The following is a 54,020-nucleotide window of genomic DNA, read 5'->3' as shown; positions in this document are numbered from 1 at the left end:
GAAAGTTGAGGGTTCTCTTGTGTTTTCAGAAATTATGAGTATGTCAGTTTTCTGGTTGTGGCAGCTGACGTGTATTCATCGGGAGTAGCTGCGCTCATCTGTTGATGTGTGAGAAAGTTTCTGAAATAAAGGCGGTATTTGATCAGCCTGTAACTTTCCAGCTGTCGTTTAAAACGAGTGACGGAAAATATCAGTCCATACGCCATACCCCGGATGCGTTTCGAGTTGCAGAACATGGAGTAAAGTTTATTGAGTGTAAACGAGTAGAAGAGTTGCTGGAACTCAGTAAGAAATACCCTGACCGTTATATCTATGACGAAAAGGAACAATGCTTTCGTTCACCAGTGATGGAGAGGAAGCTCGACGGGACTGGTATTGGTTACGTTTATTTCACAGATGCTGATTGTAACCCTCGGTTTCTGGCTAATATCCGTCATCTGATGGATTACTTGCGAAATAGTAAACAGAAAGATATTCCAACTGAAATGGAACGACAGTGTATAAATTTTATTACTAATTCACCGGTCATGGAAATCGGTGAACTTCTGGGTCATCACCCGCAATTAAAGGCAGATAATATTCTGCAAATGGTTGCTGATCGGAGGGTATTTGTTGATTTGGAAAATGACTTACTTTCTGAGCTGGAAACCTGCAAGTTATTTACTTCTGAAGCCAGTTGTCAGGTTTATTCATTAACCAGGGATGCCAAGCCTTCAAACAATTCTCAATTCTTGTCATCGATTAATATTCCCATTTCAGAGGGAATGATTTGTCGTCATGGGGAGCAACAGTGGTTGCTCCAGTCTATTGAGTCATCGAAGCAGACTGTGTTGGTTGAAATTACTGGGGGAAAAAAGACTCAATTGAAACCATTTAAGTTAGAGGATGTCAGAGGTCTCATTCAATCCAGAGAGTTATCGGTTGTTCATTATGAGCAGGAAGAAGATGTGCATACATCGCTTATGCTGTCTGCTAGCGAGGATAATCAAAAAAGAGCTTTGAAACGACATGCTGCTCTGAATCAGTTGATTGCAGGAGATATCAATCGCCATCAGGCTGCACAATATTTAGGGTGCAGTACTCGGACTATTCGACGATATTTGCAACGTCATGGTGAAGGTGTTACTCGCAGAGGCAATGGTTTACCTGAGTTAGTTGATAAAAATCAGGAAAAGGGTAATAGCGAAAGATTCATCGGTGGTAGGTCTCTGGAGCTAGCCAATGATGTAATTGATTCAGAATATCTCTCAGCAAAAAATAAGAATGTTGCAGCTATTCATCGAGATTATGTTCGTCTTTGTAAGGATGAACATATTGAATCAGGCTCTTATAGCTGGTTGAGACGTTTGATTAAATTGGTTGATCTTGGTAAACGAGTTCGTGAACGGGAAGGTCATAAAAAATTCAAAGCAATGATGCCTATCACCACAAGTGATGGAGTAATTGAGAGCAGACGGGGCGCCCGTGCATATGAATATGTCCATATTGATCACACACAACTTGATCAAGCGTTAAAGTTTCCAAATATGAAGCCAGCAAAGCCATGGTTAACGGTTGCTTCAGATTCTTATTCCCGGGATGTACTCGCTGTTTATCTCACAATGAATAGTCCGTCAATTTATTCTGTACTGATGGTTGTTCGGGAATTAATCCAACGGCATGGTCGGTTTCCAGAATCTTTTTGTGTTGATGGTGGAGCAGAGTTTGAAAGCGTCGTATTTGAGCAGTTGTGTGCTTTTTTTTCAGTGACAATTCATAGCCGAAAAAGTAATCCTCGTGGTGGTTCAGCTGTTGAGAGTGTATTCAAGCAGCTCAATGAAGCAGTCATACACGGCTTGACCGGAAATACAAAGCTTATGAAAAATCCACGACAATTAACGTCAAAAGTCAATCCTTTTCAAAATGCACTTTGGGATTTTCAATCTTTGAAGCAGTTACTGGAGGATTATTTTTATGAGCATTACAACAAAACAGAACATCCTGCTCATATGTTGATACCGGATGATGTCCTTGCAGAAAGTTTGATTCTTCACGGTGATCGGGATAATCGGAAAATTGATATTAATGATGAGCATTTACAAATCATGATGCTTCCATACGATAAACATAAACGAACCCGTATTATTCAGCCGGTAAAAGGTGTTGAAAGAAAAGGAAAGTACTATGGGCATGATTTATTCAGTAGCCCTGAATGGTTGGGGCGTGAAGTTGAGATACGTATCGATCCTGAAGATGATTCTTATGTGTATTGCAACCTGAATGGCTGGAAGCGTTGTAAACGAGTGGCTGTTGAGGATCGCTATTATCCGGGGATTGATCGATCAGTAATTACTGAAGCCAGCAGCTTCACCCGGTCTTTTCATTCACAGAAGGCAAGGGCTGAACGCGCTGTACCTATCAACAGGAAAATTGCTGACAAAGAACGGGAGCTTAAAGAACAGCAGGAAGATGAAATGGCAAAGCCATCAAAATCCAAAACTGGCAAAAGGGTTCCTTCGCTGCGTATTGAACCGGGTGTCAATGATATCGATGATTTTTAGTGGTTTTACCGTTCCTTGCAGGTGTGCTTTATCAGAGTTGGGCTTGGTAGTAGCTAAGATCAATCCAGTTTTCATCAAGAAACTATTTCACCTGAAATAGTCGCTTATTTCAAGTTAACAATTACAAGGATTAAGGAAGGTCTGAAATGGCAAAAACTTTACACCCTAACCGAAAATTCGGCGATGACATTCTTCAATTACCCATCACGGACAGGGTTGAATTTTTTGCGGATAAGCAGATTAAACATCAGATCTTGAGTCAAGCCTACGATGAGCTTCTGATGAAGGCTAAAAAAATAGGGGGCGTTGAATTTATCGAGATGGTTGGGCCAACAGGTGCTGGAAAAAGCTGTGCTGCCAGAAAGTTTGTTGAGGATAAATTGGCAGAAAGCCAGGAGTCTATGAAAAATGATCCTCGTATGGTGCCAGTTATTAGTGTGCAATGTCCTGCATCGATTGGCGGTAAATTTGCCTGGGATCCGTTGTTAAAGAGTATTTTAAGGACTGGTGGTGATGCTTTGATTGATAGCGGGAGCTACGCTCTGGAATTTTCGGAGGGAGTCAGCCAGAAAGAAATTTCGAAGTTGTTGCTGAAAGATAACAAGGTCTCTGACTTGGTGGAAGTCATCCAAAACTTTCTATTTCAGCGGCAAGTGAGGTACCTGATTATTGATGAAGCTCAGCATATTATTGATGCCTGCAGAACACCCTTGGAAGCGCTTCAATGTATGGAGCTGCTGAAGTCCCTGGCAAGTTTGAGTGGCTGTATTATTGTCTTGGTCGGAACTTACCGACTGTTGCGCTTTGGTGAAACCAGTGCGCAGCTCGGAAGGCGGTCGGAGATTATCGAGTTGGGGCCTTATCATAGAGGCTCTCAGAAAGACCTTGATCATTTTGCTTATGCCCTTGATGGATTGCTTGCGCGCTATCCCATACGCTTTTCTGATGCTTTGTTTGACAAAGTCAGTGAAATTCATTTGGGCTGCTGTGGCTGTATCGGCATTCTGAAGGACTGGTTGACCAAGACATTGTACAGAACGCTTGAATCTGGTGGGGATTATGTCAGCGTTAAAAGTCTGATGGATAATAGAATGGATCCCCGGGAATTGAACCGGGTTGCCGCAGAAATCAAGATGGGTAAAGATTATTTTTCCAGGGTTACGATGTTCGATGTCGAAGACATGCTGTTGGGTGGGGGAACACAAATTCATAAAAAATCGGGGTCAAGGGGTGTGCAGCGCAAACCCAGTCATGACCCAGTGGGGCCGCAACTATGATGGCAACCTTTCAACAATTACCACGCACTGTTCTGTTTGGTTTGGAGCCAGCTGATGCCGGTGATGGATACATGTTTGAGTCCGTGGGGAGTTATCTGGTTCGGCTGGCCTATGCTCATCGAAAAGCACCGCATCATTTTCTGAGACATTTTCTGAACCCTGTTCTCGGGCAGGGGCAGGTATCCAATGATCTGTTTATAAGTTATGGCTTTTCTGCAATGAACGGCTATCGGCCTAAGGCAGAGGTGTATGTGAGTGCTTTGGCAGTATTTACCGGGCAGCGTGGCGTAGAGTTATTATCCATGTCTCCCTGGAAAACATTGCTGGATTCTATGGGCAAAGGGCTCTTTCATTCTTCAAAAAAATGGTGCCCGGAGTGTCTGTATCAATGGCGTAGTGCGGGGGAGGTTTTGTATGAGCCGTTAATCTGGAGTTTGCAAAGTCTGGAAGCTTGCCCTATTCATCAATGTACTCTGAAAAGTAGCTGTTCAGATTGCGGTGCGAGACAGTATATGGTTCAGCGCGTTTTGCCCGTGGGGTATTGTCCTGAGTGCGGTTCATTTCTGGGTGAACCGAGTGGTGAGGATGACAGGCAGGCACTTTCACAAAAGGAGCTATATCTCTTGGACCTGGTGGCTAGTCGACACCTGGTAATAGAGGGTGTATCACTTCAACAGTTATTGAGAGATGGCATTCGGGTTGTGATGTCAAGGCTGGGTGTGACTTCGACAAAAAAGCTTGAGCAATTACTTTCTTTTTCGAAAGCAACAATCAGTCAGTGGTTTTCTGATGGTAAGCGTGGAACCAGACCGACATTGAGTACCTTGCTGAATTTTTGTGTTGCTGTGCAGGTTAGTCCGGCAGACCTGCTGTTTCACCATAAGCGGATTGACCCGGATGCGAAAATTGCAGAACTGGATGGGCGACAATCATACGATAATGCTGACAAGCTCGATTGGGTTGAGTGTCAGTTAACGAAAATTGTAAATGATCACAGCGAGATCATTTCGGTGAATCAGGTGGCAGAACAGCTCAAAGTTGGGGTGAGTTACCTGCGTTATCACTTTCCGGAAAAAACTGCCGAACTGGTTGCGAAAAATAATGAGCTTCGGGCAAAGCAGCGGAAGGCTCGAAATAAAAGAAAAATTTCGTTGGTTGAGGAAGCCTGTCAGCATTTATTAGATGGCGGTGTTTTTCCTTCCCATAATTATGTGCGGGCAGCCTTGAAAAATGAGTTGAAAAATTTTGGCTTTGGGGAGTTTACTGAAATATGGCGAGAGGTAACTGAAAAGCTGTAAAAATATCCATTCAAAGATTTCCTTTCTGAAATTCCTTTCTGTTTCTCTGTAAGAAAAATCCTGGATATTAACGTGGCTATGGCTTGCACATATTGTGCGGTCATGGGCTATGTCGTTTGGTAAGTTTACAGAATTTTCGTATTTTTCAGGCAGTTATTGGGAAATTTATTTTGCCGAAACTTGTCCGGGAATTTTTCTGAGGAAGTGTCCGCTTTCCTAAGTATTATGAGGGAATCTGAGCAAGAAAATGTCCGCTTTTCTGGAAAGCGTATGTGCAGATAAAAGGATTTGTCGGAGAAGTTGTCCAAACGGACAATATCCGTGATCACGGACAGGAAGGAATAAAACATTAATCATTGGTACCAGTGGTCGGACTCGAACCGACACGCCCGTGAAGGCAACGGATTTTGAATCCGTCATGTCTACCAATTCCATCACACTGGCATTTGATGTTGCTGAGCTTATGTTATCTGTTCGCTGATTTCAAAACTTTTTCTCATCGAGTGAAGAGTTGAGTCTGGCTGGCGAAGTGGCGGTTGCTCAAGTGCGGCGAAGTATATCAAAGAGATTATTGAGATCAAGCAGTTATTGAACAGTGAGAGCAAAAAAGTAAGTTAAGTCCGTAACATGGCATGGGATAGCCCTCCTGACACTTCCTTCGTTTTGCAGTATCCTTCGGTGCTTTTTTAATATGACTGGTTTTTCTGTGCTTTTTTCCCATAAGTGGCGTGGGCTGCTTTTGGGAATGAAGACATTAACCACCGGATTGTCCATGCAAGTCAGTGATTTTGATTTTGATCTGCCCGATGAGCAGATTGCCCGGTTTCCTGCAGAGGATCGTACCGGCAGCCACCTTCTGTGCCTTGATGGTAATAGTGGTGAGGTTAGGCATCAACAGTTTTCTGATATAGAAAGTCTGCTTGAGCCCGGTGACCTGTTGGTGCTGAATAATACCCGGGTGATTCCGGCCCGTTTGTATGGTCAGAAAGAGACGGGTGGCAAAATTGAGGTGCTGATTGAGCGAGTGGAGGAGGATAATCTGGCGCTGGCCCAGGTAAGGGCCAGCAAGTCGCCAAAGCCGGGCGCTGTGTTATTGCTGGCAGATGGCGCGGTGCGTGTTGTTGTGGAAGGGCGTCGGGATTTTCTGTTTATTCTCCGGTTTGAAACATCGGTTTTACCGCTGCTGCTGGAACACGGCCACATGCCATTGCCGCCTTATATTGACCGTGAAGATGGTGATAGTGATCGTCTGCGTTATCAAACGGTGTTTGCGGCAAAGGATGGCGCGGTGGCGGCACCAACGGCAGGGCTTCATTTTGATGAAGCATTGCTGGCGCGTCTTGAGGCCAAAGGCGTTAAGAAAGTATTTGTGACGCTTCATGTGGGTTCAGGAACGTATCAGCCGGTTCGGGTTGAAAAGATTGAAGACCATGTGATGCATGCGGAGTATATCGAAGTTTCTGAGGCCGTCTGTCAGGCGGTGCGGGAAACCCGTGCCAGGGGTAATCGTGTTGTTGCGGTGGGTACCACGTCGGTGCGCAGCCTTGAGTCGGCCTCGGCATCCGGTGAGATTGCCCCGTTCCAGGGGGATTCCAGCATCTTTATTTATCCGGGTTATGAGTTTCGCAGTGTGGATTTGATGGTGACCAATTTTCATCTGCCGCAATCCACCTTGTTAATGTTGGTCAGTGCTTTTGCCGGTCGGGAAAATGTGCTGGCTGCCTATAAAGAAGCCGTTGAGCAAAAGTACCGCTTCTTCAGTTACGGCGATGCCATGTTGCTGACCCGTAAGGTGGACTGATTCAATGAGTTTGACGGGTTGTCGTGCCTCCGCACTCCGTTCGTCCTGAGTGCTGAGCTTGTCGAAGTATCGAAGGACCCATAGGGCCTAAAGGCGGAAACTCCGGACTCTGATAGATCGTGCCAAGCACCCTTCGTCCGTGCATCCTGAGCGGAGCCGAAGGGCGCTCAGGGTGAACGGAGATCGTACACGTCAAACTCATTGAAACCATGTACTAGACACTGTCGAGTTTAATAGAAGGCGTGTCTTTGTAGTTTAAGAGAAAGAGCTATACAAAATTCATGACAAGAGAATGCTTTATGCAGTTTGAGCAGCTGGCTACCGATGGCAAAGCCCGTCGTGGTCGGTTGACCTTTCCCCGTGGCACGGTTGAAACACCATGCTTTATGCCGGTGGGAACCTATGGCACGGTAAAAGGCATGTTGCCAAGGGACATTAAAGAGATTGGTGCAGAAATTATTCTGGGTAATACCTTTCATTTGATGCTGCGTCCGGGCACCGAAATTATTCAGAAGCATGGCGACCTGCACGACTTTAACCAGTGGCACGGTCCGATTCTGACGGACTCCGGTGGCTTTCAGGTTTTCAGCCTGGGCAAGTTGCGCAAAATTACCGAAGAGGGCGTTTCTTTCCAGTCTCCGGTGGATGGTTCCAGGGTGTTCCTGAACCCGGAGATTTCCATGCAGGTTCAGCGTGAGCTGGGTTCGGACATCGTGATGATTTTTGATGAGTGTACGCCGGGTGATGCTAATGAAGAGCAGGCGCGTACCTCTATGGAGCTTTCTCTGCGTTGGGCGGCTCGTTCCAAGGCCGCTCACGGTGAAAGTCCTTCTGCCCTGTTTGGCATTATCCAGGGGGGCATGTTTGAAGAGTTGCGTGATGTGTCCCTGGCAGGTCTGACCGAGATTGGCTTTGATGGTTATGCCATTGGCGGTCTTTCCGTGGGTGAAAGCAAAGAGGATATGATGCGTATTCTCTCCCATATCACCCATAAAATTCCCGAGAGCCATCCCCGTTACCTGATGGGTGTTGGCAAGCCGGAGGATATTGTTGAGGCGGTTCGTCGTGGTGTTGATATGTTCGACTGTGTCATGCCAACCCGTAACGCCCGCAATGGTCACCTGTTTGTCGATGAAGGGGTGATCAAGATCCGCAACTCGGCCCACAAGATGGATGAGCGTCCACTGGAAGAGCACTGTGATTGCTATACTTGCCAGAATTTCAGTCGCTCATACCTGCACCATCTGGATAAGTGTGGTGAGATTCTCGGCTCCATGCTGAACACCATCCATAACCTGCGCTATTACCAGCGGGTGATGGCCGGTCTGAGAGGTGCTATCGAAGAAGGTAAGCTGGAAGCGTTTGTTGCCGAGTTCTATCGCAAGCGTGGTCAGGATGTTCCTGACTGGGGTTGATATTTTCTGGATAGTCCCAACTAACAGTCTGTTCGTGTAAATACGGATAAGGTCCTGGGCTTGATGCTTTTGGAATTGGGCTCCGCCACCGCTTTTGCCCGCTTTAGGCGAAGGGGTGGGTTCCGGACTGGTTGTTTTTCAGGTAAATTGCTGCGTCAACGGTAATAATACGATTAGGAGTATTGGAATGATTCCTTTCATCAGTCAGGCACACGCTGCGGCAGAAGGTGGTGCGGCTGCTGCGGCAGCTGGACCGGGTATGATCGGTCAGCTGGTCATGCTGGGTGGTTTTGTGCTGATCTTCTGGCTGCTGATCTGGCGCCCCCAGAGCAAGCGTGCCAAAGAGCACAAAAACCTGATTGCCGGTCTGGCCAAGGGTGATGAGGTGGTCACCACTGGCGGTATTCTTGGCAAAGTCAGCAATGTAACGGATGAGTTTGTGACCCTGCAGGTTGCCGACAATATGGAACTGAACTTCCAGAAAGGTTCTGTGGCCGCTACCCTGCCCAAAGGTACCATCAAGGCCATCAAGTAAGTTTTAGAAAAGCAGCCTTGTTTGGCTGCTTTCTTTTACCAAATGGACTGTGCCATAGGCCTGAAGCCCGGAAAAGACTTTCCCGGTAAAGGCCGTATAACAATGCCGCTATTGCGCATCACTATTAAATCAGGAACCGGTGAGCCATGCTCAATCGCTATCCATTGTGGAAGTACCTGCTGATTCTGGTCATCGTAGGTCTCGGGTTTATTTATGCCCTTCCCAATCTTTACCCCGCAGACCCGGCAGTACAGGTGACGGGTGCCAGTTCGTCCAGAGTGATGGATGAGCGTGTTCAGCAGCGTGCTGAAAAGGCTCTGGCAGCGGCCAATGTTGATATCAAGTCTGTTGAACTTGACGACAAGGCATTGCTGATTCGTCTGAACCGTGCTGATCAGCAGCAGTTGTCAAAATCGCTGATCAAAGAAGCGCTTGGGGATGACTATATTGTCGCCATCAATCTGGCCCAGACGACGCCGGAATGGTTAACTGCTATCGGGGCCTACCCCATGAAGCTCGGGCTTGACCTGTCAGGGGGTGTTCACTTCCTGCTGGAGGTCGATACGGCGAAAGCCCTGCAGCTGAAAATGGATATTGCCACCTCAGAAATTCGAACGTCCCTGCGTAAAGAAAAGCTCCGCTATCGCACCATGCCTGAACGTGCCGATGGTGCACGACAGCTGGCATTTAATGACGTGTCATCCCGTGACCAGGCTGCCCGCCTGATCAACACAGATTTTCCTGATTTGACGGTTGAGAACGCTGACGTTAATGGTCGCCCTGTACTTTCTTATCGCTACTCTGAAACGGCCATTAAAGAGATTGAAGATTATGCGGTGCGTCAGAACCTGACCACGGTCCGTAACCGTGTCAATGAGCTGGGTGTGTCCGAGCCATTGGTTCAGCGTCAGGGTCGTAACGGCATCGTTGTTGAGTTGCCCGGCGTTCAGGATACGGCAGAAGCCAAGCGTATTCTGGGTAAGACTGCTAACCTGCAGTTCCGTCTGGAAGCGCTGCCCAATGCTTCCAGGGCCAGCACTGAGTCGTTCAGTTTCCGGGATGCCCGTCGTCCTGCGGTGGATCTTGAACGGGATATCATCATTACCGGCGACCAGGTGTCCAGCGCCCAGTCCAACTTTGATGCCCAGACCGGTCAGCCGCAGGTTAATATCAATCTGGACAGTCATGGCGGTGCTGTCATGAACCGCGCTACCCGTAATAACGTGGGGCGGGCCATGGCGGTTATCTTTATTGAGCAGAAGCCTGTGACCAAAGTGGTCACCAAAACAGTCGACGGTCAGCAGGTTAAGGAAACAATCCCGGGTTTTCAGCAGGAAGAGAGTATTATCAGCCTGGCCACCATTCAGAGTGCGTTGGGTAATCAGTTCCGTATTACCGGCCTGAACTCCACTGCCGAAGCTTCTGAGCTGGCGTTGTTGTTGAGAGCGGGTTCCCTGGCTGCTCCGATGTATTTCGCTGAGGAAAGAACGGTGGGGCCAAGCCTGGGTGCGGAGAATATCCAGATGGGTATTCATTCCACCGTTATCGGTCTGTTTCTGCTGCTGATCTTTATGGTTGTGGTTTACCGGGTGTTTGGCGTGCTGGCGAACCTTGCCCTGGCCATGAACCTGGTGCTGCTGGTGGCGGTGATGAGTCTGTTTGGTGCCACACTGACCATGCCGGGTATTGCCGGTATTGTGTTGACGCTGGGTATGGCGGTGGATGCCAATGTGCTGATTTTTTCCCGTATTCGGGAAGAGATTCGCGGTGGTCGGCCGGTGCAGCGGGCGATCCATGACGGTTTTGACCGGGCGTTTGTGTCCATTTTCGACGGTAATATCACCACCCTGTTGGTGGGTATCATCCTGTTTGCCGTGGGAACCGGGCCAATCAAAGGTTTTGCGGTCACCCTGTGTATCGGTATTCTGACGTCTATGTTCACAGCCATTGTTCTGACCCGTGGCCTGGTCAACCTGACCCATGGCGGTCGTAACCTGAAGAAACTGTATATTTGAGGTGGCAGTGGTGAATGATTTGAAAGTCATCAATTTCATGCGGCTACGCTCCTACGCTTCGGTGTTGTCGCTGTTGTTAATGCTGGGCTCTGTTGGTGCTCTTGCGGTTAAGGGGATTAACTGGGGGCTGGATTTTACCGGCGGCACGCTGATTGAGCTGGTGTATGATCAACCGGTGAAAACGGCTGATATCCGTGATCAGCTGGCAACCGCCGGTTATGACAACGTTGTCGTTCAGGAGTTTGGTTCGGCCGAGGATATTCTGGTTCGTATTCCCGGCGATGATCCGAAAATGGAGGCATCAGTTGCCGGCCTTCTGGGGCAGAACTATGACGGCAACGTTGAGGCTGTGCGCGTTGAGTTTGTCGGGCCTCAGGTGGGTGAGAGACTGAGGGAGCAGGGCGGCCTTGGTATGCTGTTCGCCATGTTGCTGATTACGCTCTACATCGCTTTTCGTTTCCAGTTCAAATTCTCCGTTGGTGCGATTCTGTCCCTGGCTCACGATGTGATTTTTACCCTGGGTCTGTTTGCCCTGTTAGGGTTGCAGTTTGACCTGACGGTGATGGCGGCGCTGCTTGCAGTGATTGGTTACTCACTGAACGACACCATTATTGTTTATGATCGTATCCGTGAGAATTTCCGCAAGCTGAGAAAAGGGGATGCCGATGAGGTGATCAATGTCTCATTGACCCAGACCCTGGGTCGTACCTTGGCCACTTCCGGTACCACCTTGATGGTGTTGCTGGCCCTGTTCCTGTTCGGTGGCGAAATGATCCATAACTTTGCCCTGGCATTGATTGTGGGTGTGGGTGTGGGTACTTATTCCTCCATCTATATCGCTTCCAATATGCTGATCTACATGAGAATCAGCAGGGAGGATCTGATTGTTCCGGTGAAGGAAAATGAAGACTCTGAACAGATGCCATAACGCATCGGATTGAAGAGGTTAAAAAACCGGCAATTTTGCCGGTTTTTTTTTGGTCTATAGTAAATTTCTTGCAAGGCAGGGCACCATAAATACCAATTAAAGAGGTTGCTATGTTTACGGGAAATAATTTTCATCCATGTGGTCATGATGTAACCGTTAGCCATCGCAGAACAGATTCGGGTGCCCGTGGAGGGGCAGATGGTTCTTTTGATAGCCGCTCTGTGAGACCTTCACAAGACTCTGCTTCGCAATATTCACAATACATGAAAGATCGGGAAACACTGTTTGGACGACCGCAGGCGCATTGTTCTGAGCATTGTCCTGGCGAGGGTGGTGATCGTCTCAGGCATCGTGACAGCATCATACCGATATTGTCGGATAGGTTTGAGGCAAAACTGAATGGTGGCACTGAGGCAGCAACAAAAGAAACCGGTGGCAGCAGATTTAACACCGACAAGTACAGGGACGAATGGCTTGCCGGGCCAGAACCGAACAGTGTGGTTGTGGCAAATGGAACACCACTTGATTCTACCTATGCGTGTTTGAATGGCAAAAATGGTTCCACCCAGGTGGTAAAAGTATTGAAACGAAATGATGTTGCGCCTGAAACAGCCTGTTTAACGCAGGTGATGAGAAGTAATTGCCAACTTCCTTCCTCTGAGATGACGATTGATTTAACGCCGGTGGTGGTCACTGATGACTGCTGGGATTCAGTGGCGCTCCATATTCAGCTTCTCACGACTGCCAAAAGTGCTCCCCGGGCCTCCGGTGGGCGCGAGCCAGTGACCAAGACCTGGCAAGCTATTTCAGGGGCATTTCTGCAAATGTGTCACCGTTCCGGTTGTCCACTGCAAGACTCCCGATCCTATTTATTCAAGGATGGTGATCATTATTTGGTGGCCAGTGTAACGCTCAGATCCACTGGCGATGTCCGGGAGTCGACTGTTGGCCTGCTGGCCAGGGATGCCCGGGTTTCAAGTATTACCGTTAATGCCAGTTTAAGAAAAAAACTGAACATTACTGATATTCCTGCGGCCATCAATATCGAGAAGCTTGCCGAAAAGTTTGACTACAATGGTGAAGCTTACGGTATTGGTGGTGCGAATGAGGCCATTCGACAGTTTATAGATGCGTTTATCAGTCCACGACTAGTGCCGGATAAGCTGAAAAATACCATGAAATGTCAACTGACCAGGGGTGGGATTCTTTCGGGGCCTCCGGGTACGGGTAAAACGCTGTTTATTCGGGTTATTGAGTCCTTACTCAAGGAAAATGGCTTTACCGTATCGACCCGGATTATTTCCGGGCCAGAGGTTTTTAACAAATATGTTGGTGAGTCGGAGCAGCGGGTCAGAGCGATTTTTTCGGATGACGACCCGGAAAATAAACAGAGTATTCGTCTGGTGTTAATTGATGAAATTGATTCGATGCTACCGGCCAGGGGGAGGGCGGGCGATAATGGCACCGGGGATAAAGTTGTTAATCAGTTTCTGACCTGCCTGGATGGAATTGAGGAGCAAAGTGGCCTGATTGTTTTCGGCACAACCAATCGGCCAGACCTGATTGATCCGGCCGTGATGCGCCCCGGGCGCATGGATATGCAGATGAAGTTTAATTTGCCAGAAGGCGACCAGCGTCTTCAGATTTTAAAGATCCAGACCAGGAATCTGTCGGATGGCGGGATGTTGAATCCGGATGTCTCTCTTGAAGAGCTGGCGAAAAATACCGCCGGCTTCAGTGGTGCTGAACTGGGATCCCTGGTGGAGAAGGCGATGCAATCGGCTCTGCGCAGGGGGCAGGGGCTGGCAGAGAGCGACACTTTTTTCTGTCCTCAGGCGCTCAGTCAATTAGCGACATTGGATGTCTGCATGGCTGATTTCAAATGGGCTTTTACCCGGGTTCAGCCACAGTTTGGGAAAAGTAATTTCATGTCCCTGGCGGGGAAAACCTTCAAGTACGATGGCTATTTACCAGAAATGGTCAGTCAGCTTAAGACGACACTGGCTGATTTTAAGCGGGATGATTCCCGCTCTACCCTGCGTATTCTTATTACAGGTCCTCAGGGTAGTGGTAAATCAACACTGGCTGCCCTGGCGAACCATGAGTTTGGTTCTTTTTGCAGCTATGTGTCGGCCACCGATGTGGTCAAATCCAGGGATCGCACCAGACCGTTGAATGATGTATTTGCACAGCGGCGTAATCATCAGACCAATCCTGACTGTCATTATGTCGTGATTATTGACGATTTTGATACCATGATTAACTACGATGGTGCTTTCTATGACCGTGCCATGGTGTCTGTGCTGGATGCTCATACCAAGCAATCGTTGCAGGGGCTGGAGGGAGGGAAATTGCTCACGCTCGTTACCGCGACAGCGCATGAAGAGGGAGGGGCTGATTTTCTTTCCCGCCTGTTTCCCGACGATCTGGTGTTCAAAACGATCGGTAAGGAGAAGCTGCAAAATATATTGCCTGCTGATCATGGGCAGGGAAGGTCTGGCTGAGGTGAGGGAGAAGTGAGGCGGAATAGCCTCACTCTACATGGAGTCAGTAGCGGAACATGCCTTCGGTAACGAAAGGTCTGATGCGCTTCAGTACTTCTTTGAAGCAGCCACTGTTGCCGGCAACGATCTGGTTGTTCTTCATGTAGGTATGACCACCTTTGAAGTCACCAACCAGTCCGCCCGCTTCCTGAATCATCAGTACGCCTGCTGCCATATCGTAGTCCTGCAGGCCGATTTCCCAGAATGCATCCAGACGACCGGCAGCCACATAGGCCAGGTCGAGAGCGGCAGAGCCAGCGCGACGGATACCAGCAGTATCCCCCAGCAGGGTTCTCATCATATTCAGGTAGCTGTCCAGGTGGTTGATGCCCGGGTGCATGAATGGGATGCCGGTACCGATCAGTGCGCCGTCCAGATTTCTCCGGTTGCCAACGCGAATGCGTTTGCTGTTCAGGGTGGCACCGTGGCCACGGCTGGCGCAGTACTCTTCCTCTTTGAGCGGGTCGAGAATAACGGCGTGCTCAAGGCGTCCGCGGTATTGAACCGCAATGGAAACCGCAAAATGAGGGATGCCATTGATGAAGTTGGTGGTGCCGTCAAGCGGGTCGATGATCCAGAGGTAATCTTTGCCTTCACCCTTGCCTTCACGGTGTCCGCTTTCTTCACCGTAGAAGCCATGGTCAGGGTAGGTTTTGCTCAGAGAGGCGATAATGGCCTTCTCAGCAGCCTTGTCCACCTCAGTTACAAAGTCGTTACGGCTTTTGAATTCGATATTAACGTGGTCGAGATCTTTGTAGGCGCGGGCTATGATTTCGCCAGCCTGGCGTGCTGCACGCAGCGCCATATTAACCATCGGTTGCATAGGCTTAGTTACATCTGAAATGTGAAAGATCGTATGGGGATGGAATTGTACCGGATTCAACGATCCGATTGTATCCTGGACTGTGAAAATGACTGTCGTTCAGAGGGTAGCAACATTTTCACGAAAAAGTGGGGGCGCATTCTGACAGGATGCCCTTTAACTTGCAATGGAGTATGTGCGTCTGCCGGTCGGTAGTTTTACTATAAGCTTGGCATTGGCCGTAATTTGAGTACACTGACTGGCTGATACTACATGAAGCTAGAGATTCCTGCGGTGCTCGACAATTTTTCCGAGAACATTTCCATAGTACTGGTCAATCCTTCCCATCCCGGTAACATCGGGGCTGCTGCCCGTGCCATGAAAACCATGGGGTTAAGCCAGTTATGTCTGGTCGCGCCGGATGAGTTTCCATCCGGCACCGCAACAGCCCTGGCTTCTGGCGCTGACGATATCCTGCGAAATGCCAGGGTTTGTGCAACTTTGGATGAGGCCCTGGCGGATTGTCAGTTTGTGGTGGGTACCAGCGCCCGGGTAAGAGGTGTTTCTCTCCCGCTGGTGGACCCCCGAGCATGTGCCCGGAGCATTATTGACGAAGCAGTGATCCATAAGGTCGCCCTGATTTTTGGCCGGGAAGATAAAGGCCTGACCAATGATCAGTTGCGACGCTGTCATCTGCAGGTTCATATCCCAACCAATGAAGAATTCAGCTCTCTCAATCTGGGGGCGGCGGTACAGGTACTCTGTTACGAGTTGCGGATGATGCAGTTGCTCAGTGCCGATGCCCTTGAGATGCCCGAGCCCCGCAGTCATGAGTTGGCAAATATGGAGGATATGGAGCGTTACTATGACCATCTGTACCAGGTGTTGCTGGAGATTGGTTTTCTCGATCACAGCAGCCACGAGAAGATTATGGCCAAATTGCGTCGCCTTTATGGGCGGGTTCGTCCGGATCGTGTGGAGCTGAGTATTCTTCGGGGGGTTCTGTCAGAAACCCAGCGGTGTCTTGCCACGAAAGAAACAGAATGAGCAGGACAGGGATAATAACAGACAGGCGCAGACCATGTTTGAGCGAATAAAAGAAGATATTAAAACAGTAATGGACCGGGATCCGGCGGCACGGAACACCTTCGAGGTGGTTACCAACTACCCCGGGCTGCACGCGTTATTGCTGCACAGGGTGTCGCACAAACTCTGGACGTCGGGGTTTTTCTGGCTGGGGCGCATGCTGTCAACATTTAATCGCTGGTTAACCGGTATTGAGATACATCCAGGCGCTACCATTGGTCGACGCTTTTTTATCGATCATGGTATGGGGGTTGTAATTGGTGAAACGGCGGTCATACACGATGATGTCACTCTTTATCATGGTGTGACGCTGGGAGGTACTTCTCCCAATAAGGGCAAGGAACATCCGGCGAACCAGGGTAAGCGGCACCCGACGTTGGCTAATGGCGTCGTTGTGGGAGCTGGCGCAAAAGTGCTTGGACCATTTGTGGTAGGAGAAGGAGCGAGAGTTGGGTCAAATGCGGTGGTTGTGCGTGCAGTTCCGCCGGGGGCAACCGTTGTTGGTATTCCCGGCAGGATTGTGAAGAAGTCGGAGGTGACAGATAGCAATGGTGAACGCCGTCATGCCAATGCGGAAAAGATGGCGGAGAAAATGGGTTTTGATGCCTATGCCGTCACATCTGAAATGCCTGACCCTACCGCCCATGCCATCTCGGCTATGCTGGATCATCTCCATGAAGTGGATTCCCGCTTTGATACTTTGTGCCAGGTGTTAAAAGACCATGGTCTTGAGTGCAAGGTGCGGCCATTGCCAGAGTTAAAGAAAGAAGACTTTGCACCTGTGAAAGAGGAGATTACCAAATCTGCGTAAAGCATCGCCCAATGCGGGCGGTGATATAAGCAACAAGCCCGTAGAGGGCTTGCAGAACCGGAAATTATAGTTATTTACAGGTATTTAGCGTTTCTGTGATATTCTCTGTATGAAAACAAAACGTGCCAACAAAGAACGATTCTATCCAACACTTGGGCAGGAAAAGCTACTGGCTCAATCGTTTGGTTGCTCCCGTTTTGTCTATAACAACACGCTCCGGTTCCGTACTGATGCCTACTACCAAGATGAGAAATCTATCTCTCATTCCGAGGCAGAAAAACGGCTTGTGTCGCTCAAGAAAGAGTTCCCATTTCTGGCTGACGTTTCCAGCGTGATCCTGCAACAAACACTCAGGGATCAGCAAGAAGCCTTCAAGAACTTCTGGGCTGGCAGGGCTAAATACCCTAAATTCAAAAGAAGACAATCAAGGCAAAGTATGCGGCTGACAAAGGCTGCTTTCAGCATGAAAAACGGCCAACTGTTCATCGCCAAAAGTAAAGAGCCGTTAAATATCCGCTGGAGCCGACCACTGGCTTCTGAGCCTTCCAGTATCACCATCAGCAAAGATCGGGCAGGCCGGTACTTTGTCTCTATGCTTTGTGAGTTTGAAGCTAAACCAATGCCTATCAGCAACAAGACAGTAGGCATTGATTTAGGTTTAACCGATCTGTTCATCACATCGGACGGTAAAAAATCCGGCAATCCCCGTCACTCCCGACGCTATGAGCAAAGGCTCGCCTACCTTCAGCGTCAACTGGCTAAAAAGCAGAAAGGCAGCAACAACCGAGCTAAAGCAAAACTCAAGGTTGCCCGTCTTCATGCAAAAATAGCCGACTGCCGGATGGATGCTACCCACAAGGCATCCCGTACACTCATTAACGAGAACCAAGTTGTGTGCGTTGAATCGTTGAATGTGAAGGGCATGATCAAAAATCCAAAGCTGGCAAAACACATCGCTGATGCCAACTGGGGAGAGTTTGTACGACAACTGAAGTACAAGTCTGATTGGGCCGGTCGTGCTCTGGTTGAGATAGACCAATTCTTTCCCAGTTCCAAGCGATGCTCCTGCTGTGGGTTTGTCCATGAAAGTCTGCCGTTGTCTATCCGTGAATGGGATTGCCCTGAGTGCAAAACCCATCACGACAGGGATATAAACGCAGCAAAGAATATCAAAACCGCTGGACTGGCGGGGTTGGCCTGTGGAGCGACTGGAACGGGGGTAGCAGCTTAAAACCCGCTATCTAGGGAAGGCGTGTTGAAGCAGGAAGGTTCTTGGAGCGATCTAAGAACCCTCGCCCGATAGGGCGGGGAGTGTCAGTTCATCGCTACCGTAGCTGTGAGTTTAATCTGACTGGCTTTCCAGTGATGATCTGGCTTTTTTCCTGGTTAGAGTGGGTGGCAAGTGATATATGGTGCTTTGTTTCAGGATGATTGTCCCGATCCCGTGAGCAGTTCCTGAAATATTGCCGCAGCATTTTCTGCTGAAATTGTTGCGGCAAAGGTATTGCATTTTTTAGAAGTATTGATAATATGCGCGGCACTTCAGTCGGTTAGCTCAGTTGGTAGAGCACCACCTTGACATGGTGGGGGTCGCTGGTTCAAGTCCAGTACCGACTACCAGATTTTTATCTTTCCTCAGTAATATCCCTGCATAGCCAGCGATAGCCATTTTGACGATTGGCATTGTTAATCTTAACTTCGCGTTGTCTATTCTCAATTCTTTTGGATTCGTATTCCAAATTTGCAGTCTGGGTCCATGAAGTACGCAATCATCGCTTGCACATTTGGAAATCTTTTTGGGTTGACACAACTGTCATTGAGTTCGGCTATTGATCCATCGGTTCGTTTTACCAGTGTGCAGAAATGTTTAGCATTCTGGTCGACACAGACAGCCGTCCAATTCTGTTGCAATACCTTTGCCATTGATGATTTGGGAATGATGTCATAATTTACGTGTAGCTCATTTGGAATACCAAATAACCATGAAGGGAAAGTGTTTCCACGATCAATGGGATTATTAAATTTCTCTGGAAGGTGTCTGGTGCGATTGTCTGTTTGTTTTGTTGATAGTTGGTATTTATAGAAGCTGCTCCAGTCCTTGGCCAGGTTAATAGCTTTTGCACGTTCTTTGCTTTCTATATCTTTTATTCTTTCTTCCTCACGATGCAGTTTATCTTGCAACTTGGCTAAATCTTCTTCATGTCCCGGTAGGAGTAGTTCATTAAGAAAAATAGACTCCGCTTTCTCCTTTATCTTTTTTTTATGGGCTTCTGGGTCTTCCTTTTTTAGGTCTTCAATAGTGGCACGTTTTTCTTTATTGTCGATGGCTGTTTGTCTTATTAGACTTTCAAGATCTGCCCGTTCCTTACGAAGATTTATAAGGCTATTTTGAATTTTACGTTTTTCTTCAATCTCTTCGTTCGGTATAGGGTGTGTTTCCGGGCAAAGAGCATCCTCGCCAATAAGCTGGTAGGCAGTGACGAAAAAGAGATAATTCTGGTTATGTATTTCACACTGATTTTGTGAGATTGGCAGGCAATCATAGTCTCTGTTTTTAATGCCTTTCAGGGGAAGGTCTTCTGGTTTTGCGTCGGGTGATCTGGCTGCATGGTACATGCTTCTTTGCATTTCTTTTAATTTGTCTAAATCATTCTGCAGTTTCTGAGTGGTATTGCACCATTGACCGCTTTTGAATTGCTCGCGGTAGAGAGCAAATGTATTTTTGAGTGCGCTGCGAATACGTGATTTTGTCTCGGGGTCCCAGCGAGAAGCATTATCAGGGCCGGGAATGTTTATCAGATCAATTTCAGCATCGATATTGTCCAGGAATTGTTGGATTTGCCATTGCACCTTCCCTGAAGGGGGTTGTGCAGCAGTCATTGTCGGTCGTGTCAGTTTTTTTTCGCTTTGATATTCACGCGGTTCAAGGGGCTTTTGTTTGATGGGTGAGCTTTTGGGTTTTGTTGCAGGAGATTTTGTGTGGGGCGTGGGTGGCAGAGATGCTTTTAATAAACCAGGTGTTGCCTTGGTATGTTTCTTGGGAAAGGTCTTATCTTTGCCCCGTAACGCAGATTTGTCCCATTGGGCGGCAGATGTTGCTGTTGCCCATTCAGTGTAATGTTCTTTTATGGCCCTGTAATTTGGTAGTTTGGCGCAGGTTAAATCTATTTTGAACTTACCGTTTTTTCCGGGCATGTAGTGAATTTGCCCATCCAGCGATGTGATGGCTGCGGCATCATCGTTAAAGTATGCACTATCTGTCTGGTTTTCCAGAAGACTTTTAAGTCTTTTGTAGTGTTCATCCGTCAGCAGGTTTTCAGATCTGGATGATGCATTGGCTGATGCCGTTCGTGGGCCTGGAGTCGGGTATTTTTCTTTTAGTGTTGCATCATTGGCTGGCCTGACCAGGGATTTGCTGGCGTTGTGCGGTGCAACCCTGAGTTGCGCGAGGCTTTTAATCTGTGGAGGGAGTTTGTCGTAAAATGCCTTCGCAAGCGCTAGATTGAGTGGGCTGTTTTTGTGTTCGCCAATCTCTTCGTTGACAATGCAGATAACCTTTCTTCTATTGCTTATCAGGCATGTGTTTTCTGTGTCCAGTCGATATGTATCGTCTAAAAGGCGTTGCTCGAGTTGTGCAGAAAAGCTTTGGATCAGGGCTGTGTAGAGTTGAGTATCCATTGTTGCAATCCTTGGGTAAATAATGGTTCTCGGTTGATTCCTTTGTGAGGGAGTCGCAATTTTTAGACAGGTATTTTCTCTAAAAGATCCCCGGTTAACGCTGTTGTCAGTGAAACTAACTCAGCAGGAGGGGAATTTGCTGGTCAATTGTGGTGTGCCAGCTACTGGGAAAAGTGTCTTTGAAAGTTGGAGCTGCTTTCTATAAAATGCCGAAAAAATATATGAATCTGCTTTTTAACATCTTTTTCATCTCCGATTTATTTGACAATTCGTTTAAGTTTTATCGCTAATAGTTGACTATTTTGCTAGGGTATTTCATAATGCCGCGCAAGTACCTTGAGTCTGTAAATATTCTGCTGTCCGGGGAGTCACAGTTAAGAATCTTGGGCTTAAGGTGATCATGAACGGATAAAGAGTGATAACTCTGCCTGAATAGCAAGAGAGATGCTGTATGAGATTGACGACCAAAGGACGTTATGCGGTGACCGCCATGCTGGATCTGGCACTTCATTCCGATCAGGGGCCGGTTTCTCTCGCAGATATATCGGATCGTCAGGAAATCTCTCTCTCTTACCTGGAACAGCTGTTTTCCAAGCTACGTCGTGGTGATCTGGTTTGCAGTGTGCGGGGGCCCGGGGGAGGCTATCGACTCAGTCGTGGTACTGAAGCTATTTATGTTGCCCAGGTGATCGATGCTGTTAATGAGTCCGTAGACGCTACAAAGTGCAAGGGAGCAGGCGGTTGCCAGAAAGGTGTAACCTGTCTGACCCATCACTTGTGGCAGGACCTGAGTGAACAGATTCATTCGTTTCTTGGAGGGATCAGCCTCGCTGATCTTGTTGCGCGCAGGGAAGTGCAAAGTGTTGCTATTCGTCAGGATGAGCAGCAAGACAACAAAATTGCCGCTGACACCATCCTGTAAGGCATCTTTTTACAGTGCTTTGAAGATGCGTGTGTAGTGGCATGATGATTTTAACCCTTTGCGAATCAAGGGTATTGAGCGTACTGACCGCCTGGAGATGTACCAGATGAAATTACCTATTTATCTCGATTATTCCGCAACAACGCCGGTTGACCCGCGAGTGGCTGAGAAGATGATTCAGTGCCTCTCTCTTGAAGGTAATTTCGGTAACCCGGCTTCCCGCTCCCATGTCTTTGGCTGGCGTGCTGAAGAGGTTGTTGAAGATGCCCGTCGTCAGGTTGCCGATCTTATTCATGCTGATCCAAGAGAGATTGTCTGGACGTCCGGTGCTACTGAATCCGATAATCTGGCCATTAAGGGTGTTGCTCATTTTTACAGCAAAAAGGGCAAGCACATTGTTACCTCCCGAATTGAACATAAGGCGGTACTGGACCCTTGCCGTCAGCTGGAGCGGGAAGGGTTTGAAGTCACCTACCTGGAGCCTGACAGCGATGGCCTGATCACGCCGGAAATGGTGGAAAATGCCCTGCGTGATGACACCATTCTGGTGAGTTTGATGCACGTCAACAATGAGATTGGTGTGATCAACGATATTGACGCCATTGGTGATCTGACCCGTTCACGCAAGATTGTCTTTCATGTGGATGCGGCACAAAGTGTCGGCAAAATTCCGCTGAATATGGCAACGATGAAAGTCGATCTGCTGTCCATTTCTGCCCATAAACTCTATGGCCCGAAAGGTATCGGTGTTCTTTATGTCCGCCGCAAGCCCCGAATTCGTCTGGAAGCCCAGATGCACGGTGGCGGTCATGAGCGGGGTATGCGCTCCGGTACTCTGGCCACTCACCAGATCGTTGGTATGGGTGAGGCATGCCGTATTGCTGCGGCGGAGATGGATTCAGAAAGAGCGCGTCTGGCGGTGTTGAAAGATCGAGTGCTTTCCCAGCTGTCCGACCTGGAAGAAGTTCATGTGAATGGTTCTCTTGAACAGCGGGTTCCGGGGATTTTGAATATCAGCTTTGCCTTTGTTGAAGGGGAGTCTCTGATGATGTCCCTGAAAGACCTTGCTATCTCCTCTGGCTCGGCATGTACCTCCGCCAGCCTTGAGCCATCTTATGTGCTGAGGGCCCTGGGCTTGAGTGATGAGTTGGCCCATAGTTCCCTGAGGATCAGTCTGGGTCGCTTTACTTCAGAGGCTGAAGTGGATCATGCCGTAGCAGAGATCAGAGTAGCGGTTGCAAAACTGAGAGAGCTGTCACCGCTATGGGATATGTACAAAGATGGCGTTGACCTCAGTCAGGTTGAATGGGTCGCACACTGATTTTTTATGAAGTTTTGCCACAAACAAAACTTCAGAGGAGAGAAAAATGGCATACAGCGAAAAGGTTATCGATCACTACGAGAATCCACGCAACGTAGGTAAGCTTGACCAGGATTCTCAAAGCGTGGGCACTGGCATGGTCGGTGCCCCAGCCTGTGGAGATGTTATGCGTCTTCAGATTCAGGTCAATGATGAAGGCGTTATTGAAGACGCACGCTTCAAAACTTATGGGTGTGGCTCTGCTATTGCTTCCAGTTCTTTGGCAACCGAGTGGATGAAGGGCAAGACGCTGGATGAAGCGGCAACCATCAAGAATACCGATATTGCCGAAGAGCTGGCACTGCCACCGGTTAAAATTCACTGTTCGGTGCTGGCTGAAGATGCCATTAAGGCGGCAATCGATGACTATCGGGCCAAGCAGAAGCATGATGATGCAGCTCCAGCTGCCTGATGCGGTTCCGGGTATTCATGTGCAGAAGTGCTGTCTTTAAATAGTGCAGGAATATAGCCGGTGTAATCGTTTGGTTTCCCGGAAGTGGATGGAGTTTTAAATGGCAATTACCGTAACCATTGCGGCTGCCCGTCACATTAAAGGGCAGCTTTCCCGCAGGGGCAAGGGGCTCGGCATAAGGCTGGGTGTACGTACTTCGGGATGCTCTGGTATGGCCTACGTCCTTGAATTTGTGGATGTAGTTGATGAGGATGATCTGGTTTTTGAAGATCACGAAGTCAAAGTGTTTGTTGACCCGAAAAGTCTGGTTTACCTGGATGGCACAGAGCTGGACCTGGTAAAGGAAGGGCTCAACGAAGGTTTGCAATTTAACAATCCGAATGCTGCCAGTGAGTGTGGTTGCGGTGAAAGCTTTAACGTTGCTGATGCTGGCTGACGGTAATTTTGAAGCTTTCCGGCTTCGTTAATACTGTTATAGAAGTTGGCTGACACTTTTGATCTGCCTTCCGGCCTGGCTGGTTCTCACTGGTCGGGCCTTATTTGTTTATGGGGTGTTCTTTTTTGCTGTTGAATGCTCCGGGTTTGTCATTTCTGACTTGGGAATAGATTGCATTGTGGTTGATTTAACCAAAAACTATTTTGAGCTTTTTGAGTTGCCTGTTTCCTGTCAGGTTGACCTGCAACGCCTGTCCAGTCAGTACCGTGCGTTGCAACGGGCAGTTCATCCTGACCGGTTTGCCGGGGATGATGAGCGTCAGCAGCGTATCTCTATCCAGTATGCTTCCCATGTTAATGAAGCCTTTAATACGCTGAAACAGCCGTTGCCAAGGGCGATCTATTTGTTGAAGCTGGCAGGCCGTGATGTGGATATGGAGCGCAACACCATTATGGATTCCGGATTTCTGATGGAGCAGATGGAGTTGCGTGAGGCTGTCGCGGATATCAGGTCTGCATCAAATCCTGAGCAGGAAGTTGAGAGGCTGGCCAGTCAGGTGGATGCTGATATTCTTCGATATCTTCAGCAGTTCGAAGGCTTCTGGGTATCTGGGACTGAGCAGGATCTTGAGCAGGCAGAAACGGTTGTCAGAAAGATGCAGTTCATGGTAAAGCTGGCGGCCGAACTGGAACAGCTGGAATCCGAGTTGTTGGACGATTAATCAGGAAGAGAAGAGGCAGATATGGCGTTACTGCAGATTTCCGAGCCGGGACAGGCTCCGGAACCTCATCAATACAAGCGTGCTGTAGGCATTGACCTGGGAACCACCAACTCCCTGGTTGCAGCTGTTCGATCAGGTGCTGCTGAGACGCTTCCTGATATCGATGGCCATCATACCTTGCCTTCTGTTGTTCACTACGGCGAGCAGGGAATTGATGTTGGCAACAGCGCAAAAGCCAGTGCGCTGATTGACCCGGGCAATACCATTGTCTCTGTCAAGCGCATGATGGGGCGCGGGCTTGAGGATGTTGATGCCCTTGGCGGTGTGCTGCCTTACCAGTTTGTAACCGACGCTTCGGGAAAAAGCGAAGGAATGCCGTTTATCAAAACCCGCAGTGGTGACGTCAGCCCGGTTGAAGTGTCTGCCGAGATTCTCCGTTCCCTGGTTGGTCGTGCAGAAGAGACGCTGGGTGGTGATCTGGATGGTGCCGTGATTACTGTACCGGCGTACTTTGATGATGCCCAGCGACAGGCAACCAAAGATGCTGCCAGGCTTGCAGGGCTGAAGGTCTATCGTCTGCTGAATGAGCCTACTGCGGCAGCCGTTGCCTATGGTCTGGATCAGGGGGGCGAAGGCGTTATCGCTGTCTACGATCTTGGCGGTGGTACTTTTGATATTTCAATTTTGCGTCTGGAAAAAGGCGTGTTTGAAGTGATGGCCACCGGTGGTGATACTGCCCTGGGTGGTGATGACTTTGACCGTCTGGTGGCACGCTGGATGCTTCGTGAAGCGGGGGTTGATGAGTCCTCAATTAACCCATTGCAGCTTCGGGAAGCGATGGTTGAGGCTTGTCGGGTTAAGGAAGGGTTGGCCGACGGATCTGAAGTGGAAGTCAACTTTGGTGAGTGGCGTGGTACGCTTTCCCGCGCGCAGTTTAACGAACTGGTAGACCCCTTGATTGATCGTACCATTCGGGCATTCAAGCGATCCCTTCGGGATGCCGGGCTGAAGGCGAATGAGATTGATGAAGTGGTTATGGTGGGTGGCTCTACCCGCATGCCAAGGGTTCGTGAACGGGTTAAGGAATTTTCCGGCAGGCAACCGTTGACCTCCATTGACCCTGATCGGGTCGTGGCCGTTGGTGCAGCTCTTCAGGCTAATGTTCTGGCTGGTAATAAATCGGCAGAAGATATGCTGCTGCTGGATGTGATTCCACTCTCCCTGGGGCTGGAAACCATGGGCGGCCTGATGGAAAAGGTGATTCATCGCAATACCACCATTCCGGTCAGTCGGGCTCAGGAATTTACCACCTGCAAGGATGGTCAGACGGCCATGGCTATTCATGTCTTCCAGGGGGAGCGAGAATTGATTCGTGATAATCGCTCCCTTGCCCGGTTTGAGTTGCGTGGAATTCCTGCCATGCCTGCGGGCGGTGCTAAAATCCGTGTGACCTTTCAGGTGGATGCGGATGGTTTGCTGGGTGTTGCTGCGGAGGAATTGTCCACCGGGGTTAAGAGCAGCATTCAGGTGAAGCCTTCTTATGGTCTCAGTGATTCTGATATCTCCCGAATGCTGAAAGATTCGTTTGCCCATGCCGGTGATGATCGTGATGCCAGGGCGCTGCTTGAGCAGCAGGTTGAGGCTGATCGGGTTGTTGAAGCACTGGTAGTTGCGTTGGATAAGGATGGCCAGACACTGCTCGATAAAGATGAATACGGTGCATTGCTGGCAGATGTTGAATCGCTGAAACAGTGCCGTGAAACCGGTGATGCCAAGTCCATTGCCCGTGAAATTGAACGTATTGCCAAGTCCAGTGAAGAATTTGCTGCCCGTCGAATGAACCAGGGTATTCGTCAGGCTCTTTCCGGACAGAAGTTAGATGATTTGGAGGAGTTCTGAATGACTCGTATCGTTTTTCTACCTCACGATGAATTGTGCCCGGAAGGTGCTGTTCTCGAAGTTGAGCCCGGAGTCACAGTGTGCGACGCAGCTTTGCAGAATGGTATTGAAATTGAACACGCCTGTGAAAAGTCCTGTGCCTGCACCACCTGTCATGTCATTGTCAGGGAAGGCTTCGACAGCATGGAAGAGCCGGATGAGCTCGAAGAAGACATGCTGGACAAGGCCTGGGGGCTTGAGCCTGAGTCCCGGCTGAGCTGTCAGGCTGTGGTGGGTGATGAGGAGCTGGTGGTAGAGATTCCCAGGTACACCATTAACCAGGTTTCTGAACGTCGTTGATGTCGGTTGCTGGTCTGTTTGGGGTTTTCCCGAACAGAGCAGCGCAATGATCATGGAGTGGGGCAATGAGTTTAAAGTGGGCAGATGTTTATGATATTGCCATTGAGCTTTATGAGGCTTATCCGGATGTGGATCCCCGGTATGTCAATTTTGTCGATCTGAGAAGCTGGGTTCTGGCGCTGGACAGTTTTGAAGATGATCCTGAGCGTTGTGGTGAAAAGGTGCTTGAGGCCATTCAGATGGCCTGGATTGAAGAGTCTGAAGAGTGATTTTTTGGCGTTGAGGCTGAAAGAACTGACACTATCGACTCTATTGTATACAATGCTGCCAGAACTCCTGCTACGGACAGCCTGAGCCAGGGAGCCTGTCGGACTTAAGACTGTCCTACTGCGGTTGCGATAAATTGGTCTAAAAATTCCTGCTTCTTCGTCAAATAGCCCCGCTATTCTCCTCAGAAACAGAAATTTTTATCCTCAATTTCTCGCAATCCTCGCTACGGACGCTTAAGTCCGACAGGCTCCAAGACATGGAAAGCTGAGAGAGTCGTACGTTTTTAATAAGTAATAACAATCCCGAAAGGGCTCGAAAATGACAATCTGGAGATCGTAATGGCGGTAGAGCGCACTTTATCCATTATAAAACCTGATGCAGTAGCCAAGAGTGTCATCGGTAAAATTCTTGCTCGTTTTGAGCAGGCTGGTTTGCAGGTTGTAGCGACCAGGATGATCCATCTTTCTGACGAGCAGGCGGGTGGTTTCTACGCTGAGCACAAAGAGCGTCCATTTTATCAGGACCTGGTTGCGTTTATGACGTCAGGGCCTGTTGTGGTATCCGTCCTTGAGGGCGAGAATGCCGTAGCCCTGAATCGTGAGCTGATGGGCGCTACTAACCCGAAGGAAGCTGCTGAAGGCACCATTCGGGCTGATTTTGCAGAGACCATCGATGAAAATGCGGTTCATGGATCGGACTCAGTAGCTTCTGCTGAGCGTGAAGTGGCCTACTTCTTCGAAGGTTCGGAGATTTGCCCCAGAACACGTTAACGGAATCAGCCCGCTGACAAATTGTCAGTTTGCCCTGGCCTGACCGTGTTCGGGGTAAACATGAGAATATAAGCCATCAGGAGGCAGGCCTTCTGATGGCTTTGAGGTATTAATAAGATGTCAGAATTGATCGAGCCATCTATTATCGATCAGGCCAGTGAACTGGCTGGCGAGCTGGCCACTCAGGCAGCCAAAGTCAATTTGCTGGGGCTTTCACGGAAAAAAATGGAAGCCTTCTTTCTTACTATTGGTGAGAAAAAATTCCGTGCTGATCAGGTTTTGAAGTGGATTCATCATCATCGGGTTGATAATTTCGATGAGATGACCAATATCAGTAAATCCCTTCGTGAGCGGCTTAAGGCCAATGCTGAAATTCGCGGTCCAGAGGTGGTCAGCAGCCATTTTTCTGAGGATGGGACCTGCAAGTGGGTTGTGCGGGTGGCCAGTGGCAGTTGTGTTGAAACGGTATTTATTCCTGAAAATGGACGCGGAACGCTGTGCGTCTCCTCCCAAGCAGGCTGTTCCCTGGATTGCAGTTTCTGTTCTACGGGCAAGCAGGGTTTTAACTCTGACCTGACGGTGGCGGAAATCATTGGCCAGGTATGGGTTGCAGCCCGTCATTTTGGCAATGTACCGGCCAGGATGGATCGATCCATTACCAATGTGGTTATGATGGGGATGGGCGAGCCATTGATGAACTTCGATAATGTCGTTGATGCCATGGACCTGATGATGGACGACCTTGGCTATGGACTTTCCAAACGTCGGGTGACGTTAAGTACATCCGGTGTTGTGCCTGCGCTGAGAAAGTTAAGTGAGGTATCTAATGTCTCCCTGGCAGTGTCACTGCATGCGCCAAATGATGAGCTGAGAAACCAGCTGGTCCCGATCAACCGGAAGTATCCGCTGGATCAGCTGCTGGATGCGATCCATCATTACATGAACAGTTTGACGGACAGTAAGCGGGTCGTTACGATCGAGTATACGTTGCTTGCCGGTGTGAATGATCAACCTGAACAGGCACAGCAGCTGATTGCTTTGCTGAAAGATCTGCCCTGTAAGATAAACCTCATTCCGTTCAATCCATTTCCTCATTCAGGGTATGAAAGACCCAGCAATAATGCAGTGAGGCGGTTTCAGGAGAGTTTGCAGCTGGCTGGTTTTAATGTCACCGTAAGAAAGACAAGAGGTGATGATATTGACGCTGCCTGCGGTCAGTTAGTGGGCAATGTAATGGATAAGACCCGGCGCAGTGAGCGCTACATAGCAGCCAGACAGGTATAAGCTGTCCGGGATGCATCTGTTATCCGACAGGCTCCCGCAGGTTGCTACTCTCAACGGCGTCCCGGATATATTTATAAATTGCAAATGTGGGGATCAGCATGGGAGTCAAATTGAGGCCCATTGCACTACTGTTTTCTGTATCTCTGGCACTGACAGGCTGTGTCACCACGGACAGTCGGCCTGTTAATGAGAACAGGGCAGTGGTGGACTATATGAATCTGGCCAGGGGTTATCTTCAGGAAGGTTACTCGGAAAAAGCGGTAAGGCCGCTGGAAAGAGCGCTTGAGATTGAGCCCTATTCGGCCAGTGTCCATGGCATGCTGGGTATGGCTTATCAGCGTCAGGGGGAGGATCAGCTTGCCGAGCAGGCGTTCAACAAGGCGCTGGCCATTGACCCTGATGCCGCGGACATACGCAATAACTTTGGTGCTTTCCTGTTCTCCAGAAACCGGCTTCAGGACGCTTATCGTCAGTTTCAACTGGCTTCCGGGGATGTTGCATATTCCCAGCGCAGCCGAACCTTTGAAAACCTCGGGATTGTTGCTTTGCGGATGGGCCGGTCTTCCCTGGCGGTTGATCACTTTACCCGGGCTCTTCGTCTGAACAGTAACTTGCCAAGGGCCAATCTGGAGCTTGCCGCTATCTACAAAGAGCAAGGCAATCTCTACACAGGGTGGCAGCACTACCAGGCCTTTGCCGGGTCGGCTGAGCAGAGTCCTCGCAGCTTGCTACTGGGTATTGAGCTGGCAAGGGCAAACCGGGCTCAGGATAAAGCGGCAGGTTATGCTTTGAAGCTGGAAAGGTTGTATCCCGGCTCTGTGGAGCTGAAGCATTATCGGAGTCGATTGGGTCATGAGTGAACAGGATACTCAGCAGGAAGAAGCTATTCAGACGTTTGCTCCCGGTGCTGTGCTTGCCCGGGCCCGTGACAGTCAGGGGCTATCTATCCTTGAAGTGGCTGAAAGCCTGAAGATTACCGAAAGTTATGTTAAGGCCATTGAGGAGAGCACGTTTGATATCCTGCCACAGGCGGCATTTGTCCGTGGCTATATTCGTAATTATGCGAAACTGGTGGGGCTTAATGGCGAAGATCTGGTCAGGGACTTTGACCATTTTATGGGTGTCGATGGGCTGGAATCTCCGCGTTTACAGGGTTCTAAGAAGTTGAAGCCGCTGCGAGCTCACAGTGCACCTTCTCCGGTATATGCGCTTGCGCTTTTGCTGCTTGTGTCGCTGGGAGGGTTTGGTTATTACCTTTGGAATAGCTTGCTGGGTATCGAACCAGTGGTCGAGGTGGCCATTATCGAAGACGTATCTGAGGATGTGCCTGAGCCTCTGGTGACTGATGTCAGTGTTGTCTCTGTCCCCTCTGCTGCGGAAATTAGCGAGAGCGTGGAGGAAGAGGCTGTTCCAGCTGATGACACCACAATTTTAAAAGAAGACCCAAGCCTGGAAAAGGATCAGCCTGTTCTGAAAGAGACCATTTCAGAGGTTCTCCCAATTGCCATGGCCGGTTCCGAGGTTGTTGATACGACAGATGAGCCCAATTCACCAATTGTTGATCTGATTCAGCCTCTTGTTATTAATTTCTCAGAAGATTGCTGGGTTGAAATCAAGGATGCCACCGGTGAAGTGCTGATTTCAACCGTGCAGAGAGCCGGGTCTTCCATTAATCTAGATGTTTTTCCCCCAGTGAATTTGCGGTTCGGTAATACCTCTGGCGTGGACAGTATCCTGCTGGATGGCGAGCCGGTAGCCAAACCAAGCTCGAATACCCGGGTGGCCAGTGTCCTGTTAACAGGCAGTGGTCAGGGGTAAATCAATAGTCCTTAAAACTATGTCCTTTCAGTGAAGAAACTCCCGACAGCGATGGGCATTCTTTAATGGAAGGGCTGTGGGATTGTCACACAAAGGCGTTAACGGTTATAGTTGCCTACTTTTTATTGCGAACCGCCAAATCGCCTGTTCCTGACGAACCGGGTGAAGTTATGTGGTGTTTTTGGTAGAGGACATTTGAACTTGGGCAAGCAGCTTCAAGCCATCCGTGGGATGAATGATATTCTTCCTGAACAGACCCCTGTCTGGCAGTACCTTGAGCAGCAGGTACGCTCTGTCCTGAGCACTTATGGTTATCAGGAAATCCGGGTTCCGATTGTGGAAAGCTCTGCCCTGTTCAGTCGGGGTATTGGCTCTGGTACGGATATTGTTGAGAAAGAGATGTACACCTTTGAAGATCGCAATGGTGACAAGCTCTCCCTTCGTCCTGAGGCCACTGCCGGGGTTGTTCGCGCAGGTATTCAGCAGGGCCTGTTTTACAACCAGATTCAGCGGTTGTGGACTTCTGGCCCGATGTTCCGCTATGAGCGTCCGCAAAAAGGCCGTTATCGCCAGTTTCACCAGATCAGTGTTGAAGCCTATGGCATGACAGGTCCGGATATTGATGCGGAAATGATCATGATGACGGCACGGTTCTGGCAGAAGCTTGGTCTGACAAAGCATGTCACGCTGGAGCTGAATACTCTGGGGACTCTGGAAGCCCGCATCCGTTATCGTGAAGCTCTGGTGACTTATCTCAGGGATTATGAGTCAGAGCTGGATGACGACAGCCGTCGTCGCCTGACCATCAACCCGCTGAGAATTCTCGATAGTAAAGATCAAAACACACAGAAAATTGTTGCCGGTGCACCCGAGCTGTTTGACTATCTGGACGAAGAGTCACAGGAACACTTTGCGCAGTTAAAGCAGATTCTGGATGAGGCGGGTGTTGCTTATCGCGTGAATCCAAGACTGGTGCGTGGACTTGATTATTATGGCAGAACCGTTTTTGAATGGGTGACAGAAAGCCTGGGTGCCCAGGGAACTGTGTGTGCTGGCGGTCGTTATGATGCGCTGGTTGAGATGTTGGGTGGCAAGCCGACACCTGCCGTGGGCTTTGCCATGGGTATTGAGCGTCTGGTGTTGATGCTGGAAACGCTGCAGTTACTGCCGGAATCCGTTTCTAATCGGGTGGATGTGGCGGTGGTTGCTGTCGGTGAGGGTGTTGGCCACCGGGCGCTTCCGTTAGTGGAAAGACTGCGTGATGGATTGCCGGAGCTGAAGATTCTGATGAATTGCGGCGGTGGCAGCTTTAAAGCACAAATGAAGCGTGCAGATCGTAGCGGTGCTGCCTATGCTCTCATTCTGGGCGAAGATGAGTTGGGTGCGGGGATGGTTACTGTGAAATCCCTGAGGACGGATGAAGCCCAGCAGCAGCTGCCAATCGCCGATGTGGCCGGACATTTGCAAAAAGTACTATAGAATACTGCTGTTCAGTAAACTGCTCGTTGATGCGATTGTACTGTTAACGGCTTCAGGAAAGAAGTCAGGAGTAAAGGGTGAGTTACCAATCTGATGAAGAGCAGGTCCAACTGCTCAAGAATCTATGGAAAGACTATGGTCAGCCAGTTGTGCTGGGTGTTGCCATGACACTGGCAGCGGTTTCCGGTTATCAGTACTGGCAGAAGACGCAGCAGCAGGAAATTGCTGAAGCTTCATCGCTTTATCAGAACTTGCTGGATACTATTTCCAATGGATCCTCTCTGGAGCAACAGGCCCAGTTATCAGCGCCGCTGACTGAGGAGCAAAAAGCAACGGTAAGTCACGTTGTATCTTCATTGCAAAAGGATCATGGCAGCAGTCAGTATGCCGCCTTTGCAACGCTTTTTCTGGCTCAGCAGCAGGTGCAAGATAACCAGTTAAGTGCCGCCCGGGCTTCCCTGGAGTGGGTTCTGGCTCAGAAACCCGCAGTTGAAATTCAGACAATGGCCAGTGTCCGGCTGGCAAGGGTACTGATCAGTGAGTCTTCCGGGAATGGTCAGCAGGCGCTGGATATCCTGACCCGACTGAATGCTGGCAAGTCCTATGAGGCAACCGTAGAGTCAGCAAAAGGCGATGCTTACCTCGCCCTTGGTGATCGTAAGCAGGCCGAGACGGCTTACCGCAAAGCGGTCGATGCCGCACAGGACAACGGCCTGAACCGTCCGTTGTTGCAACTCAAGCTGGACGATCTGGCCGCAATGGCACCTCAGGAGGGGTAACGCAATGGAGAGGTTATTTAAAGGCTCTTTGATTCTTCTGCTGATGCTGGGACTTTCTGCATGCAGTCTTTTTTCATCGGATGAAGAGGAGGTGAGAACGGCCAAACCTCTCCAGACGATTGCTGAGGAAAAGGTCAGGCTGGTTGAAGTGTGGTCCAGGGGTGTTGGCAAAGGGGTTGGCAAGCGATTTGAAAGCCTGAAGCCCGCGTTGGATGGCGATAAAGTCTTTGTTTCTGGCGCAGAAGGTACGGTTTTTGCACTTGAGCGTGATACCGGAAAGGAAGTCTGGAAGAAAAAACTCAATACCCGTGTTGGTGGTGGCGTCAGTGCCGCAGCGGGTATGGTGTTGCTTGGGACGCTGGATGGTGAAGTGATTGCCTTGGACCAGGACAATGGCGATGAACTCTGGCGAGAGCGAGTCAGTAGCGAGATTCTCAGTGCGCCGATAACTGATGGTTTCTATGTCGCTGTGCAGAGTATTGATGACCGTCTGACCGTGCTTGATGCTGAGAGCGGACAGTACCTCTGGCGTCAGGAAGCGCTGCAGCCGGCGCTGACGTTAAGAGGTTCAGCTGCTCCACTGATCTTCAGCGAAGCGGTGTTTGCCGGGTTTGCCAGCGGCGAAGCAAAAGCCTTCCGTCTGAAAAACGGTGCACCATTGTGGAGTTCCCGGGTTGCCGCCCCCAAGGGCAGTACTGAGCTGGAACGGATGGTTGATATCAAGGGGGCTCCGCTGATCCTTGGAGATTCCATTTTCTTTGTCAGCTTCCAGGGCAATGTTGCCGGGTTGGACCTTTACAGTGGCCGGGTTCGCTGGGCAAAAGAGCTGTCCAGTTATGAATCCATGTCAGAAGGGTTTGGTGCTATCTACCTGACCAGTGAAGAGAGTTATGTCAGCTCCATTGACCAGAGAACCGGTGCCGCTAACTGGCGACAGGAAGATTTTGAGTTCCGTCAGCTGTCTGCACCCGCAGCGTTCAGCAGTTATGTTGTGGTCGGCGATGGTGAGGGTTATGTGCACCTGTTGTCGCAGGTTGATGGCAGTCAGGCTGGACGTTTCAAGGCTGACTCTTCTGCAATTAAAACCCAGCCTCTGGTGGATGGTGACTTGATCCTGGTCTTGTCAGCTGATGGTGAGCTGGTTGCTTTGAAGGAAAAAGCTTCCGGGTAGTGGAAGCTGGTTTCTGACTTTTAAGAATGTTGTCGGGCTGAATCTTTAAAAGGATTCAGCCCGTTTTCAATTTCGGTCTGATGACCGATGCGCTGGGAAAGCGTGTTCTGAATGATTTCCCCGCTGCGTAATTTGTAATTTTGGTAAATCTTATGGTTCCTGTAATTGCCCTGGTGGGTCGGCCAAATGTTGGCAAGTCCACCCTTTTTAACCGTCTGACCCGCTCCCGGGATGCTTTGGTAGCCAACGTGGCCGGGTTAACCCGCGACCGGAAATACGGTGAGGGCAAAATTGGTTCGCATCCCTATATTGTCGTGGATACCGGCGGTATTTCCGGTGATGAAGAGGGGATTGACTCTGCCATGGCAGAACAGTCGCTGGCGGCCATCAATGAGGCGGATGTTGTCCTGTTTCTGGTGGATGCCAAAGCCGGGTTGACAGCTGCTGATGAAATGATTGCTTTGCACCTTCGCAAACAGGGTAAAAAGTATCACCTGGTGCTGAATAAGGTAGACAGGGTGGATGCTGAGCAGGCCGAGGCGGATTTTGCTTCCCTGGGTATCGGCGAAGCCTATCATATTGCTGCCGTGCATGGTCGGGGTGTCAGCAACATGATCAATGACGTGCTGCTGGAGTGTACTGACGGTGAGGCAGAAGAGTCTGATGAGCTGTCAACCAGGCCCAGAGGTATCAAGATTGGTATCGTTGGTCGCCCTAACGTGGGTAAATCTACCCTGGTTAACCGCCTGTTAGGCGAGGAACGAGTGGTTGTTTACGATCAGGCGGGAACGACCCGTGACAGTGTTTACATTCCTTATGAGCGTTTTGGTCAGGACTATACGCTGATTGATACGGCAGGTGTCCGCAGAAGAGGCAAGGTGTCCGAATCCATCGAAAAGTTTTCGGTCATCAAGACGCTGCAGGCGATTGAAGATGCCAATGTGGTGGTTCTTGTGCTGGATGCCCGTGAAGGTATTGTGGAGCAGGATCTGCATCTGCTGGGCTTTGTTCTGGACGCGGGGCGTGCTGTGGTCATTGCACTGAACAAGTGGGATGGCATGGAAGAAGAGCAGAAAACCCAGGTAAAGACAGAGCTGAAGCGTCGACTCGGGTTTATCAATTATGCCCGCATTCACATGATTTCGGCAAAACACGGTACCGGTGTTGGCAATTTGTATGACTCTATTGAAGAGGCGTATGAAGCGGCGACGAGTAAACTGTCCACCAATCGTCTGACGCGAATTCTGGAAGATGCTGTTAAGGAGCATCAGCCGCCCATGGTCAATCATCGCCGTATTAAGCTGCGTTACTGCCATGCTGGAGCCATGAATCCGCCAACGATTATTATTCATGGTAACCAGACTGAGCGGGTGCCCGCAGCTTATCGACGTTATCTGGAAAATACCTTCCGTAAAGTGCTGAAGATTATGGGAACGCCTATTCGAATTGAGTTCCGCTCAGGTGATAACCCTTATGCGGAAACCAAAGAGGTTGATCAGAGGCAGGCTCACCGTAAGCGCAGAGTTGAAAAATCGGCGCAGTTTGCCAAAGAGAAGCGTAAGACAAAGCGTTCCTGACTGGTTCAGGTGAGTAATCAATGAAAAACAATCTGTTCGAACACATGCCTGACGAATTACCTGAAGAGTTGTTTGAGACTCTGCAGGAATCCGGGGGCGTGAAAATAGAGCGGATTGTTTCCCGTGGTCATACGACGCCGATAGGAGAGTGGTATGACCAGTCCCGGGATGAGTGGGTGGTGTTGTTAAGGGGTTCAGCTGTACTGGAGTTTGATGGGGAAAGAGCCTCTGTCACTCTCCATGCCGGTGATTATATCATGCTGCCTGCCGGGTGCAGGCATCGGGTTGCGTGGACTCAACCCGATGTTGATACCATCTGGTTAGCGGTTCATATTAATTTGTGATTTTTTCCACTTTGCAGATTGCCTCGCCCTTGAAGAATCGTGTGGTTACCTGATCGCCTTCCCGGAGCTGCTGGCTGCTTCGGATAATGGCATCGCCAGCCATGGTGATGGCATAGCCCCTTGAAAGTGTTGCCAGAGGGCTCACGGCGTTCAATTCTCCAGACACTTTCTCCAGTTTCAGGTGGCGTCTTTCCAGGCTGCTGGATATGAGCTGAATCAGCTTTTGCCCCATATATTCATTACGGCTTTTCAGCAGCTCCAATTTACGTTGGGGGTTCTGTTGATTTGCCCGGTCTCTGAGCCGACCCAGGCTTGATTGAGCCCGTTCCAGTTTCAGGGTGATGGCCTGTTTTAACCGGATTTCCAGATCATCCAGCCGCTGGCTGTTGTCTCTCAGACGATCCCCGGGGTGTCTTAACCGTTTTTGCAGGTTATCAAGCTCTCGCTGGCTTAACTGCAGCTTATGACGAGTCAGTGTCGTGAGCTTTCTGCTGATCAGGTTAAGCTGATTTAACAGGGCCTGGCGATCCGGGCTGAGGATTTCTGCCGCTGCTGATGGGGTTGCGGCCCGGTGATCAGCCACAAAGTCGGCAATGGTAAAGTCAATTTCATGACCAACGGCACTGACTATGGGGATAGGGCAGTCTGTTATGGCCCTGGCCACCAACTCTTCATTGAATGGCCACAAATCTTCCAGTGAACCACCGCCGCGACCAATAATCAGTACATCAAACCGGTTGGCACTTGTTGCCAGTTTTAGCGCATTGACCAGTTCGTGTTTTGCCTGCTCTCCCTGAACCGAGCTGGGAATAATGGTGACCGGTATGGCAGGAAAGCGTCTCTTCAGTACGGTGAGGATATCCCGAATGGCTGCGCCGGTGGGTGAGGTGATCACCCCGATATGCTTTGGGTGAGCGGGCAGGGGTTGTTTGCGCGTGATGTCGAACAGGCCTTCAGCGGCCAGTTTTGCCTTGAGAACCTCAAAGGCTTTTTGCAGGTCACCGGTGCCGGCATTATCCATGTGTTCAACAATCAGTTGATAGTCGCCTCTTCCTTCATACAGGCTTACGCGCCCCCTGACCATCAGCAGCATGCCTTCAGTCGGGACAAACTTAAGCGCCTGGTTACGGTTGCGGAACATGGCGCAGCGGATCTGTGACTGTTTGTCCTTCAGGGTGAAATACCAATGCCCGGAGCTGGGACGGGCCAGTCCGGATATTTCGCCCTCAACACGGACATTATTGAAGTTCATCTCCAGCAATCGCCTGGCTTTACCATTTAACTCCGTAACAGAGAGGGCTTTTGCGGATGCCTCAGCGTTTTGCGTCGGTTTGTCTGTAAAGTGGTGCATGGATCAAGCCTGGCAGGGGGATTGTCGGTTTTTTTGGTATTCTGCCTGAATAAGTGGTTTAGCTGAAGTTGAAATATAGGGTATACTTGTCCGAATTTTTTTCCCATAAAATAAACTCTTGGTAACAGGCAATGCTGAGAATTGCACAAGATGCACTCACCTTCGATGATGTCCTCCTCCTGCCCGGCTACTCCGAAGTCCTCCCCAAAGATGTCTCCCTGAAAACCAAACTGACCCGCGGTATTGAGCTGAATATTCCGCTGATTTCTGCGGCGATGGATACCGTTACCGAAGCGTCTCTGGCTATTGCCATGGCCCAGGAAGGCGGAATCGGGATTATTCACAAGAATATGACGCCGGAGCAGCAGGCCGCTGAGGTGCGCAAGGTTAAGAAGCACGAAAGTGGTGTGGTCAAAGACCCGATTACCATTGATGCCAGTGCCACTGTCAGAGATCTTCTGGAGCTGACCTCCAGACATAATATCTCCGGTGTTCCCGTGCTTTCTGGCAGCGATCTGGTGGGTATTGTTACCAGTCGTGACGTCCGCTTTGTTTCTAATCTGGATAAAGCCGTTTCCGAGATCATGACCCGGAAAGAGCGTCTGGTGACGGTTCAGGAAGGTACTGATCCGGAGACCGTTCGCAAGCTTCTGCACAAGCATCGTATTGAAAAAGTGCTGGTGGTGGATGATCAGTTCAATCTCACCGGTATGATGACCGTTAAGGACATTAAAAAGGCCCAGCAGTACCCGAATGCATCGAAAGACAGTCAGGGACAGTTGCGCGTCGGGGCAGCGGTGGGTACCGGGGCGGAAACGCCTGATCGTGTCGCTGCCCTGGTGGCTGCTGGCGTTGATGTCATTATCGTCGACACTGCTCATGGCCATTCCCGTGGTGTGATTGAGCGAGTGAAGTGGGTAAAGGAAAACTACCCGCAGGTTCAGGTGATCGGTGGAAATATAGCCACCGCCGAGGCTGGCAAAGCTCTGGTCGAAGCGGGTGCTGATGGTGTTAAAGTGGGTATCGGTCCGGGCTCTATCTGTACTACCCGTATTGTGACCGGTATTGGTGTGCCTCAGATCACTGCGGTAGCCAATGTGGTTGAAGCGCTGAAAGGCACCGGAGTGCCTGTTATTGCTGATGGCGGTATCCGTTTTTCCGGTGATATGGCAAAAGCGATTGTTGCCGGTGCCAGTACCGTCATGCTGGGCAGTATGCTGGCGGGTACTGAAGAAGCGCCGGGTGAAGTGGAGCTTTACCAGGGGCGTAGCTACAAGGCTTATCGTGGCATGGGTTCTCTGGGGGCAATGTCCCAGGCTTCCGGTTCCAGTGACCGTTATTTCCAGAGTGCCGAAGCGGGTGCTGAAAAGCTGGTTCCAGAAGGTATTGAAGGGCGTGTACCTTACAAGGGGCCTCTCCATGCCATTATCCATCAGATGGTGGGTGGCTTGCGTGCCGCGATGGGGTATACCGGTTCTGCTGATATGGAAACCATGCGCACCCGGCCACAGTTTGTTCGCGTGACCAATGCCGGTATGGCCGAATCCCATGTTCACGATGTAACGATTACCAAGGAAGCGCCTAACTACCGTGTTGGTTAAGACTGCTTCACAGCGTTGTTCATGTTGACACCTGCAGCCGGACAGAAATGAGATAGCTTCTGACCGGCTGTTTACTTTCAGTAAGGGTAAGCCTCCCGGCCTTGCTGATCACAGGACTTAGAGATTAATCATGTCCCAGGATATCCATTCAGACCGCATTCTGATTCTTGATTTTGGTTCCCAGTACACCCAACTCATTGCCCGAAGAGTGCGTGAGATCGGTGTTTATTGTGAACTGCATCCCTATGATATGGATGCTGCCGCTATTCGGGAGTTCAGCCCGAAAGCGATCATTTTGTCCGGCGGCCCTGAATCCGTTACCGGTGACAACTCTCCAAAAGCCGCAGATATTGTTTTTGAACTCGGTGTGCCTGTGCTGGGTATCTGCTATGGCATGCAGACCATGGCAGAGCAGATGGGTGGCAAGGTCAGTACCTCTGATCTGCGTGAGTTTGGCTATGCCCAGGTTCAGCTGGAAGAGAAAGTGCGCCTTTTTGATGGCATTGAAGACCATGTCTGTGAAGGTGGTCGTCTGACTCTGGATGTCTGGATGAGCCATGGAGATAAAGTGACCGCCATACCTGAAGGCTTTGTGGTTGCTGCTTCCACTGGCTCCTGCCCGATTGCTGCCATGGCTTGCGAAGAAAAGCAGTATTACGGTGTCCAGTTCCACCCTGAAGTGACACATACCACCCAAGGATTACGAATTCTAGAGCGTTTTGTGGTTGATATTGCCGGGTGTCAGAAACTGTGGACGCCAGGCAAGATCATCGATGACGCTATTGCCCGTATTCGTGAGCAGGTGGGTGAACAGAAGGTGTTGCTGGGACTGTCCGGTGGTGTTGATTCCAGTGTCGTAGCGGCGCTGCTGCATAAGGCTATTGGTGATCAGCTGGTCTGCGTTTTTGTTGATAATGGTCTGCTCCGCCTTCATGAAGGCGATCAGGTGATGGCCATGTTTGCAGAAAATATGGGGGTTCGGGTTATTCGTGCGGACTCTGAAGCGCTGTTTCTGGGTCGCCTGAACGGTGTTCAGGATCCTGAAGACAAGCGCAAGATTATTGGCAATACCTTTATCGAAGTGTTTGATGAACATGCCAGTGCCCTGGACAACATCACTTTTCTGGCCCAGGGCACCATCTATCCGGATGTTATTGAGTCTGCTGGTTCAACAACCGGTAAGGCCCATGTCATCAAGTCCCATCATAATGTGGGCGGGCTGCCGGAAGAGATGAAGATGGAGTTGGTTGAGCCGCTGCGTGAGCTGTTCAAGGATGAGGTTCGAACCATAGGTCTGGAGCTGGGTCTGCCTTATGACATGGTATACCGTCACCCATTCCCGGGGCCGGGCCTCGGTGTTCGCATCCTGGGCGAGGTCAAAAAGGAATATGCGGATATTCTCCGCCAGGCGGATGCTATTTTCATTGAAGAACTGCGTAAGGCCGACTGGTATCAAAAGACCAGCCAGGCTTTTGCTGTTTTCCTGCCGGTGAAATCCGTTGGCGTGGTGGGTGATGGTCGCCGCTATGAGTATGTGATTGCCCTGCGAGCAGTGGAAACCATAGACTTTATGACCGCTCGCTGGGCCCACCTGCCCTATGATCTGCTGGAAAAAGTCTCTAATCGGATCATCAATGAAATTGAGCATGTTTCCAGGGTGACCTATGATGTATCCAGTAAGCCACCGGCTACGATTGAGTGGGAGTGATACAGTTATTACTAAATGTAATATCTGATTCCTTTACTTATACTTGCTTTGGGTATTTATATCGGGAGCAATGGTGCATAATGCGCCCATTCAGGGGTGATGTAGTGAGTATCCTCTTGCTACATTCCTGCCTGTGATCCTCTTTCCCTAGTTAGAGGCGCGCTGTTTATCAGTAAATCGGAATAGGGTGACGTCCGTAGTCCGATTGAAAGGAAATGGTGCCGAAGTGAGCCTGGTGGTCAACCAGTCTCACTGGTAGTGCATCGAACAGGTGTACTACTGTCACAGTTTTTACTGTGGAGAGCTAACGGGTACCAGAGAGCGCTGATGAGGTTTTCTTTATTCGCGCTTCCTCCATGTACGCTTGCCTCCTGATCTAATTACAACTGGTTCACTCATCCTGATAAGCATTGGAATAACGGGCATGGGTGATCAATAAACGAGATCAGTTTTTATGGAATTAACCAGTTTCAGTGATTCGTCGTTATCGTTATTGGCCCCAGCCGTCGCAATTATTCTGGCAGTCATAACCCGGAAAGTATTGTGGTCTCTGGGCGCTGGTATTGTCACCGGTGCGTTACTGCTGACCGGCTTGAACCCGCTTATCACCGTTCATCGTATTTTTGATGGGTTTGTTGGTGTGTTTTGGGATGAAGGCCTTAATTTTAGCAATCTCTATATTCTGTTGTTTTTGCTGGTTCTGGGTGTGATCACCAGCCTGATCACTATTTCTGGAGGAGCCAGGGCCTTTGGTGAGTGGGCTCGTGAGCGTGTCAAGACACGTCAGGGATCGCAGGTACTGACGGTCTTTCTCGGTGTTATCATTTTTATTGATGATTATTTCAACAGCCTTGCCGTGGGGAGTATCAGTAAGCCACTCACTGACCGGCACAAAGTCTCAAGAGCCAAGCTCGCTTATTTGATTGATTCGACCGCTGCTCCAATCTGCGTAATTATGCCAATTTCAAGCTGGGGTGCTTATATCATTGCTCTGGTGGGTACTATTATGGCGACCCACGGTGTTGTTGGCGATAGCCCGGTCTTTTCATTCCTGGCCATGGTTCCCATGAACCTTTATGCAATTTTTGCGCTGGCGCTGGTTTTCTTTACTGCAGCCATGGATCTTAATGTTGGCCCCATGGCCAGACACGAGAGTGCAGCGCTTGCTGGCAATCTGTTTGATGCCAATAAGGGTAACCCTCCGGGTGCTCCAGCTCTGGAAGAAGATGAAAATGGCCGTGTGGCGGATCTGGTGTCACCGATTCTGGTACTGGTGCTGGCAACGATCGCTGCCATGATCTGGACGGGGTATACCGCTCTTGCTGGTGATGATCAGGCATTTTCCATTCTGGGTGCCTTTGAGAATACCGATGTTACGTTATCACTGATCAGTGGCGGTATGATTGGTCTTCTGTTTGCGATGGCCCGGTTGTTGGGTCGAAATATTTCCGGAAACACCTGGAAGAAGGCGATCGCTGAGGGCAGCAGGTCAATGTTGCCAGCTATTTATATTCTTGTGTTTGCCTGGATTCTGACTGGAATAATTGGCCAGCTGGAGACCGGTAAGTATCTGGCTGGTCTGGTTGGTGGGAATATTTCTCCCAGCTTTCTGCCAATGATGCTTTTTATTGTCTCTGGTGTGATGGCTTTTGCTACCGGAACCAGTTGGGGCACCTTTGGTATTATGCTGCCCATTGCCGGAGATATGGCGGCAGCAGCGGACATAGCCATGATGCTGCCCATGTTGGCCTCTGTGCTGGCAGGTGCTGTGTTTGGTGATCACTGCTCCCCGATTTCTGATACCACAATTCTTTCGTCCACCGGGGCATCCTGTCACCACATGGATCACGTCAATACTCAGCTTCCTTACGCGCTTGGCATAGCGGCTGTAGCCATGTTCGGGTATCTGGTCATGGGGATTACTCACTCGATTTCCTTAGGCTTTGCTGCATCACTCGTGGCGTTTACAGGTCTTATTATTCTGTTCAGAAGGATTTCTTTGAAATCTCGCTTTTTGGCACCCGCTTCCGGTCATCTGGCCAAGTAATTAAGCTGCACTATGCTTAAGGAGAGGCAGGGACGCCTTTTTGAACTTATTTAAATCAAGGGCATGGATGCTATGAGCTTTGAACAATTGATGAATTCATACGCTGCTCGTCAGCAGATAGATGAGCTGGAGTATGAAAACGACAGATATTCTCTGTTGGTTGATGGTCGGATAGAGGTTGCCTGTTTTCAGGCCAATGGTCGCTTTTATGCTTATAGCATCATTGCCAGGCTGCCCGGGGATAATAGTAAGCGTGAAGAATTGTTGATCAGGCTGCTGGGAAAAAACCTGGCTCTGGTTGCCCATGAGCGTGTTTCATTGTGTATCGACCCTGATGTCGATGCTTTGGCTCTATATGCTTCTGCTCCGATAAAGAGCCTGAATGTTGATGGTATTGAAGAGGTCATTGCAGCATTGGCCAATAATCATGCACTTTTTGTCAATTGGGTTGAGCAAAGTGCCCCCCCTGGCCCAGCCATGATGTTCATGTCCTAATAGAAGCTGCTGTCAGTTCGATATATAAGGTATGTCAATGATTAGAGTTGTTCGATATGCCTTTGAAAAAGCAGCAATCCACTGGTTCCTCAATATTTGGTTGCCTGGTTGCCAGTACTGAAGCTGCCTATTTCAATGGACTCCGGCGTGCCAATGACGGATTTCTGAAAGCCATCATTCGTTACAGTCGATTCAAAGAGATACATATATTTTCCCCTCAGTCGTTATTGCCGGAGTTGAGAACCGGCTGGGAATCTTTTCTTCAGCATTATGGCAGTGATAAAGCCATCCATTTCTTGCCGGCTCATGAGTTAAACCGGTATTTTTCCAGGGTCAGGTACCAGGTTTTTCATCAGGGTGATCCCTGGGTTGGTCATCTCGCAGCGCTTCGTGATGCGTACTGTGTGGAACCATTTCCTATTACGGGTCGGGCTCATACGCTGAGTACAGACTCAAATATGTCAAATACCCGTGATTTATTGTTGTCACCGCTAAAAAGCTGTGACGCAATTTTATGCAGCAGCGCAGCGCAGAAAAAAGTGATGATGCGTCTGTTGTCTGCTGCAAGTTCCAGTATTTCAGATCATATTGGTGTGGCTATACCTTACAAGGGGAGTGTTGCAAAGCTGCCCCTGGGGATAGATCCTGATGAGCGTTATGCAGGAAGTAAAGAGGAAGCCAGAGAGGTATTGGGTGTTGCTCAGGAATCTTTTGTCATTTTAACCCTTGGCCGGATTGCTCCTTCAAACAAGATGGACCTCCATCCGGTATTGCTGGTAATGAATGATCTGGTGGAGGGTTATGGGCACCGAAATATCAAATGGATTATTGCGGGTGCAGGAGATGCTGGCAATCCAACGGTGCAGTCCCTGTTAAAACAAGCTTATGATTTAAACCTTGAAGGCAGTGTCCGCTTTGAGCTGGAAATTGCAGATGACCGTAAACATCAATGGCTGTCAGCCTGTGATCTGGTTCTGACGCTTTCGGATAATATTCAGGAAAGTTTTGGCATCGTACCTCTGGAAGCAATGGTTAATGGCAAGGCTGTTGTTTTATCCGACTGGAATGGCTATTCGGAATTGGTTGATGATGGGGTCAGTGGCTGTTTGATTGAAACCGTATCGACAGATTTGGATGATCTCGCCCGTCCACTTGGTTCATTATTGACGGACCATGCCCATATGCTGCAAGCCCAGGGGACAGCGGTTAATTTAAGCCAATGTTCAGAGAAAATTCATCAGTTGATTCAGGAGCCTGAACTTCTGTCTGGCATGGGAGAGCAGGGAAGGCAGAGAGTATTTGAGAATTATCGATGGGAAGCCGTTGTTGATGAGTATCATCAGTTGGTGAGTGGTCTGAATAAAGACGCTGATCAGATTTCCCGATTAAATAAAAGGCCAGTTGGGCTTCCTTATCATCAGATATTTGAGCATTACCCAGCCAGTCAGTTGATAGATGACCAGTTCCTTACGACAACGGATCGAGGTGTTAGATTGCTGCTGAGATCCGAGCAGTTTGTTCACTATACCGAAATGGACTCATTGTTAAAAACGGACCTGATTGACCAGGTAGCCCGTCTTTGTCTATCCGGTTGCCATGTGACGGACCTGAAGGCGAAGTTTCCTCAGGAACCGGCACTTCTGTTGAATATTATGTGGATGTGTAAATATCAACTGCTGGCTCTGACCGATAAACCGTCAATAAATCAGGCTGACCATCAAAAAAGATGGTGGCCTGAAGAGCAAAGGCTCCCGGCTGAGGTGATGCTGCATCTGGATTGTGTCGAGCCTCATCGGTTCAGGCTTCTGGAGCCTTTGCTTTGCTGGCTGGATGTGCAGCTGGCGTTCTACCATAACCAGTCAGAAAGCCCTGAATTTCGAGCGAGCCTGCTCAAGCCCTTTGCTGCAAAGCTGGATGGTCAGTTGTTGCAGGCAATTGGCTGGGTTGCTGAGATGAAAGGGACTGTGCAATATACCGATGTGTTGGACTCTGTCGTTGAGCAGGGCGGGCTGGTATTCCTGAGTGCTGAATTTCCTTTGTGGTATCGTTTGAATCGCTTATGGATTATCCGTGCACTGAAAGACTTTAAACAATTATTTGCCCGGTTTTACAGAGATCTTGGGGGTGTCAATCAGCTATTTTCTGATCGCTGGCAACAGCCAGCGCAGAGTATTGCCCGCCTTGATTTTCCGTTAAGTACTTCGTCTTCTTGCATGATTGCCATTATCGTTTGCGATAATGGCGAGAAGCTGGTTTATAAAAACAGGGATCTGGCTGTCGAGCGGCAGATTATCGGGCATACTGCTGATAACAGTAATATCGCCGGTAAGCTTAACCAGTGGCTGGGTGAGCAACCTGGGCTGGCGACCATAAGGATATTGTCAGGATCTTTTCAAGGCGCTTACGGTTATAGTGAATTTGTTGATAGAGGTCTCAATGAGGTGCTGGATGATCAGCAGATAAACGATTATTACCAGCGCCTGGGAGTTATTGCTGGTTTATCGATCCTGTTGGGAATGGGGGATGTTCATAATCGGAATGTCGTATCCAGAAATGGCATACCTCATCTTGTGGATGTTAAAGCTGCTTTCTGCCCTGGTGTTATAAAAGCGTTCGAGTCTGAGTTGAATGATCCCCGGGGAGCCTTCTGTGGCACGGATAACAGCTTTATGCTCACGTCTCTCTGGAGCGTTGTTGAACAGTTCCACTTTAATGGTTATCGGGATTGCCTCTTCCAGTTGGTTAATGGTGAATTGATTGAGATGCCGCCGGTGAAAGAGAGTCTGGTGACCAATAATTTGGTCCGGACCGCTGCGAGTGACACGTTATCGAACATCAAGCCTTTCCTTTGCAGTCAATATGCCAGTGCTTTTGAAAAAGGCCTCGATGCTACGTTCAGGGTTGTTGTGGATCATCACGATGACTGGTGTGCGCTTCTGGAGCGTTGTAAAGGAATGACTGTTTGTCACTTACCGCGTTTAGATCAGGAGTTCTATTGGCAACAGAAAGTGAATCTATGGACCTTTCATGGCTTTCAGGCATTCTCAGGAAAGCGTCTCAAGGGGTATTTTGACAGGGTGGTAAGTCGATTATGTCAGGGGGCAGAAGAGATTCAACGCTGGGGTGAACCTGAGTGGTTTGAACCTGCAACAACGCTGTCAGATGAGTTGGTGAAGAATTTGCTTTCTGGCTCAATTACTGAGTTCAGGCGTGAAGTTGGAGGGAAGGGAGTATTCAGTGAGTCTGGTTCCGGGCTATCTGAAAGGGTAATTTCTGACCATTATTTTTCAGTTGATACGTTAAGCAAGTCTGTCCGTCTGGTGCAGACTATGGCTGAGAACCCTCAGCAACTGGAGCAATTTCTAATCTTTCTTACGGCGGTGGTCAAGCAGTGGATGATTGAGAAAGCGGTGCCGGGGAAAAACTTCCCGGAAGCTTTGCGAGGTAAGCTTCCGGAATAAGCTATTGGCCGTGGATGTTGGCAAGAAGTTCTCTGGCCATTTCAGCGGGTTCTGCCTCTTTTGAAGACAGCAGTGGTTTAAGATAGTCTTCACTTTCTTTATTACGTCCCTCAAACATCAAAGCTAATCCCAGAAAGGCCTTGATAGTAGGATCTTCAGGGTGCTTTGCCAGACCTTCCTTATGCAACAGGTCAATAGCTTCCTGATGACGTTTTCGATTCATAAACTCAAGGGCAAAGCCGATGGTGCTAAGCGGGCTGTCAGGCCTGGCGGCTTCAATACCGTTGAAAATGCCAAAAGCATGTTTTGGCAGCCCGGTTCCGCTGGCCATAAAGCCAATATCCGCCAGAGTTTTTAAAAGTTTGTCATCAATCATTGCTGACTATCTCCATCCATAAAATTAGTTTAGAGCTTCTGAATAATACTCTGTATCGTATCCTTGATGGATTTGACGATACTTGAACGAAGACCTTCAACAATCATGTACTTGTTGAACTCTACCTGGAACTCAACCATATCCTTGGTACTGTTAGGATCCATATTGGCGACACGGGTTTTCAGTGCTGTATCGAGCGCTTCTGCCTGGCTTCCGAATGTTTCAGATACTTTGTCAAAGCTGAAACCGGCGCTTCCTGGCTGATTGTAATTCGGGTTGTAGGTATCCTGGTATGCCATGGCTGAGTTCCCTCTCAGGCTTTTGATTGACCGTGATGCTGTTTCCAGCTCTTATCAACGACCTCCATAGCCGCAACTACAGCGGTGAGCAGGCTGTCGATTTTTGAAAAATCTTCCGGAGCTGCGCCTTTATCTTTTAATCCTTTCAGGCGAGTCGCTTCAGAGAGTAAATGGTTAAGGATCTGATCCCGGTAGGAGCCGTCCTTATCTTGAATCAACTGTTCTTCAGTTGTTGAGAGAAGAATATTCTCTTCATTTTTCGGTTTGTCCGTCACGGTTCCCTCCAAGACGGTATTTGATTCTGTCAGTTCCGTTAGCTAATAAAAGATACTCAAGGTTGATATCTTCAATTATATACCCATTAGAAAGTTTTGCTCCTATGAGGTACTTGGAACCATCGATCAGTATCACGTAAGGCACTTTGCCCATACTGATACCGCGTATATTTAACGATAAAGGTGATTGACTGTCCGTTATTGTACCTCCTGCATACTTGGTGGCTAATTCAATGGATGGTTTGTTGGCGTATTTTTTCTGAAATTTGGCTACTACCGTTTGCAGGTCATAAACTTGTCCTTCATCCAGCAGGTGCCCTTTCAGGATCACCGTTTGATCCCGGGTGACGACATGAATTCTTGGTATCAACCCTTTTTCCCGCAGCATGGATTTGAGGGTATTGACCCGGCTAATCTGGTTCTCAACCTGATCAACAACTGACGTAAGCCCATAAATCTCCTGTTTGAGCATGCTGATAATGTTATCAAGCTCATCAGAAGTTGAAACATATCCGGTTATCACCAGAGATCCGGGCGTGTTATCCAGCTCCAGCTCAAGTTTGTCATAACCACGGTCTCTGAGAAGCAGTTCAGCGTTATCACGCATTTCATTCATAACAATGATCTGCAAATTAAAAGGAATGCCCTGCTTTCTGAGAAATTTTTGCAGTTCAAGTCTGTCCTGAAGCGTTGGTGTATAACCCGACACGAGTAATGATTTATCGGGCAGCTGTTTGAACTTTACCTCTTTAAGTCCAAGCTGGTCCCTGGCCTTTGCCGAGATTTCGAGAACTCCCGGGATGCTTGTTACTTTTTGTACTTCGGTATCCGTGTTGGAAATCATCAGACTCACGCCGGCTATCATAATCAGCAGTATGACTGGAATGGCGGCAAGCCATCTTTTATCAATACTTGCTAAAAAGGATGTATCATCAAAATCGTCCTCATCTTCTTCGTCATCCTCTTCATCCTCATCTGACAGTGGCTGCTGAAAGTCAGATCCAGATAGATCCAGCTCATCTGGGTCAGGGGATGGCAGCTCTTCCTCGCTGACAGTCAGTTCCTGTGTTGGGGGAGGGGCTATGTTCGGCAGTGCCAGAGGTGGCCACTCTGCATCAGCGGGGCCGATAGCTATAAACAGGCTGCTTGAGGTAACAATATCAAAGTGGCGGTACTGAATACTCGAGCCTGCGGGCTCGCCATTTACATATAAAGGCGTATCCGCTGTGCTTGATTGGATTTTGATCTGGCCATCATTGGAAATCTCAATAATGAGCTCGATATCATTCAGGTTGTCGTCGGTTAATACCAGGTCACAACCATCATCTTTACCCAGGGAGTACCTGCCCGGCTCGATGGGGATCTCGGCACCAATATGGTTGCCGGAGAGTATTTTCAGGTAAAATTCAGTCATCAATGACCTCCTGCCATGGTAAAGCAGAAAATGATCTGACTGGGCTCGTAGACGGTTTTATGGTCAACATCCTGTTGATTCTGTCCGTAGTTAGTACTGGTGTCTTTACGTGCTCTGACTATCTGCGTAAATTGTGTCTTAAAAAATAGATTAAGGTAAAAAAAACGTCATTGCCAGAGATTACATGATAATTATTCGGCAAATTCGTCACTAATTAGATGTCTGTCGTTAAAATATTGGGTAAAATTCCCTGAAAAGGTTAAATAGCCCTGATAACAATAACCATAAAATAAGAGGCGCAGTGTTATGGATGCATCATTCTGGAATGGTAAAAGGCCTGCTGGGGTTGGTGATTCTGTTAACCCTGATGAGTATTCCAGTGCTTTATCTGTGATCAATGCTTTTTTAAATGAGAATGGCTCGCTCCCCGCATTTACAGGCATAGGACATACACTGACTTATGCTGACATTGATCTTTACAGTCAGCGGTTTGCAGCATACATCCAAAGAAATACTGATCTGCAACCGGGGGATCGAATTGCGATTCAGATGCCCAATCTTCTACAGTACCCGATTGTCGTTTATGGCGCGTTGCGAGCCGGATTGGTTATCGTAAATACCAACCCGCTTTATACTGCCCGGGAAATGTTGCACCAGTTCAAGGACTCGGGAGCAAAGGCGTTAGTATTTTTTGAAAACTTTGGTGATCTCGTTGAAGAGGTGGTTGGTCAGACAGAAATCAAGCATCTTTTTGTGACCCGGCTTGCTGATATGGTCCCGGCTCCGAAACGGCAGGTGGTTAATTTCCTGGTCAAATATGTTAAGAAGATGGTGCCACGGTATTCCTTACCCCAAGCAGTTCCGCTGCTTGACTCCTTCAGGGCTGCAAAAGCCTCTGACTATCAACCGATTCCGGAGGGTAAGCTCTCTGATCCCCTGGTACTTCAATACACTGGTGGTACTACCGGGGTGGCCAAAGGTGCCATTTTGACTAACAGGAATTTGATAGCAAATATGCTTCAGTCCAAAGAGATGCTGTCTCAAGTGGATGAACAGGGGCAGAAAATTTTAAAAACAGGGCACGAAACGCTTATCGCACCCTTACCGCTTTATCACATATATGCCTTCACAGTGCATTTAATGTGTATGCCGTTTATGGGGAATCACAGTATTCTGATAGCTAACCCGAGAGATACAGATACATTTATTAAGTTTATTAAACCGTGGCGTTTTACTGCTTTTATTGGCCTGAATACCCTATTTGCCAGCTTGCTGAATCATCCCAAATTTAAAGAATGTGATCTCTCAGGTTTAAAGGTAACTTTATCCGGAGGGACAGCGCTGCAGGAGGCAACGGCTCAAAGGTGGCATAAAGAGACCGGGTGTATTATTTCTGAAGCTTATGGGTTAACAGAGTGTTCTCCCGCCGTTTGTATGAATCCAGCCGGTGATTTGTCACAGCCAGGTACAGCGGGCCTGCCAATACCTTCCACAGAGCTGAAAACCATAGACGAGAATGGTGGTGAGACTGCGATAGGTGAGCCTGGGGAGCTTTGTGTCAGGGGGCCGCAGGTTATGTCCGGATACTGGCAGAGAGCTGAAGCAACAGCCGAAGTACTCAGTACGGATGGTTGGCTGAAAACCGGTGATGTCGCTGTGATCCAGGAAGATGGGTTTGTCAGAATTGTTGACCGCATCAAGGATATGATTCTGGTTTCCGGTTTTAATGTCTATCCGAATGAAATTGAGGATGTTGTTTCCGGCCATCCGAAGGTGGCAAACTGTGCAGCCATTGGAGTGCCCGATGAGAATACCGGGGAGAAGGTCAAGTTGTTTGTTATCAAGTCAGATGACAGTCTTACAGCTGACGAGTTACTAAACTGGTGTCGTGATTATCTGACGGCCTATAAAGTGCCCAAAGTGTGTGAATTTCGTGATGAATTGCCGATGACACCGGTTGGCAAGATTTTGCGCAAAGACCTTCGGTAGTCATAGGTTGTGAGTTAACCTGTTATGCTTTGGTGGGATCCATTCGGAAGGGTGGTCTCTTTATCACAAGTCCTGTAATCCCTGGTAATCAGGGTTACAGGATATTTTTTATCTGTCGTTTATATGTCAAGGCGTTTCTGGCAGTCAGTTATGCTGATTGCTGGTCATGGTTTGAGAAGTAACGGTGCAGTATTTCAGGGTCGTCTTTCAAGGCGTTAAATGCGTCTTTGGCATCGGTGGGGGTAATGCTGGTGCGATCCAGTTTCATGCGATGTATAGAGGCATCAAACCAGAACCAGTGATTGTCTTCGGTAAGGCATAAGGCTCTTACTGAATAGCTGGTCGCTGGAATGAAGGGCAGGGGCATTCCACTGGTTAGTTGCTTTCTGACAATGGTGGAATTTTGACAAGAGTAGGTGGTGTTGTGGTAGATCCGCTCGAAACGGTTGAATTCGTGACCAAACATCTTGTTTGCCATAATGTCCTGTTTTTGACTCAGGTAATACAGTGCAAAAATGCCAGCCACAATCAGGATAAAGCTTTCCATTTTTCATACCTCGTGGGTTAATGCACTGGGCTTCCCTGCGGCTTCGGAAAACCCTTATATGTATTCTATACGCATTTGTACAACTACGTTCAATTAACATCGCTGATGAGGTTGGGGTTTTTACTGGAGAAGGATCACAAGGCCCAGTCAGCAATCATCTGTTTGGCTATCGGCCGAAAAGCATCTTTTCCATAGAGTGCATCAACTAATTTAAATGAAAATCCCATGGCATTGCCCGGGCCCTGGGCTGTTATAACCCGTTTCTTTTCATCCACGACTACGGTGTTTCCGGGATGTGTCAGGGCACCTTCCATTTGCTCCATGAAGCTGGGGTAGCAAGTCGCGTGGACGTTATCCAGTAAACCGTGATGAGCAAGAACAACCGCAGGCGAGGCGCATATAGCGGCATACCATTTTCCGGCTTTTTGCTGGTCATGCAGCAGTGTTATCAGCGTTTTGCAGTTCTTCAGGTTGTCGGCACCGGGCATGCCACCAGGAAGGGCGATCAGGTGAAACGGCTTGCCTGTGCAGGCTTCTATATGCACATCTGCTGTGATCTGTGTTTTGTGTGAGGTGGTGATGGTCTGTTTGCCATCAGGAAGGCAGCTGGCTACAGTGACTTGTGCGCCCGCTCTCCTGAGTGTATCTATGATGGACACAGCTTCAATGTCTTCAGAGCCATCAGCAATTGGGATGAGAACCTGTCTTGGCATGGTAGACCCTATTTAGAAGGTGGGGTGTTAAGTAAATGTCTGCAGCTTAAGGCCGTATGGGATCTTGTGCGGGTAGTTAAAACTGAGAGATAAAGCTTCTGTATATTGGCTCTCTTCTGCACAGAATCAGACTACAAAATGAGAAAAAATGAATAACAGGATTGTTTTATCGTCGCTTTCAGTTCGCATTAAGATATTTAAACAGGCTCTTATGCCGACAGAATTTTAATCTAGCAGATAGTTAGGGCTGGTGAGATAAATTTGATAATGAATTGGTATTATGCCAGTTGCCCGGCAAGGTTATAGCCGAGGGTGTAGCCACTGTGGTAATCAGACACAAGGTGGTTTCTGTGTCTTGTTCCTCTGGAGGTGTTCAGTGGCTTCAGTGGCGAGATATGAACCAGATGTACGCTTGAGTCTTGTGCAACTGATTCCGCAAGATCTGCCGCCTGGTTGTAAATGATGTTCTGATCTTTTATCAGCGTTGACACGGCTGGCATTTGACGATTTTGCCAGGCATAAATTTTTGACCCGGTCGCTGAGCTTTTACGAAAGTTTGCTTGCCTGGTTCTAAGTACAACAATCTGATTATGGCCGTCATCAATCGCTTTTTGTATTGGCAAGGGGTCTGATAAACTGCCATCGGTCAGGGCGTGGTCATTAACCAATACCGGCTTTCGATAAATCATGGGTAAGGCGCTGCTTGCCTTCAATGTGTCGTTGATGACCTCATTTGGTGTGTTGCTGTCAATGCTGTGATAAACGGGTTTTCCACTTTCAATACATGTGCTGACAACGGTAAAGCGTTGAGTGTTCAGCCTCTTTCTGAAACGGTCAAAGTTTAAAGCGTTTTGTTGTGAAAGCTTTTGGAAAAACCAGTCAAGATCAAACAGATCCCCACCCCTGATGTGACGCAGAATACTGATAAACTCAGAGTCAAGGCATAGCTTGGTATAGATATCAAGATTGCGTCCACGTTGACCCGCAATAAATGAACTGAGATTCAGCGCGCCAGACGAGACGCCATAGTAACCATCGAAAGCTTGGACTCGTTTATCAAGAAAAGCGTCCAGAATACCAGCGGTGAAAATGCCACGCATACCTCCACCTTCAACAACCAGCGCTCTTTTTATGGATGAGGAGGGGGCGATGTGTTGCATGGTTGGAGTGATGAGGTTCTTAATTGAGATAAGATGGTTGCGGGAGCTGGATTCGAACCAACGACCTTCGGGTTATGAGCCCGACGAGCTACCAGACTGCTCCATCCCGCGACAAAACTGCTCAGCTGATTCTTTAAAAAATAAAGAAACATCAACTGCTTTATGAAAGTGGTTGCGGGAGCTGGATTCGAACCAACGACCTTCGGGTTATGAGCCCGACGAGCTACCAGACTGCTCCATCCCGCGACAAAACTGTTCAGCTGATTCTTTAAAA

At 49.0% G+C, this 54,020-nt stretch carries 45 protein-coding genes, 4 tRNA genes and 1 riboswitch; of the genes, 36 read left to right on the top strand and 13 right to left on the bottom strand.

Annotated features, from left to right (window positions below; translation table 11 throughout):
* Nucleotides 1-104: 104 nt before the first annotated feature.
* The 3 genes from ACO6VE_RS15885 to ACO6VE_RS15875 all read left to right on the top strand — a co-directional run bounded on the left by ACO6VE_RS15885 (nt 105) and on the right by ACO6VE_RS15875 (nt 5,115).
* Nucleotides 105-2,540, top strand: a complete 2,436-nt coding sequence (locus ACO6VE_RS15885) for a hypothetical protein (RefSeq protein WP_422462257.1) — start codon at nt 105-107, stop codon at nt 2,538-2,540.
* Between the two features lie 146 nt (nt 2,541-2,686).
* On the top strand, nt 2,687-3,817 hold the full coding sequence (locus ACO6VE_RS15880; protein ID WP_422462255.1) for a TniB family NTP-binding protein: 1,131 nt from the start codon (nt 2,687-2,689) through the stop codon (nt 3,815-3,817).
* Nucleotides 3,814-5,115, top strand: coding sequence for a TniQ family protein (locus ACO6VE_RS15875; protein WP_422462253.1), 1,302 nt, complete (start codon nt 3,814-3,816; stop codon nt 5,113-5,115). Before ACO6VE_RS15880 ends, ACO6VE_RS15875 begins: the two co-directional genes overlap by 4 nt.
* Before the next feature lie 357 nt (nt 5,116-5,472).
* On the opposite strand, the gene ACO6VE_RS15870 is transcribed toward ACO6VE_RS15875, so the two are convergent.
* A tRNA-Leu gene (locus ACO6VE_RS15870) sits at nt 5,473-5,559 on the bottom strand.
* Between the two features lie 328 nt (nt 5,560-5,887).
* On the opposite strand from ACO6VE_RS15870, the gene queA reads away from it, so the two are divergent.
* The 6 genes from queA (at nt 5,888) to ACO6VE_RS15840 (ending at nt 14,313) form a co-directional block, all read left to right on the top strand.
* Nucleotides 5,888-6,916 (top strand): tRNA preQ1(34) S-adenosylmethionine ribosyltransferase-isomerase QueA, encoded by a 1,029-nt coding sequence (gene queA, locus ACO6VE_RS15865; RefSeq protein WP_422449557.1) that lies wholly within the window; start codon nt 5,888-5,890, stop codon nt 6,914-6,916.
* 281 nt (nt 6,917-7,197) lie between these two features.
* Complete coding sequence (tgt, locus tag ACO6VE_RS15860) at nt 7,198-8,331, top strand: tRNA guanosine(34) transglycosylase Tgt (RefSeq protein ID WP_194246433.1); 1,134 nt, start codon at nt 7,198-7,200, stop codon at nt 8,329-8,331.
* 187 nt (nt 8,332-8,518) lie between these two features.
* On the top strand, nt 8,519-8,866 hold the full coding sequence (yajC, locus tag ACO6VE_RS15855) for a preprotein translocase subunit YajC (protein WP_101746272.1): 348 nt from the start codon (nt 8,519-8,521) through the stop codon (nt 8,864-8,866).
* Between the two features lie 146 nt (nt 8,867-9,012).
* Complete coding sequence (gene secD / locus ACO6VE_RS15850) at nt 9,013-10,881, top strand: protein translocase subunit SecD (protein ID WP_422448477.1); 1,869 nt, start codon at nt 9,013-9,015, stop codon at nt 10,879-10,881.
* A 10-nt stretch (nt 10,882-10,891) separates the two neighbouring features.
* On the top strand, nt 10,892-11,809 hold the full coding sequence (gene secF / locus ACO6VE_RS15845) for a protein translocase subunit SecF (protein ID WP_422448475.1): 918 nt from the start codon (nt 10,892-10,894) through the stop codon (nt 11,807-11,809).
* Nucleotides 11,810-11,919: 110 nt separating this feature from the next.
* Nucleotides 11,920-14,313: an AAA family ATPase gene (locus ACO6VE_RS15840; protein ID WP_422462251.1), complete on the top strand. Its 2,394-nt coding sequence runs from the start codon at nt 11,920-11,922 to the stop codon at nt 14,311-14,313.
* A 43-nt stretch (nt 14,314-14,356) separates the two neighbouring features.
* Here ACO6VE_RS15840 and ACO6VE_RS15835 read toward each other — a convergent pair whose 3' ends face one another.
* Nucleotides 14,357-15,175 (bottom strand): inositol monophosphatase family protein, encoded by an 819-nt coding sequence (locus ACO6VE_RS15835; protein WP_101746268.1) that lies wholly within the window; start codon nt 15,173-15,175, stop codon nt 14,357-14,359.
* Between the two features lie 252 nt (nt 15,176-15,427).
* Between ACO6VE_RS15835 and ACO6VE_RS15830 the strand changes: the two genes are divergently transcribed.
* From ACO6VE_RS15830 to ACO6VE_RS15815, 4 genes are all read left to right on the top strand, one after another.
* Complete coding sequence (locus ACO6VE_RS15830) at nt 15,428-16,201, top strand: RNA methyltransferase (RefSeq protein WP_422462249.1); 774 nt, start codon at nt 15,428-15,430, stop codon at nt 16,199-16,201.
* On the top strand, nt 16,179-17,051 hold the full coding sequence (gene cysE, locus ACO6VE_RS15825) for a serine O-acetyltransferase (protein ID WP_422462247.1): 873 nt from the start codon (nt 16,179-16,181) through the stop codon (nt 17,049-17,051). The genes ACO6VE_RS15830 and cysE overlap by 23 nt, the downstream gene beginning before the upstream one ends.
* A gap of 109 nt (nt 17,052-17,160) precedes the next feature.
* Nucleotides 17,161-18,282, top strand: a complete 1,122-nt coding sequence (locus tag ACO6VE_RS15820; protein ID WP_422462245.1) for an RNA-guided endonuclease InsQ/TnpB family protein — start codon at nt 17,161-17,163, stop codon at nt 18,280-18,282.
* 313 nt (nt 18,283-18,595) lie between these two features.
* A tRNA-Val gene (locus ACO6VE_RS15815) sits at nt 18,596-18,671 on the top strand.
* 93 nt (nt 18,672-18,764) lie between these two features.
* Here ACO6VE_RS15815 and ACO6VE_RS15810 read toward each other — a convergent pair.
* Nucleotides 18,765-20,729, bottom strand: coding sequence for a hypothetical protein (locus tag ACO6VE_RS15810; RefSeq protein WP_422462243.1), 1,965 nt, complete (start codon nt 20,727-20,729; stop codon nt 18,765-18,767).
* Nucleotides 20,730-21,180: 451 nt separating this feature from the next.
* Between ACO6VE_RS15810 and iscR the strand changes: the two genes are divergently transcribed.
* The 17 genes from iscR to ACO6VE_RS15725 all read left to right on the top strand — a co-directional run bounded on the left by iscR (nt 21,181) and on the right by ACO6VE_RS15725 (nt 36,310).
* On the top strand, nt 21,181-21,651 hold the full coding sequence (gene iscR / locus ACO6VE_RS15805; RefSeq protein WP_269673865.1) for a Fe-S cluster assembly transcriptional regulator IscR: 471 nt from the start codon (nt 21,181-21,183) through the stop codon (nt 21,649-21,651).
* 106 nt (nt 21,652-21,757) lie between these two features.
* A complete protein-coding gene (locus tag ACO6VE_RS15800) occupies nt 21,758-22,972 on the top strand; it encodes an IscS subfamily cysteine desulfurase (RefSeq protein ID WP_422462241.1) in 1,215 nt (404 codons plus the stop codon).
* Nucleotides 22,973-23,018: 46 nt separating this feature from the next.
* The gene (gene iscU / locus ACO6VE_RS15795; RefSeq protein ID WP_066016291.1) at nt 23,019-23,423 is read left to right on the top strand and encodes a Fe-S cluster assembly scaffold IscU; all 405 of its coding nucleotides are present in this window, start codon (nt 23,019-23,021) and stop codon (nt 23,421-23,423) included.
* Between the two features lie 100 nt (nt 23,424-23,523).
* Nucleotides 23,524-23,859 carry an iron-sulfur cluster assembly protein IscA gene (iscA, locus tag ACO6VE_RS15790; protein WP_101746263.1) on the top strand — a complete coding sequence of 112 codons (336 nt, stop codon included), beginning with the start codon at nt 23,524-23,526 and terminating at the stop codon, nt 23,857-23,859.
* Nucleotides 23,860-24,037: 178 nt separating this feature from the next.
* Nucleotides 24,038-24,580: a Fe-S protein assembly co-chaperone HscB gene (gene hscB / locus ACO6VE_RS15785; protein ID WP_422462238.1), complete on the top strand. Its 543-nt coding sequence runs from the start codon at nt 24,038-24,040 to the stop codon at nt 24,578-24,580.
* Nucleotides 24,581-24,601: 21 nt separating this feature from the next.
* Nucleotides 24,602-26,479: a Fe-S protein assembly chaperone HscA gene (hscA, locus tag ACO6VE_RS15780; RefSeq protein WP_422462236.1), complete on the top strand. Its 1,878-nt coding sequence runs from the start codon at nt 24,602-24,604 to the stop codon at nt 26,477-26,479.
* The gene (fdx, locus tag ACO6VE_RS15775) at nt 26,480-26,818 is read left to right on the top strand and encodes an ISC system 2Fe-2S type ferredoxin (RefSeq protein ID WP_101746260.1); all 339 of its coding nucleotides are present in this window, start codon (nt 26,480-26,482) and stop codon (nt 26,816-26,818) included. It begins immediately after the preceding gene.
* A 65-nt stretch (nt 26,819-26,883) separates the two neighbouring features.
* Nucleotides 26,884-27,087, top strand: a complete 204-nt coding sequence (gene iscX / locus ACO6VE_RS15770) for a Fe-S cluster assembly protein IscX (protein ID WP_209199592.1) — start codon at nt 26,884-26,886, stop codon at nt 27,085-27,087.
* 339 nt (nt 27,088-27,426) lie between these two features.
* A complete protein-coding gene (gene ndk / locus ACO6VE_RS15765) occupies nt 27,427-27,858 on the top strand; it encodes a nucleoside-diphosphate kinase (protein WP_101746258.1) in 432 nt (143 codons plus the stop codon).
* Nucleotides 27,859-27,975: 117 nt separating this feature from the next.
* Nucleotides 27,976-29,142 (top strand): 23S rRNA (adenine(2503)-C(2))-methyltransferase RlmN, encoded by a 1,167-nt coding sequence (rlmN, locus tag ACO6VE_RS15760; protein WP_422462234.1) that lies wholly within the window; start codon nt 27,976-27,978, stop codon nt 29,140-29,142.
* Between the two features lie 98 nt (nt 29,143-29,240).
* Nucleotides 29,241-30,002, top strand: a complete 762-nt coding sequence (pilW, locus tag ACO6VE_RS15755) for a type IV pilus biogenesis/stability protein PilW (RefSeq protein ID WP_163371854.1) — start codon at nt 29,241-29,243, stop codon at nt 30,000-30,002.
* Entirely contained in the window at nt 29,995-30,960 is a 966-nt protein-coding gene (locus ACO6VE_RS15750) for a helix-turn-helix domain-containing protein (protein ID WP_422462232.1), read from the top strand. Before pilW ends, ACO6VE_RS15750 begins: the two co-directional genes overlap by 8 nt.
* A gap of 201 nt (nt 30,961-31,161) precedes the next feature.
* Nucleotides 31,162-32,439, top strand: a complete 1,278-nt coding sequence (hisS, locus tag ACO6VE_RS15745; protein WP_422462230.1) for a histidine--tRNA ligase — start codon at nt 31,162-31,164, stop codon at nt 32,437-32,439.
* Between the two features lie 77 nt (nt 32,440-32,516).
* Nucleotides 32,517-33,218, top strand: coding sequence for a YfgM family protein (locus ACO6VE_RS15740; RefSeq protein ID WP_422448447.1), 702 nt, complete (start codon nt 32,517-32,519; stop codon nt 33,216-33,218).
* A gap of 4 nt (nt 33,219-33,222) precedes the next feature.
* Nucleotides 33,223-34,389 (top strand): outer membrane protein assembly factor BamB, encoded by a 1,167-nt coding sequence (gene bamB / locus ACO6VE_RS15735; protein WP_422462228.1) that lies wholly within the window; start codon nt 33,223-33,225, stop codon nt 34,387-34,389.
* A gap of 152 nt (nt 34,390-34,541) precedes the next feature.
* Nucleotides 34,542-35,966 carry a ribosome biogenesis GTPase Der gene (gene der, locus ACO6VE_RS15730; protein WP_422448443.1) on the top strand — a complete coding sequence of 475 codons (1,425 nt, stop codon included), beginning with the start codon at nt 34,542-34,544 and terminating at the stop codon, nt 35,964-35,966.
* Nucleotides 35,967-35,986: 20 nt separating this feature from the next.
* Nucleotides 35,987-36,310, top strand: coding sequence for a cupin domain-containing protein (locus ACO6VE_RS15725; RefSeq protein WP_422462226.1), 324 nt, complete (start codon nt 35,987-35,989; stop codon nt 36,308-36,310).
* On the opposite strand, the gene xseA is transcribed toward ACO6VE_RS15725, so the two are convergent.
* Entirely contained in the window at nt 36,300-37,661 is a 1,362-nt protein-coding gene (gene xseA / locus ACO6VE_RS15720) for an exodeoxyribonuclease VII large subunit (protein WP_422448439.1), read from the bottom strand. The genes ACO6VE_RS15725 and xseA overlap by 11 nt on opposite strands.
* A gap of 131 nt (nt 37,662-37,792) precedes the next feature.
* Between xseA and guaB the strand changes: the two genes are divergently transcribed.
* The 5 genes from guaB (at nt 37,793) to ACO6VE_RS15695 (ending at nt 46,973) form a co-directional block, all read left to right on the top strand.
* Entirely contained in the window at nt 37,793-39,262 is a 1,470-nt protein-coding gene (gene guaB, locus ACO6VE_RS15715; protein WP_422448437.1) for an IMP dehydrogenase, read from the top strand.
* Nucleotides 39,263-39,392: 130 nt separating this feature from the next.
* A complete protein-coding gene (guaA, locus tag ACO6VE_RS15710) occupies nt 39,393-40,970 on the top strand; it encodes a glutamine-hydrolyzing GMP synthase (protein ID WP_422462224.1) in 1,578 nt (525 codons plus the stop codon).
* Nucleotides 40,971-41,114: 144 nt separating this feature from the next.
* Nucleotides 41,115-41,285: riboswitch (Lysine riboswitch) on the top strand.
* A 139-nt stretch (nt 41,286-41,424) separates the two neighbouring features.
* Nucleotides 41,425-43,017, top strand: coding sequence for a Na+/H+ antiporter NhaC family protein (locus tag ACO6VE_RS15705; protein ID WP_422448433.1), 1,593 nt, complete (start codon nt 41,425-41,427; stop codon nt 43,015-43,017).
* Nucleotides 43,018-43,089: 72 nt separating this feature from the next.
* Nucleotides 43,090-43,512, top strand: coding sequence for a CesT family type III secretion system chaperone (locus ACO6VE_RS15700; protein ID WP_422448431.1), 423 nt, complete (start codon nt 43,090-43,092; stop codon nt 43,510-43,512).
* A gap of 56 nt (nt 43,513-43,568) precedes the next feature.
* A complete protein-coding gene (locus ACO6VE_RS15695) occupies nt 43,569-46,973 on the top strand; it encodes a glycosyltransferase (protein ID WP_422462222.1) in 3,405 nt (1,134 codons plus the stop codon).
* Between the two features lies 1 nt (nt 46,974).
* Here ACO6VE_RS15695 and ACO6VE_RS15690 read toward each other — a convergent pair whose 3' ends face one another.
* From ACO6VE_RS15690 to sctD, 4 genes are read right to left on the bottom strand one after another with little or no spacing between them, the layout of a single operon-like run.
* A complete protein-coding gene (locus tag ACO6VE_RS15690; RefSeq protein ID WP_101746243.1) occupies nt 46,975-47,349 on the bottom strand; it encodes a tetratricopeptide repeat protein in 375 nt (124 codons plus the stop codon).
* A 29-nt stretch (nt 47,350-47,378) separates the two neighbouring features.
* Nucleotides 47,379-47,648, bottom strand: a complete 270-nt coding sequence (locus ACO6VE_RS15685; RefSeq protein WP_101746242.1) for an EscF/YscF/HrpA family type III secretion system needle major subunit — start codon at nt 47,646-47,648, stop codon at nt 47,379-47,381.
* Between the two features lie 14 nt (nt 47,649-47,662).
* On the bottom strand, nt 47,663-47,935 hold the full coding sequence (locus ACO6VE_RS15680; protein WP_163371874.1) for a hypothetical protein: 273 nt from the start codon (nt 47,933-47,935) through the stop codon (nt 47,663-47,665).
* On the bottom strand, nt 47,901-49,337 hold the full coding sequence (gene sctD / locus ACO6VE_RS15675; RefSeq protein ID WP_422462220.1) for a type III secretion system inner membrane ring subunit SctD: 1,437 nt from the start codon (nt 49,335-49,337) through the stop codon (nt 47,901-47,903). Before sctD ends, ACO6VE_RS15680 begins: the two co-directional genes overlap by 35 nt.
* Nucleotides 49,338-49,643: 306 nt before the next feature.
* Here sctD and ACO6VE_RS15670 point away from each other — a divergent pair, with 306 nt between their 5' ends.
* Nucleotides 49,644-51,326, top strand: coding sequence for an AMP-binding protein (locus tag ACO6VE_RS15670; RefSeq protein ID WP_422448425.1), 1,683 nt, complete (start codon nt 49,644-49,646; stop codon nt 51,324-51,326).
* A gap of 148 nt (nt 51,327-51,474) precedes the next feature.
* Here ACO6VE_RS15670 and ACO6VE_RS15665 read toward each other — a convergent pair whose 3' ends face one another.
* The 5 genes from ACO6VE_RS15665 to ACO6VE_RS15645 all read right to left on the bottom strand — a co-directional run bounded on the left by ACO6VE_RS15665 (nt 51,475) and on the right by ACO6VE_RS15645 (nt 53,992).
* Nucleotides 51,475-51,873: a hypothetical protein gene (locus ACO6VE_RS15665; RefSeq protein WP_209275073.1), complete on the bottom strand. Its 399-nt coding sequence runs from the start codon at nt 51,871-51,873 to the stop codon at nt 51,475-51,477.
* A gap of 134 nt (nt 51,874-52,007) precedes the next feature.
* On the bottom strand, nt 52,008-52,586 hold the full coding sequence (locus ACO6VE_RS15660) for a DJ-1 family glyoxalase III (RefSeq protein ID WP_422462218.1): 579 nt from the start codon (nt 52,584-52,586) through the stop codon (nt 52,008-52,010).
* Between the two features lie 278 nt (nt 52,587-52,864).
* Entirely contained in the window at nt 52,865-53,746 is an 882-nt protein-coding gene (locus ACO6VE_RS15655; protein ID WP_422448420.1) for a patatin-like phospholipase family protein, read from the bottom strand.
* A gap of 34 nt (nt 53,747-53,780) precedes the next feature.
* Nucleotides 53,781-53,857: transfer RNA gene (locus ACO6VE_RS15650), tRNA-Met, on the bottom strand.
* 58 nt (nt 53,858-53,915) lie between these two features.
* A tRNA-Met gene (locus ACO6VE_RS15645) sits at nt 53,916-53,992 on the bottom strand.
* Nucleotides 53,993-54,020: the final 28 nt, after the last annotated feature.

The organism is Endozoicomonas sp. ALB115, assembly GCF_049310245.1.
Taxonomy (GTDB): domain Bacteria; phylum Pseudomonadota; class Gammaproteobacteria; order Pseudomonadales; family Endozoicomonadaceae; genus Endozoicomonas.
Note: the sequence above shows the minus strand (reverse complement) of the source record. Positions and strands in the feature narration are given on the sequence as shown.

Bases quoted from the DNA above. Each gene is read 5' to 3' on its own strand.
- ACO6VE_RS15885 (WP_422462257.1), top strand. From the start codon at position 105: ATGTGTGAGAAAGTTTCTGAAATAAAGGCGGTATTTGATCAGCCTGTA.
- ACO6VE_RS15880 (WP_422462255.1), top strand. From the start codon at position 2,687: ATGGCAAAAACTTTACACCCTAACCGAAAATTCGGCGATGACATTCTT.
- ACO6VE_RS15875 (WP_422462253.1), top strand. From the start codon at position 3,814: ATGATGGCAACCTTTCAACAATTACCACGCACTGTTCTGTTTGGTTTG.
- queA (WP_422449557.1), top strand. From the start codon at position 5,888: ATGCAAGTCAGTGATTTTGATTTTGATCTGCCCGATGAGCAGATTGCC.
- tgt (WP_194246433.1), top strand. From the start codon at position 7,198: ATGACAAGAGAATGCTTTATGCAGTTTGAGCAGCTGGCTACCGATGGC.
- yajC (WP_101746272.1), top strand. From the start codon at position 8,519: ATGATTCCTTTCATCAGTCAGGCACACGCTGCGGCAGAAGGTGGTGCG.
- secD (WP_422448477.1), top strand. From the start codon at position 9,013: ATGCTCAATCGCTATCCATTGTGGAAGTACCTGCTGATTCTGGTCATC.
- ACO6VE_RS15840 (WP_422462251.1), top strand. From the start codon at position 11,920: ATGTTTACGGGAAATAATTTTCATCCATGTGGTCATGATGTAACCGTT.
- ACO6VE_RS15835 (WP_101746268.1), bottom strand. From the start codon at position 15,175: ATGCAACCGATGGTTAATATGGCGCTGCGTGCAGCACGCCAGGCTGGC.
- ACO6VE_RS15830 (WP_422462249.1), top strand. From the start codon at position 15,428: ATGAAGCTAGAGATTCCTGCGGTGCTCGACAATTTTTCCGAGAACATT.
- ACO6VE_RS15820 (WP_422462245.1), top strand. From the start codon at position 17,161: ATGAAAACAAAACGTGCCAACAAAGAACGATTCTATCCAACACTTGGG.
- ACO6VE_RS15810 (WP_422462243.1), bottom strand. From the start codon at position 20,729: ATGGATACTCAACTCTACACAGCCCTGATCCAAAGCTTTTCTGCACAA.
- iscR (WP_269673865.1), top strand. From the start codon at position 21,181: ATGAGATTGACGACCAAAGGACGTTATGCGGTGACCGCCATGCTGGAT.
- ACO6VE_RS15800 (WP_422462241.1), top strand. From the start codon at position 21,758: ATGAAATTACCTATTTATCTCGATTATTCCGCAACAACGCCGGTTGAC.
- iscU (WP_066016291.1), top strand. From the start codon at position 23,019: ATGGCATACAGCGAAAAGGTTATCGATCACTACGAGAATCCACGCAAC.
- iscA (WP_101746263.1), top strand. From the start codon at position 23,524: ATGGCAATTACCGTAACCATTGCGGCTGCCCGTCACATTAAAGGGCAG.
- hscA (WP_422462236.1), top strand. From the start codon at position 24,602: ATGGCGTTACTGCAGATTTCCGAGCCGGGACAGGCTCCGGAACCTCAT.
- fdx (WP_101746260.1), top strand. From the start codon at position 26,480: ATGACTCGTATCGTTTTTCTACCTCACGATGAATTGTGCCCGGAAGGT.
- iscX (WP_209199592.1), top strand. From the start codon at position 26,884: ATGAGTTTAAAGTGGGCAGATGTTTATGATATTGCCATTGAGCTTTAT.
- ndk (WP_101746258.1), top strand. From the start codon at position 27,427: ATGGCGGTAGAGCGCACTTTATCCATTATAAAACCTGATGCAGTAGCC.
- rlmN (WP_422462234.1), top strand. From the start codon at position 27,976: ATGTCAGAATTGATCGAGCCATCTATTATCGATCAGGCCAGTGAACTG.
- pilW (WP_163371854.1), top strand. From the start codon at position 29,241: ATGGGAGTCAAATTGAGGCCCATTGCACTACTGTTTTCTGTATCTCTG.
- ACO6VE_RS15750 (WP_422462232.1), top strand. From the start codon at position 29,995: ATGAGTGAACAGGATACTCAGCAGGAAGAAGCTATTCAGACGTTTGCT.
- bamB (WP_422462228.1), top strand. From the start codon at position 33,223: ATGGAGAGGTTATTTAAAGGCTCTTTGATTCTTCTGCTGATGCTGGGA.
- der (WP_422448443.1), top strand. From the start codon at position 34,542: ATGGTTCCTGTAATTGCCCTGGTGGGTCGGCCAAATGTTGGCAAGTCC.
- ACO6VE_RS15725 (WP_422462226.1), top strand. From the start codon at position 35,987: ATGAAAAACAATCTGTTCGAACACATGCCTGACGAATTACCTGAAGAG.
- xseA (WP_422448439.1), bottom strand. From the start codon at position 37,661: ATGCACCACTTTACAGACAAACCGACGCAAAACGCTGAGGCATCCGCA.
- guaB (WP_422448437.1), top strand. From the start codon at position 37,793: ATGCTGAGAATTGCACAAGATGCACTCACCTTCGATGATGTCCTCCTC.
- guaA (WP_422462224.1), top strand. From the start codon at position 39,393: ATGTCCCAGGATATCCATTCAGACCGCATTCTGATTCTTGATTTTGGT.
- ACO6VE_RS15705 (WP_422448433.1), top strand. From the start codon at position 41,425: ATGGAATTAACCAGTTTCAGTGATTCGTCGTTATCGTTATTGGCCCCA.
- ACO6VE_RS15700 (WP_422448431.1), top strand. From the start codon at position 43,090: ATGAGCTTTGAACAATTGATGAATTCATACGCTGCTCGTCAGCAGATA.
- ACO6VE_RS15695 (WP_422462222.1), top strand. From the start codon at position 43,569: ATGCCTTTGAAAAAGCAGCAATCCACTGGTTCCTCAATATTTGGTTGC.
- ACO6VE_RS15690 (WP_101746243.1), bottom strand. From the start codon at position 47,349: ATGATTGATGACAAACTTTTAAAAACTCTGGCGGATATTGGCTTTATG.
- ACO6VE_RS15685 (WP_101746242.1), bottom strand. From the start codon at position 47,648: ATGGCATACCAGGATACCTACAACCCGAATTACAATCAGCCAGGAAGC.
- sctD (WP_422462220.1), bottom strand. From the start codon at position 49,337: ATGACTGAATTTTACCTGAAAATACTCTCCGGCAACCATATTGGTGCC.
- ACO6VE_RS15670 (WP_422448425.1), top strand. From the start codon at position 49,644: ATGGATGCATCATTCTGGAATGGTAAAAGGCCTGCTGGGGTTGGTGAT.
- ACO6VE_RS15665 (WP_209275073.1), bottom strand. From the start codon at position 51,873: ATGGAAAGCTTTATCCTGATTGTGGCTGGCATTTTTGCACTGTATTAC.
- ACO6VE_RS15660 (WP_422462218.1), bottom strand. From the start codon at position 52,586: ATGCCAAGACAGGTTCTCATCCCAATTGCTGATGGCTCTGAAGACATT.
- ACO6VE_RS15655 (WP_422448420.1), bottom strand. From the start codon at position 53,746: ATGCAACACATCGCCCCCTCCTCATCCATAAAAAGAGCGCTGGTTGTT.